Origin of the sequence: Marinobacter sp. SS8-8 (assembly GCF_030540945.1) — a bacterium.
Classification (GTDB): Bacteria; Pseudomonadota; Gammaproteobacteria; order Pseudomonadales; family Oleiphilaceae; genus Marinobacter.
Genome location: NZ_JASSVN010000009.1, coordinates 115,344 through 165,607, shown reverse-complemented (window position 1 = coordinate 165,607; position 50,264 = coordinate 115,344). Strand labels below are relative to the sequence as shown.

General features: G+C 58.1%; 47 protein-coding genes and 1 pseudogene (1 of these 48 only partly in view). 30 read left to right on the top strand and 18 right to left on the bottom strand.

Annotated features, from left to right (window positions below):
- Positions 1–150 precede the first annotated feature (150 nt).
- From QPL96_RS11270 to QPL96_RS11235, 8 genes are all read right to left on the bottom strand, one after another.
- Positions 151–831 carry a sensor histidine kinase KdpD gene (locus QPL96_RS11270; protein ID WP_303287472.1) on the bottom strand — a complete coding sequence of 227 codons (681 nt, stop codon included), beginning with the start codon at positions 829–831 and terminating at the stop codon, positions 151–153.
- Positions 828–2,465: a response regulator gene (locus tag QPL96_RS11265; protein WP_303287471.1), complete on the bottom strand. Its 1,638-nt coding sequence runs from the start codon at positions 2,463–2,465 to the stop codon at positions 828–830. The genes QPL96_RS11270 and QPL96_RS11265 overlap by 4 nt, the downstream gene beginning before the upstream one ends.
- Positions 2,462–5,980, bottom strand: a complete 3,519-nt coding sequence (locus tag QPL96_RS11260) for a PAS domain-containing hybrid sensor histidine kinase/response regulator (protein WP_303287470.1) — start codon at positions 5,978–5,980, stop codon at positions 2,462–2,464. The genes QPL96_RS11265 and QPL96_RS11260 overlap by 4 nt, the downstream gene beginning before the upstream one ends.
- Positions 5,981–6,033: 53 nt before the next feature.
- Entirely contained in the window at positions 6,034–6,540 is a 507-nt protein-coding gene (locus tag QPL96_RS11255) for a hypothetical protein (RefSeq protein WP_303287469.1), read from the bottom strand.
- 97 nt (positions 6,541–6,637) lie between these two features.
- Positions 6,638–8,404 (bottom strand): sodium:solute symporter family protein, encoded by a 1,767-nt coding sequence (locus QPL96_RS11250; RefSeq protein ID WP_303287468.1) that lies wholly within the window; start codon positions 8,402–8,404, stop codon positions 6,638–6,640.
- 6 nt (positions 8,405–8,410) lie between these two features.
- Positions 8,411–8,677, bottom strand: a complete 267-nt coding sequence (locus QPL96_RS11245) for a DUF4212 domain-containing protein (RefSeq protein WP_303287467.1) — start codon at positions 8,675–8,677, stop codon at positions 8,411–8,413.
- Between the two features lie 212 nt (positions 8,678–8,889).
- Positions 8,890–9,597 carry a PolC-type DNA polymerase III gene (locus QPL96_RS11240; protein ID WP_303287466.1) on the bottom strand — a complete coding sequence of 236 codons (708 nt, stop codon included), beginning with the start codon at positions 9,595–9,597 and terminating at the stop codon, positions 8,890–8,892.
- A gap of 17 nt (positions 9,598–9,614) precedes the next feature.
- On the bottom strand, positions 9,615–11,531 hold the full coding sequence (locus QPL96_RS11235; protein ID WP_303287465.1) for a putative nucleotidyltransferase substrate binding domain-containing protein: 1,917 nt from the start codon (positions 11,529–11,531) through the stop codon (positions 9,615–9,617).
- Between the two features lie 169 nt (positions 11,532–11,700).
- On the opposite strand from QPL96_RS11235, the gene smrA reads away from it, so the two are divergent.
- From smrA to QPL96_RS11190, 9 genes are all read left to right on the top strand, one after another.
- Positions 11,701–12,282, top strand: a complete 582-nt coding sequence (smrA, locus tag QPL96_RS11230) for a DNA endonuclease SmrA (RefSeq protein ID WP_303287464.1) — start codon at positions 11,701–11,703, stop codon at positions 12,280–12,282.
- A 62-nt stretch (positions 12,283–12,344) separates the two neighbouring features.
- Positions 12,345–12,536: a hypothetical protein gene (locus tag QPL96_RS11225; protein WP_303287463.1), complete on the top strand. Its 192-nt coding sequence runs from the start codon at positions 12,345–12,347 to the stop codon at positions 12,534–12,536.
- A 77-nt stretch (positions 12,537–12,613) separates the two neighbouring features.
- A complete protein-coding gene (locus QPL96_RS11220; protein ID WP_303287462.1) occupies positions 12,614–13,090 on the top strand; it encodes a (2Fe-2S)-binding protein in 477 nt (158 codons plus the stop codon).
- A gap of 1 nt (position 13,091) precedes the next feature.
- Positions 13,092–15,296: a xanthine dehydrogenase family protein molybdopterin-binding subunit gene (locus QPL96_RS11215; protein WP_303287461.1), complete on the top strand. Its 2,205-nt coding sequence runs from the start codon at positions 13,092–13,094 to the stop codon at positions 15,294–15,296.
- A gap of 1 nt (position 15,297) precedes the next feature.
- On the top strand, positions 15,298–16,287 hold the full coding sequence (locus tag QPL96_RS11210) for an XdhC family protein (protein ID WP_303287460.1): 990 nt from the start codon (positions 15,298–15,300) through the stop codon (positions 16,285–16,287).
- A 49-nt stretch (positions 16,288–16,336) separates the two neighbouring features.
- Positions 16,337–16,963 (top strand): methylthioribulose 1-phosphate dehydratase, encoded by a 627-nt coding sequence (locus tag QPL96_RS11205; protein WP_303287459.1) that lies wholly within the window; start codon positions 16,337–16,339, stop codon positions 16,961–16,963.
- Positions 16,960–17,520 carry an acireductone dioxygenase gene (locus QPL96_RS11200; protein WP_303287458.1) on the top strand — a complete coding sequence of 187 codons (561 nt, stop codon included), beginning with the start codon at positions 16,960–16,962 and terminating at the stop codon, positions 17,518–17,520. Before QPL96_RS11205 ends, QPL96_RS11200 begins: the two co-directional genes overlap by 4 nt.
- Positions 17,517–18,209 (top strand): acireductone synthase, encoded by a 693-nt coding sequence (gene mtnC / locus QPL96_RS11195; RefSeq protein WP_303287457.1) that lies wholly within the window; start codon positions 17,517–17,519, stop codon positions 18,207–18,209. The genes QPL96_RS11200 and mtnC overlap by 4 nt, the downstream gene beginning before the upstream one ends.
- A gap of 36 nt (positions 18,210–18,245) precedes the next feature.
- Positions 18,246–19,358, top strand: a complete 1,113-nt coding sequence (locus tag QPL96_RS11190; RefSeq protein WP_303287456.1) for a DUF3080 domain-containing protein — start codon at positions 18,246–18,248, stop codon at positions 19,356–19,358.
- Here the strand turns inward: QPL96_RS11190 and QPL96_RS11185 are convergent.
- Entirely contained in the window at positions 19,325–19,684 is a 360-nt protein-coding gene (locus tag QPL96_RS11185; protein ID WP_303287455.1) for a DUF2069 domain-containing protein, read from the bottom strand. The genes QPL96_RS11190 and QPL96_RS11185 overlap by 34 nt on opposite strands.
- Positions 19,685–19,748: 64 nt before the next feature.
- Positions 19,749–19,898 (bottom strand): annotated as a pseudogene (locus tag QPL96_RS11180) (arsenate reductase (glutaredoxin)); the annotation flags it as partial.
- Between the two features lie 68 nt (positions 19,899–19,966).
- Between QPL96_RS11180 and QPL96_RS11175 the strand changes: the two are divergent.
- The 17 genes from QPL96_RS11175 to QPL96_RS11095 all read left to right on the top strand — a co-directional run bounded on the left by QPL96_RS11175 (position 19,967) and on the right by QPL96_RS11095 (position 38,660).
- Positions 19,967–20,434, top strand: a complete 468-nt coding sequence (locus QPL96_RS11175; RefSeq protein WP_303287454.1) for a TlpA disulfide reductase family protein — start codon at positions 19,967–19,969, stop codon at positions 20,432–20,434.
- Between the two features lie 45 nt (positions 20,435–20,479).
- Positions 20,480–23,962: a DNA polymerase III subunit alpha gene (gene dnaE, locus QPL96_RS11170; protein ID WP_303287453.1), complete on the top strand. Its 3,483-nt coding sequence runs from the start codon at positions 20,480–20,482 to the stop codon at positions 23,960–23,962.
- 141 nt (positions 23,963–24,103) lie between these two features.
- Complete coding sequence (gene accA / locus QPL96_RS11165; protein WP_303287452.1) at positions 24,104–25,057, top strand: acetyl-CoA carboxylase carboxyl transferase subunit alpha; 954 nt, start codon at positions 24,104–24,106, stop codon at positions 25,055–25,057.
- The gene (gene tilS / locus QPL96_RS11160) at positions 25,041–26,396 is read left to right on the top strand and encodes a tRNA lysidine(34) synthetase TilS (RefSeq protein WP_303287451.1); all 1,356 of its coding nucleotides are present in this window, start codon (positions 25,041–25,043) and stop codon (positions 26,394–26,396) included. The genes accA and tilS overlap by 17 nt, the downstream gene beginning before the upstream one ends.
- An 87-nt stretch (positions 26,397–26,483) precedes the next feature.
- Complete coding sequence (locus QPL96_RS11155; protein ID WP_303287450.1) at positions 26,484–28,112, top strand: CTP synthase; 1,629 nt, start codon at positions 26,484–26,486, stop codon at positions 28,110–28,112.
- A 2-nt stretch (positions 28,113–28,114) separates the two neighbouring features.
- Positions 28,115–28,960, top strand: a complete 846-nt coding sequence (gene kdsA / locus QPL96_RS11150) for a 3-deoxy-8-phosphooctulonate synthase (protein WP_303287449.1) — start codon at positions 28,115–28,117, stop codon at positions 28,958–28,960.
- 179 nt (positions 28,961–29,139) lie between these two features.
- On the top strand, positions 29,140–30,435 hold the full coding sequence (eno, locus tag QPL96_RS11145) for a phosphopyruvate hydratase (protein WP_303287448.1): 1,296 nt from the start codon (positions 29,140–29,142) through the stop codon (positions 30,433–30,435).
- Between the two features lie 205 nt (positions 30,436–30,640).
- Positions 30,641–30,913 (top strand): septum formation initiator family protein, encoded by a 273-nt coding sequence (locus tag QPL96_RS11140; RefSeq protein WP_303287447.1) that lies wholly within the window; start codon positions 30,641–30,643, stop codon positions 30,911–30,913.
- 6 nt (positions 30,914–30,919) lie between these two features.
- On the top strand, positions 30,920–31,621 hold the full coding sequence (ispD, locus tag QPL96_RS11135; RefSeq protein ID WP_303287446.1) for a 2-C-methyl-D-erythritol 4-phosphate cytidylyltransferase: 702 nt from the start codon (positions 30,920–30,922) through the stop codon (positions 31,619–31,621).
- A 26-nt stretch (positions 31,622–31,647) separates the two neighbouring features.
- Complete coding sequence (gene ispF / locus QPL96_RS11130) at positions 31,648–32,127, top strand: 2-C-methyl-D-erythritol 2,4-cyclodiphosphate synthase (protein WP_303287445.1); 480 nt, start codon at positions 31,648–31,650, stop codon at positions 32,125–32,127.
- Positions 32,124–33,173 (top strand): tRNA pseudouridine(13) synthase TruD, encoded by a 1,050-nt coding sequence (gene truD / locus QPL96_RS11125; RefSeq protein WP_303287444.1) that lies wholly within the window; start codon positions 32,124–32,126, stop codon positions 33,171–33,173. Before ispF ends, truD begins: the two co-directional genes overlap by 4 nt.
- An 11-nt stretch (positions 33,174–33,184) precedes the next feature.
- Positions 33,185–33,943, top strand: coding sequence for a 5'/3'-nucleotidase SurE (gene surE / locus QPL96_RS11120; protein ID WP_303287443.1), 759 nt, complete (start codon positions 33,185–33,187; stop codon positions 33,941–33,943).
- Positions 33,940–34,596: a protein-L-isoaspartate(D-aspartate) O-methyltransferase gene (locus QPL96_RS11115; protein ID WP_303287442.1), complete on the top strand. Its 657-nt coding sequence runs from the start codon at positions 33,940–33,942 to the stop codon at positions 34,594–34,596. Before surE ends, QPL96_RS11115 begins: the two co-directional genes overlap by 4 nt.
- Positions 34,597–34,598: 2 nt before the next feature.
- Positions 34,599–35,582, top strand: coding sequence for a DUF368 domain-containing protein (locus QPL96_RS11110; RefSeq protein ID WP_303287441.1), 984 nt, complete (start codon positions 34,599–34,601; stop codon positions 35,580–35,582).
- 210 nt (positions 35,583–35,792) lie between these two features.
- A complete protein-coding gene (locus QPL96_RS11105; RefSeq protein ID WP_368388916.1) occupies positions 35,793–36,683 on the top strand; it encodes a peptidoglycan DD-metalloendopeptidase family protein in 891 nt (296 codons plus the stop codon).
- Positions 36,684–36,883: 200 nt separating this feature from the next.
- Positions 36,884–37,879, top strand: coding sequence for an RNA polymerase sigma factor RpoS (rpoS, locus tag QPL96_RS11100; protein ID WP_303287439.1), 996 nt, complete (start codon positions 36,884–36,886; stop codon positions 37,877–37,879).
- Between the two features lie 205 nt (positions 37,880–38,084).
- On the top strand, positions 38,085–38,660 hold the full coding sequence (locus QPL96_RS11095; RefSeq protein ID WP_303287438.1) for a chalcone isomerase family protein: 576 nt from the start codon (positions 38,085–38,087) through the stop codon (positions 38,658–38,660).
- A gap of 74 nt (positions 38,661–38,734) precedes the next feature.
- Here QPL96_RS11095 and nth read toward each other — a convergent pair whose 3' ends face one another.
- The 8 genes from nth to metG are packed head-to-tail and all read right to left on the bottom strand — an operon-like array spanning position 38,735 to position 46,751.
- A complete protein-coding gene (gene nth, locus QPL96_RS11090; protein ID WP_303287437.1) occupies positions 38,735–39,373 on the bottom strand; it encodes an endonuclease III in 639 nt (212 codons plus the stop codon).
- Positions 39,374–39,401: 28 nt separating this feature from the next.
- The gene (locus tag QPL96_RS11085) at positions 39,402–40,118 is read right to left on the bottom strand and encodes an electron transport complex subunit E (RefSeq protein ID WP_303287436.1); all 717 of its coding nucleotides are present in this window, start codon (positions 40,116–40,118) and stop codon (positions 39,402–39,404) included.
- Positions 40,119–40,120: 2 nt separating this feature from the next.
- On the bottom strand, positions 40,121–40,822 hold the full coding sequence (gene rsxG / locus QPL96_RS11080; RefSeq protein ID WP_303287435.1) for an electron transport complex subunit RsxG: 702 nt from the start codon (positions 40,820–40,822) through the stop codon (positions 40,121–40,123).
- Positions 40,823–40,825: 3 nt separating this feature from the next.
- The gene (gene rsxD, locus QPL96_RS11075; protein ID WP_303287434.1) at positions 40,826–41,875 is read right to left on the bottom strand and encodes an electron transport complex subunit RsxD; all 1,050 of its coding nucleotides are present in this window, start codon (positions 41,873–41,875) and stop codon (positions 40,826–40,828) included.
- Positions 41,876–41,895: 20 nt separating this feature from the next.
- Entirely contained in the window at positions 41,896–43,500 is a 1,605-nt protein-coding gene (gene rsxC / locus QPL96_RS11070) for an electron transport complex subunit RsxC (protein WP_303287433.1), read from the bottom strand.
- On the bottom strand, positions 43,500–44,078 hold the full coding sequence (gene rsxB / locus QPL96_RS11065; RefSeq protein ID WP_303287432.1) for an electron transport complex subunit RsxB: 579 nt from the start codon (positions 44,076–44,078) through the stop codon (positions 43,500–43,502). The genes rsxC and rsxB overlap by 1 nt, the downstream gene beginning before the upstream one ends.
- 28 nt (positions 44,079–44,106) lie before the next feature.
- A complete protein-coding gene (gene rsxA / locus QPL96_RS11060) occupies positions 44,107–44,688 on the bottom strand; it encodes an electron transport complex subunit RsxA (RefSeq protein ID WP_303287431.1) in 582 nt (193 codons plus the stop codon).
- Positions 44,689–44,720: 32 nt separating this feature from the next.
- Positions 44,721–46,751 (bottom strand): methionine--tRNA ligase, encoded by a 2,031-nt coding sequence (gene metG, locus QPL96_RS11055; protein ID WP_303287430.1) that lies wholly within the window; start codon positions 46,749–46,751, stop codon positions 44,721–44,723.
- Positions 46,752–46,949: 198 nt separating this feature from the next.
- Here metG and apbC point away from each other — a divergent pair, with 198 nt between their 5' ends.
- The 4 genes from apbC to QPL96_RS11035 form a co-directional block, all read left to right on the top strand.
- Positions 46,950–48,050, top strand: a complete 1,101-nt coding sequence (gene apbC / locus QPL96_RS11050) for an iron-sulfur cluster carrier protein ApbC (protein WP_303287429.1) — start codon at positions 46,950–46,952, stop codon at positions 48,048–48,050.
- A 264-nt stretch (positions 48,051–48,314) separates the two neighbouring features.
- Positions 48,315–48,881 (top strand): dCTP deaminase, encoded by a 567-nt coding sequence (gene dcd / locus QPL96_RS11045; RefSeq protein WP_117620179.1) that lies wholly within the window; start codon positions 48,315–48,317, stop codon positions 48,879–48,881.
- A complete protein-coding gene (locus QPL96_RS11040; protein WP_303287428.1) occupies positions 48,878–49,477 on the top strand; it encodes a YjaG family protein in 600 nt (199 codons plus the stop codon). The genes dcd and QPL96_RS11040 overlap by 4 nt, the downstream gene beginning before the upstream one ends.
- A gap of 74 nt (positions 49,478–49,551) precedes the next feature.
- Positions 49,552–50,264: the 5' portion of a valine--pyruvate transaminase gene (locus QPL96_RS11035; RefSeq protein WP_303287427.1), read on the top strand. 565 nt of this gene lie beyond the right edge of the window; the window shows 713 of its 1,278 coding nt (coding positions 1–713); the start codon lies at positions 49,552–49,554; the stop codon falls past the right edge of the window.

Here is a 50,264-nt window from a genome sequence, read left to right as displayed (position 1 = left end):
GAACTCAGAAGTGAAACAGACCAGCGCCGATGGTAGTGTGGCGTTGCCCATGTGAGAGTAGGTCATCGTCAGGCGCCTAATACCCAAACCCCAGTACCAACAGGTGCTGGGGTTTTTTATTTCCCGGAACTTGGGTTTATGCTGTGCCGGTCAGGGCAGCCAGATTTCAAAAACGCCACCACCCAAGCTGCCGCGATTGTGCAATTTGATGGCTCCGGTTCTTTTCCCGTCGCTGTGAAGCTTTGCAACGGAAGACGCAAAGAACAGCCCGAGGCTGGTGCTGCCACTTTTGAAATCCAGGGATTTGAAACTCAGGGTGCCAGTGTGCTGCATGCTCTCCGGGTACCCCTTCCCGTCGTCTTCAACACCTATCACGAGATAGCCGTCCCTTTCGCCGGCCGTAAGGCGGATCTTGCTCTTGGTATAGCGTATGGCGTTATTGATGGTGTTATTGAGCGTGCCAGTCAAAAGGTCCTCGTCAAAGAAGCCATTAATCTTCTCGGCCTCTACCGAGCAGTCAATGCCCAGGCCCTCAAGCAGCGGGGTGTGCCGGGCCAGGTGCCCGGAGAGAAAGTCGGGCACAAAGTGCTCCTCAATATGAGCAGACAGGTTATTTTCCCCCAGCCGATAGATGCCCAGAAGCTGAACCAGGTCGTTATGCATGCGTTCGGCTTCATATTGCAGGGTATTGAATCGTGAGGACTCCCCCAGTGCTCCCTCCTGCTCTGATCGCAGTTCGTCCAGGGAATTCAGGAGCATGCCAAGGGAGTTTTTCATGTCGTGAACGGCTGAGGCAAGGACCATTGAAAAGTCAATATTCTGGTTGTTCATTCCATCAGTCCTTTCAGCTTGCGTTGTAAGGCGACATAACGTCGGTGTTGGCGGTGTTGCTCAGGCAAGTCGGATAATCGAGCCAGGCAGGACTGACAGCGCCTGAGGAGGTCGGAGTCGCCCGGATTGTTGCCATGTTCCTTCATCAGCACCTGAACCAGGTTCAGGTTCAGGGCAGCATGATCAGGGACAATTTCCAGGGCTTTGGTAAAGGTGTCCGCGGCTTCCTTCAGGTTCCCGGACTCAAACGCCCTGATGCCGTCGCGGTTGAGCGTGCGGGCCTTGATCTTCTGAGGGAATCCAACAGGCTCGTCCAGGAGGCTTTCGATTTTCTGCAGGGTGTCAGGATCATCGCTGAAACGTTCGGCCATGTCGGCCAGAAGCTGTTTCGCTTCCGTCTCGAGGCGCATCCGGAACAGGGTTTTTGCATAATCCAGCCCGGTCTGGGCATCCAGAGCTGCGGTATTCTCGAGCACCGGTTGGAGGCCCTGGAGTATCTTTGCGGCTTGTTGATCCTGCCCCTGACCGGCATATATCCGGCATTGAATGATCTGACTGCGCACAGTGATGCCCTCTTCCTCCGCGAACCGTTTTTCCATTTTTTTCAGCATGGCCAATGCTTCTTTGGCCCGAGCGGCGCCCTCTTCTTCCGGATCGCCCTCGCTGAGGTCGGACAGCGTTTGCCCGAGAGCAAGATAATGGTCAGAGTTGTCGTGAATCGAGTAGGTTCCGAGCTCGACGGTCCGACGCCACGCATCCGACGCAGTGTCCATGTCCTGATTGGAGCTGGCCAGTTCCGCCAGATGCTTCTGCCTGAGCAGGGCATTAGGGGAGTGTTGTGCTGCCTGTTCGAGTATTTGCTGGGCCTGGGCCGGACGACCCTGTCGCTCCAGACCTTCCGCGAGGAGGTCGTAGGCTTCCATATAGTCCGGATGCCTGGCGATAAGCTCCCGAAGGTCATCAACGGCTTCGTCGAAGCTTCGTTTTGCAAGCAGGACTTTGCACCGGCCAAACTTTGCCCATGAAAGCTCACGTTGGGCCAGCACGTCGTCAAAAACCTTGAGCGCGTGAGTGAGATCGCCCAGTCGGAAATAGAGGTCTCCCAGGGTTTTCATCAGCCAGGTTTTGTAGCGGGGTTGCCGGGGGAGTGCCTGGAGGCACAGGGAGATGGCCTCCGGATAGTTTTCCCGGTCGATTTCCCGGTTAATGGGCATCAGCGCGTTACGCTGACTGATGAGGCTGCCAAGCCTTTTCTCCAGCACTGCCCGGTTGATCGGTTTGGTCAGGTAGGCATCCGGCTGATATTCCCGAGCCCCCATGACCATTTCCTTGGATGTCTCGGCGGTGACCATCAGAAACAGCGAGGAGCGCTTCAGGAGTTTTTTATGGCGGAGCTCTTCCAGTATGTGCTGCCCGTTTTTGCCTTCCCCGAGGTTGAAGTCACAGAGCACCACATCAACGTGGTTGTAGGTGCAGTACTGGATAGCCTGATTGGCTTGGGCAACCAATTCGATTTTGTCTGCGCCACAGCTGCGCAGCATCTGGCGTATGGACAATCGGAAGTTCTCGAAGTCATCAACAATCAGGAATGTCAGCTTCCCGAAAGGATTGAAATCGGCTTTTGAATCGGTCATGAGCGCTTCTGCTTGAGTAACTTGTTAACCAATGCGCGCAATGCAGCGGGTTTTACAGGTTTGTAGAGAATCTGGTAACCACGATTAATGGCATCTTCCCGAACTTCAGGCGCCATGTAGCCTGTGATAAGTATCCCCGGGATGTTCTCGTTAAGCACGCCGCGGATACTGTCCATGGCATCGAGGCCATTCTTGTTATCATCAAGCTGGTAATCGGCAAGTATAATATCGGGTTTCTGGCCTTCCAGTTTTTCCATGGCATCTTCGAGGCTTTCCGCAGCGGTCACATCACACTTCCAGTTACCAAGCAAAGCCACCATGCCCTGAAGAATGGCAGGGTCATTGTCGATACACAGGAAGTGCAGGCCGCCGAGGTTCGAAACCCGTCGTGAGCTTGCGGCAGATTTGGTGGCGACGGGTTCGTTCTGTTCCGGCGCGGCGACAGGGACGGTGACTCCGAACACACTGCCACGGCCCTGAACAGAATGCACGCTGACCGGATGGTTCAGCATGCCACTGATCCGGTCCACGATGGCCAGGCCGAGCCCGAGTCCTTTCTTGTCCCGGCCGTGCTGGAAGCGGCGGAACTCCTCGAAAATGTGCGCCAGCTGGTCTTCGGGCATTCCCGGGCCCGTGTCCCAGACTTCGATGCGGATATACCCTTTCAGTCTCCGGCAGCCCAGCAGAATCTTCCCTTCCGGCGTATAGCGTATGGCATTGGACAGGAAATTCTGGACCACGCGGCGCAGCAATTTGGCATCCGAGCGGATCCAGGCGCTGCTGGGTACGACACGGAGTTCCAGGTCCTGATCCTTGGCAATCGCTGAAAAGTCGGTCGCAAGGTGCCGCATGATCTCGTTAACCGGGAAAGCGCCGATGTCCGGTTCCAATGCACCTGCATCAAGTTTGGAGATATCAAGCAGTGTGCTGATGATCTCTTCGGCAGCGCCGAGGGAACTGTCAATATGATCCACGAGATCTTTCATTTCCGTGTCGCCGGCCTTGCCTGCCAGGGCGGAGGTAAACAGACGGGCCGCATTGAGGGGCTGCAACAGATCATGACTGGCGGATGCCAGAAACCGGGTCTTGCTCTGGTTGGCCTGCTCGGCAACGGATTTGGCTTTCAGCATCTGCTCATTGATGACCTGAAGCTCCTGGGTACGCTCCTTCACCCGTTGTTCAAGGTAAATGTTGGTTTCCTTGAGAGCCTGCTCGGTCCGTCGCATGGCGGTGATGTCCTGGAAGGTAGTTACATAGCCACCCCCGGGTATCGGGCTGCCGTCTACCCGCAGGACGGTTCCATCGGGTCTCTGTCGCTCGTAGGACATCGGCCGGCCTTCCCGCATGCTGGTACAGCGGTCTACGACAATTTCATCAATCCTGCGGGCTGACAGGTTGGCGTTGGTCAGATTGTAACGCATCAGATCTTCGACCGGCCGGCCGGCCCTTACAAAGCCCTTGGGGTAAGTGAACAGTTCCAGATAGCGCCGGTTCCAGACCACAAGTTGCTGCTGATGGTTCACCACAGATACACCCAGACTGATGTTCTCAATGGCCGACTGGAGCAATTCCCGGCTGAACGTCATGGCCTGGGAGGCCTCATCGACGATGCTGACCACGTCCTCGATCTGCATGTCGCGACCGGTGAGGGTGGATTCCAGCACCACGCGGGCGGTGGAGGCCCCGATAACGGACGCCAACTGCCGCTCGATGTACTTCATAAGGTGAGCCGATGCCGGCCGGTGCGGATGCAACCGGATCGCGTTACGGCGTTCGTAATTCCGGAAAATCGTCTCGGAACGCTCCTCCCCCATGAAACGGTCGGTGAGGGCCTGCAGATCGGAGGTCAGAATCTCGCCCTGCCAGCTCTGGTGCTGGGTGGTTTCGGCTTTCGGCTGGGGATCGTGAAAGAACGAGGCAATCTGGATTTTTTCCCGCACCCGTTGTCGGGTAAGTATGGAAAGCACAATATAGACCAGGGTATTTATACCAAGGCTCCAGATAATGCCATGACTGGTCTGATCCAGCTCAGAGCCAAACAATGCCGTGGGCCGGGTCCAGTTGAGGCCCCAGATGCCCTGTTCAATCAGGGTCTCCGTTATCCATCCAGTGGTTGCAAGTGCCGGTAGCAGCAGGGTGTAGCACCAGATCAGAAAGCCCAGGCCAAGCCCCCAGACGGCGCCCATGTAATTGCCTCGCCGCCAGATGATACCGCCAACCAGCGCCGGCCCGAACTGCGCGGCGGCTGCGAAGGAAAGCAGCCCGAAGGCTGTCAGACTGTAATCCTCGCCGGCCATACGGTAGAAGCCATAGGCGGTCAGCAGGACCACAAAGATCGCGACACGGCGGATGCTGAGCAGAAGATAGCTCAGGTCGTTGCGGCGGTTCATGCCCGGCCGGAAAAATTTCAGAAGTGCGGGCATGATAATTTCGTTGCTTACCATGGTGGCGATGGCGACCGAACTGACGATCACCATGGCTGCTGCGGCGGAGCCGCCACCCAGGAATGCCAGTATGGCAAGCCATTCCTTCCCGGCCAGGATCGGCAACTGGAGAATCAGTATATCGGGGTTGCCCGCCGCCGCTTCGGGAGACAGCATGCCCGCCGCAGCGATGGGAAGCACAAAGGCGGAGGCCACGATCAGGTAGATGGGCATGGCCCAGCGCGCGATCTCAAAATCCCGGTGATCGGTGTTCTCGACCACCATGACATGGAATTGTCTTGGCAGGCAGATGATCGCCAGCATCGCAACCAGGGTCTGGGTGATAAAGGCCGGCGCCTCGATGCCGTCGGTGGTCAGGGTGCCCATCAGGTCGGCGTCTTTCGCCCGCGAAAACAGGTCGCCGAATCCACCGTACAGGCCGTAGCCCACAAAAAGGCCGACGGCGACGAAGGCCACGAGCTTTATCAGGGACTCGAAGGCGACTGCCTGGATCATCCCCCGGTGGTGTTCCGTCGATTCCAGATGCCGGGTGCCAAACAGCACAGTGAATACCGCCAGGGCCAGGGTGATGTACCAGGCAGAATCCTTCCAGGCTGCCGAACTTAGCCCCTCGTAGCCGGCACCTGTCCCGGAAAGAACGGCGAAGCCCATGGCAATGGCTTTCAGCTGCAAGGCAATGTAGGGGACGCTGCCAATGAGGGCGAAGGTTGCGATCATCGCGGCCAGAAGCTGTGATTTGCCGTATCTGGAGGCGATGAAATCGGCGATGGATGTGCTGTTGTTGCGTTTGCTGATGTAGATAATCCGGCGCAGCATCCGAGCGCCGAAAACAAAAACCAGCAGTGGGCCCAGGTAAATCGGAAGAAAGCCAAGGCCCTCCTGGGTGGCGCGGCCCACGGCGCCATAGAAGGTCCAGGAAGTAAAGTAAACTGCCAGTGACAGGGCGTAGATATGGGTTCGTGCCAGGCGCCGCCGATACAGCCCCGGGTGTTTGTCGCCGGCCCAGGCGATCACAAACAGGATCGAAATGTAAGTGATGGAAATAAGAGCCAGCAACCAGGCACTAATCATAGATACTCATTCCCGTCAGGGTCGGCAGGCCAGGGCGTCACGGTATTGTCGCATCATTCCGCGCAAACGGTGTCATACAGGGCATCTCCGGGTTCAAGAACCTTCAGGTTGTCTACCCGGGGGCTTCCGTCCGATCCTACGGGTACGAGTTCCCGGGAGGCACAGTTGATGATGTGAATGCGGTGGGAAACGGCGTCTGTCACCTTCTGTTCGAACCGATAGAGTGTAAACCGGACGATGTCATCGCTGTTTGTGTCACGGCTGATGCTCTTGATATCCACGGTCGAAAAAGCGGTAACATACGGAAAAACAAAGGTCCAGGGCCGCCAGAGGATGCCGTCAGTTTCGGTATTGACAACCACGGCTTCTTCCGGCAGGCGGGACTGCTTGTGATCGTACCAGGTGTATTCGGTGTAGATCAGATAGCCGAGCATGCCAGCGCCGGCAAAAACGGGGATGATCCACTTTGGGGCTTTGTTTCGGGTAACGGCTCTGATACCGAGAGCGATACCTGCTGCACCCAGGCCCAAGACTACAGTGGCAACAAATGTCCAGAACATAAAATAACTTCCTCAAAAAAGAACGGGCTCCCTCATTGAGGAAGCCCGTTCAGTATCAACCTGTCAGTTCATGGAACGAATCAGGTTGAGATATTGCTTAGTGGTCTTGAGCCTGACCGGCACCACGCGGGTAACGGACGCTTTCAACCAGTTCCTGAATCTCAACGGGCGGCTCTTCAGTTGCGTTGGATACAATGAAGGCTACCGCAAAGTTGACGATTGCACCAACCGCGCCGATGGACAGCGGAGAGATGCCCAGCACCCAGTTCTCCGGGGTATCTGCCAGGTTGTTGGTACCCGGAATGAACAGCCAGCCCTTGTAGACGAAGATGTACGCCAGGGTGAAGCCCAGGCCGGTCAGCATGCCGGCGATGGCACCGGTGTTGTTAACACGCTTGGAGAAGATACCCATCATCAGCGCCGGGAACAGGGATGCGGCGGCAATACCGAAGGCAAGTGCCACCACCTGTGCCGCGAAGCCCGGGGGATTGGCGCCAAGCCAGGTCGCCACCGCGATCGCGACCGCCATGGAGATCCGTGCTGCCAATAGTTCCCCCTTCTCAGTGATGTTGGGGTTGATGGAGCCCTTGATCAAATCGTGACTGATCGCTGAGGAGATCGCCAGCAACAGACCAGCCGCAGTGGACAATGCTGCTGCCAGGCCACCCGCTGCGATAAGGCCAATGACCCAGCCGGGCAGGTTGGCGATTTCCGGGTTGGCCAGTACCAGGATATCCCGGTTAACCACCAGCTCGTTGCCCTTCCATCCCCGTGCTTCAGCCTTGGGAGCGAAGGCCTCGCTGTCATTATACAGCTGGATGCGACCGTCTTGGTTTTTGTCGGTGAACTGGATAAGACCCGTGACTTCCCACTCCCTGATCCAGTTCGGACGCTCATCGTACGGGATTGGTTCCGCTGCGGTGCCGTCCGGGTAGATGGTGGTCATCAGGTTCAGGCGCGCCATGGAAGCAACAGCAGGTGCAGTCAGGTACAGCAGGGCGATGAAGACCAGGGCCCAGCCGGCAGACCAGCGTGCGTCAGCAACCTTCGGTACGGTGAAGAAGCGGATGATGACATGGGGCAGGCCAGCGGTACCGATCATCAGCGACAGCGTAAACAGAACCATGTTCAGTTTGTTGTCGATGTCAGCGGTGTATTCGTTGAAGCCGAGGTCGGTGATGACCTGGTTCAGTTTGTCGAGGATCGGCATGCCCGAATCCACGTGAGTCGAGAACAGACCCAGCGGCGGAATCGGGTTACCAGTCAGTTGCATGGAGATGAACACGGCGGGAATGGTGTAGGCGATGATCAGTACGCAGTACTGGGCAACCTGGGTATAGGTGATGCCCTTCATGCCACCCATAACGGCGTAGATGAATACCACGACGGCGGCAATGATCAGGCCTAGAGTAGCGTCCACTTCCAGGAAGCGGGAGAAGGCAACACCGGCACCGGCCATCTGGCCGATTACGTAGGTCACGGACGCGACGATCAGGCAGATAACTGCCACCAGTCGGGCATTCTTGCTGTAGAAGCGATCACCGATGAACTCGGGTACGGTGAACTTACCGAACTTGCGCAGGTACGGGGCCAGCAGCATCGCGAGCAGAACGTAACCGCCGGTCCAGCCCATCAGGAAGGTGGAGTTGGCGTAACCACCGGCGGCAATCAGGCCCGCCATGGAAATGAAGGATGCCGCTGACATCCAGTCGGCACCGATCGCCATACCATTGGTAATCGGGTGAACGCCGCCGCCGGCAACGTAGAAGTCCTTGGTGCTACCGGCTTTCGCCCAGATGGCGATCAGGATATAGAGGAGGAACGAGCCCCCTACGAAAATGATATTGATGGCAAATTGGCTCATTCGTCCTTACTCCTCGTGCACGCCGAATTGTTCGTCGATCTTGTTCATGCGCCAGGCGTAGAAGAAGATCAGAGCGATAAACGTAAGGATGGAGCCTTGCTGGGCGAACCAGAAGCCCAGGTCGGTACCACCAATCGGAATGCCCGCGAGCATTGGACGAAGCAGGATTGCAAAGCCATAAGATACCAGGGCCCAGATAATCAGACTCCCGAATATCAGGCGCAGATTCGCCTTCCAGTACTTTTCAGCGTCGTAGCTATGACCAACTGACATAGGATCACTCCTGTTTTGTTGTTGTGGAGGTTGAGTGGGTTTTTGGTGAGGCACTTGGGTTAGAGAATTTATTATTCATATAAGTACTTCTCCGACTGGTTGTCCCTACTGACTTTACTGGTCAAGCGATTTATAGATATTGGCAAAAGGTCTAATTCTCAGTCATTTGCCGAATGATTGTTCGAATTCTGCTCACTCATTCGTACTTGGAATTAAAAACGATGCATGCTTTGCAGTCGTCGGTGATAATGAAGCTTGTCGTGGAGTCCCTTGAGGGTTTTTACCCCTTCCTTCCGGGCCTTGTTCAGGGCCACCAGAGTCAGCTCCGCGGTCGCCAGGGCATCGGACGCGGCATGGTGCCTTTCGGTAACCTCCAGGCCGAAATAGTCCGCCCAGTGATCAAGGCCCTTGCCACCCGTCCTGGCATTCGGAAAAAAGGCTGGCATCAGGTCTGCAACGTCCATCCAGGCGTGGCTTAGCGTGTAGCCAATCTGGGCCCGTAGGGTTCTCTCCAGGAATTTCTGGTCGAATGCCGAGTTATAGGCCAGTATGGGATCGCCGTTCATCCATTCCAGCAGGTAAAGCAGTGCATCTTCGGTTTCCTGGCCCTGGGTAAGGGCTTCGGGGCCAATTCCGTGGATGAGTACGGTTTCCCGTATATCCAGTTCCGGCCGCCTCAGAATCAGATCAAACTGGTCACTGAGGTGGATAATGCCACCCCGGATGGCAACGGCACCAATTGCGATGACCTCATCCCTGGAAGGGTTCAGGCCCGTGGTTTCAAGGTCAAGAACAATCAGGCGGCAATCGGAGAGCAGTTGCTCTCCCGGTGATTTGGGGTGGGGCAGGTTGTCCGGGTCGTGGCTGCCAATCTTTCCGCCCCAGCGCTGCTCTATCCACTGTTTGATCTGTTCCAGCATGACGTGTTGCCTGACGGTCAGAGTTGGTAGGTCACTTCGAGTTTCTGTTGCAACCGCTGAGCCTGTCTGAAAGACTCCCGGAGGATGCGCCGATCCAATGGGTTCAGGTCGTCCGGATCAATGTAGTTGGTCAGTTCCTCGCCCCTTCCGAGCATTTCCTGGTGGGCTCGCATCCGGATGGCCTGGATCAGGCTATAGCTTTCCTTCCAGGCATTGGCGTCCTTCGGATCGAAGACACCTTTTGTTGCCAGCTCATCCATTCGCTCCAGGGTGTTTGCCGTTTCGACCCCGTTGGCTAATGCAAAGACCCTGATCGCTTCGACGAACGGCGCAAGGCCCTGGCGTTTGAGGTCAAGCGCACGCTTTTTGCCTTCAGAGACATAGCGGAAATTCCGGAACATGGTCAGCGGCGGCTTCCGTCGAAAGGCATTGCCCGCCAGCATCTTCTGGAACAGGGCGTTTTTCCGGATACGGGACAACACTTTGTCCAGCAGATCATGCAACGGCTCGGCGGGGCCAAACACCGCTCTCATATCGAGGAAAATCGAGGAGTACACCAGGTTCTGGGGTGTCGAGGCATCAATAAACCGGATAAACCAGTCGTCCCATTCCCTGTCACTGAGGCACAGCTTCGGGTTGCTGGCCATGATGTTGCCTTTGCACAGGGTAAAGCCGCACTCCGCCAGCTCCTGGTTGACGGTCTGGGCAAAGGGCAGCAGTTTTTCCCGAACCTGTTCGTCGGTCATGCCTTCCGGAGTCTGGAACAGGATGCCGTTATCCTGGTCTGTCAGCAGTGTCTGTTCCTGGCGCCCTTCGCTGCCAAAGGTCAGCCAGGTAAAGGGAATGCCCGGGTCGTTTTTCTTGATGTTCAATTCCAGTACCCGTCGAACGGTTACGTCGTTCAGGGTTGTGATGATCTTGACCACCTGCCCGGAATCGGCACCGTGGGCCAGCATGGCATCGACCAGACGGGACACGTCTGATCGCAGGCTGACCAGTGTCCGCAAGTGGGTGGCAGTGCCTATGGTGCGGGCAAGGTTGACCAGGTCCACCCGCTGAAGGGCGAAAAGATCCCGCTCCGACACTACGCCAATAAGTTTGTTTTCATCATCGACCACGCACAAATGGGCAAAATGGTGTTCCGCCATCAGCATGGCGGCCTCAAAGGCATCCGCATGGGGGGGCAGGCAGCAGGGCTCTTTTGTCATGACTTGCCGAATGGGCGTGTCCAGAGGGCCCTTTTCCTCGGCGATCATGGTACGAAGATCCCGCAGCGTAAAAATGCCGGTTGGGCAGCGGTTGTCGTCGGTAACGATAATACTGCCGACGTTGTTTTCGTGCATGCGTGCCACCGCTTTTCGTACCGGAAGATCCGGGGAGCAGACAATCGGATTGCGCAGGGCATAGCGCTCAAGAGGCGTGTCCAGGGACGTGCTGGAACCCATGGAGGCCATAGCGCCGGACTGGATGCGCTGGTTTACCTGATCAAGCAGGCTGCTGACACCGCGAAGGCAGAAATCCCGGAAAGGCTCACTTTCGGAAAACAGGGTAATGAAGGCATCCTGTCCGATGCTGAGGCAGAAGGTGTCTCCAGACGCGCGGTGCAGGGTTCTGGTTGGCCGTTCGCCAATGATGGCCGCCAGTGGAAAGCATTCGCCCTGGCTGATCTCAAAGGTGGTTTCCATCCGGCCTTCCTTTTCATTGTGCCGCTCGCCGCGAATTCGTCCCTGCTTGACCACGTAGAACCTTTTTACGACGCCCTGATCCGGAGACAGAACGGCGTCGCCGTCTGCATGGAATTGCAGGGATGCGTGTTCGGCAAAATGTGCGAGGTGCCTGTCATCCATGCTGGAGAACGGTGCATGTTCCCGCAGAAAGGTCATAATCGCGCGGATGTTCTGGGGGAGGTTGGTTTCCGTGTTTGCTACGGCCATGTCCGTATCCACTCGCCTGTTATTATTTTCCTAAAGAAGTGTAGTTCAGTGAGTAAGGCCACCGCCCTACGATTTTCGTCGCAAGCTGACTGACGCAAGTCAGTTTTCTTTAAGGGAAGGGGGGCGGGTGGTAAAGTTCCTGTCGAACCAGGTCATTAATTGCAATGTTATGACTACCAAAGACGAACGCCTCAGTTTTCTTGAGGAAATGAAAGATGTCCGGCGCATCCGAAAGCCCAACCGCGCCGAGGTATCGACACCCCGTGAACTGACGCCAGGTCATCTTGAGCGACAGCGTGCCGCCGTGGAAAGTCCGGTCAGGGACAAAAACCCCCTGACCTCGGACATGGTCGAACCTCTCACAGCCCACGACGTTCTGAGCTGGCGGCGTCCGGGCTTGCAACACGGTGTGTTTCGCAAGCTACGGCTGGGGCAATACCCTATTGAAGCCCGACTGGATTTACATCGGATGACGGTGGAACAGGCCCGGAGAGAAGTGTTTGCATTTGTCGGTGATTGCGTCCGTTATGGCCTGCGCTCTGTGATTATTCTCCATGGCAAGGGGGAGCGCAATCCTGATGGCGTTGCACAATTGAAAAGTTACCTTGCCAAGTGGTTGCCCGAGCTGGCTGATGTCATGGCCTTCCATTCGGCCCAAAAACACCATGGTGGAACCGGAGCGGTTTATGTCATGGTGCGAAAAAGTGAACGGGACAAACAGCACAATCGTGAAGTTCACGGAAGCCGTTAATGGCTCCCGCTTCCGATGTCTTCAAATCGGGTCGTTCAGACGGCCAAACGGAGGTTATTGTCGTGAAAAAAGCAATGTTGGTTGTATTTACAGTGCTGGCGCTGGCTGGCTGCAAGGATCGCGTAATCTGGAACGATAACGGCAAGATGGAAGAGGCTACCAAGGATCGGGAAGTCTGGGACTCCAATGGCCAGATGGAAACCGGAGAGCGCAAGATCTGGGTTAACAAGGATGGAAAGGAGGTTGTCAAGTAAAGCCGGATGAACCCCAGCACAAAGAAGAACGACCAATCCGGCACACAGGGCCGGAATGTCTACAGGAGAGAGCGGTAATGGCATTGAGGCTGACAGTCAACGGCGTGCAGCATTCGCTGGATGTGGAGGGAGATACACCCCTGTTGTGGGTAATCCGTGACGAGCTGGGGCTGAAAGGTACCAAGTTCGGTTGCGGAGCCGGACTTTGTGGCGCCTGCACGGTGCATCTGAACGGCCAGCCTGTGCGGTCCTGCTCGACGCCGGTTGAAATGGCGGCCGGTGGCCAGGTGCAGACCATCGAGGGGCTCGGTGGTGGCGATCAGCTCCATGCCCTGCAGCAGGCCTGGATTGAGCAGGGCGTTCCGCAATGCGGTTACTGCCAGTCGGGCCAGATTATGAGTGCGGCACACCTGCTGGCCAGCAACCCGGCTCCCTCACGGGATGATATTGTCGCCGCCATGACAGGTAACCTCTGCCGTTGCGGAACCTACTCCCGGATTCTTGCGGCGGTGGAATCCGTCGCCGCCGGTTCATCCAACAGTCAGGAGGTGTGACATGGCGATGAAGCGACGGGATTTTCTCAAGGTCAGCGTTGGCGCCTCCGGCGGTCTGGTGGTTTCTCTGGCTTTGCCGGGCTGTGCCGGAATCCAGACTGGTTATCAGCCGGAAACCGGTGAATGGCGGCCGGATGCCTGGCTGGAGCTGACCCCAAACGATGAGGTGTTCTTCACCCTGGCCCGGGTCGAGATGGGGCAGGGCACCTACACCGGGCTGACAACCCTGATCGCAGAGGAGCTGGAAATAAAGCCGGAGAGGATTACGCCCCGCTTCGCTCCGGTTGCGCCTGAGTACCGTAACCCCCTCTACAAATTGCAGCTCACCGGGGGCAGCACCAGTGTGGCAACCAGTTGGGAACCTCTGCGAATGGCGGGGGCCGAAGCCCGGCTGATGCTGGTAATGGCTGCGGCCCGGGTCTGGAACCTGGAGGCTGCCGAATGTCATGCCAGCGAAGGTCGGGTTGTACACCCGAACGGTATTGATTCCATGGCCTACGGCAAGCTGGTGGAGCTGGCTGCAAAAGAGGTGGTGCGCGGTGACATTGCCCTGAAGCCCCGCGAGCAATGGAAATACATTGGTAAGCAGCAGGGCCGGCTGGATGCAAGGGCCAAGTCCACCGGTACGGCTGTATACGGTATCGATGTGGAACTGCCGGACATGGTCTACGGGGTGATCGCCAGATCGCCCCGGCACGGAGGTCGTGTGGCGGGCTTTAATGGCGATGAAGTCCGGGCCATGACCGGCGTGCTTGAGGTTTTTGAAACCGAGCGCGGTGTTGCCGTGGTTGCCGACAAGTACTGGCGCGCCCGGAAGGCCCAGGAGGCGCTGAGCGTCGGATGGGACTTTTCGGAGGCTTTGTCCGTATCCACAGATGATGTCTTTGAGTCTTATCGTACTGCGGCGGATGAAGATCCTGGCGAGTCCGAGCGCAGCGAAGGCAGCTTCGAGCGTGCGGTCGAGGGGGCAGAGCGGGTTCTGGAGGCAGAGTATGTCCAGCCGTACCTCGCCCACGCTACCCTCGAGCCGATGAACGCAACTGCCTGGTACCGGGGCGACCGGATGGAAGTCTGGGCGCCGACCCAGGCCCCGGACCTTGGCCGGATTGCGGTTGCCAGAGTGACGGATCTCGGGCCGGATGACGTCACCATCAACACCACCTTCCTCGGCGGTGGTTTTGGCCGCCGACTGACTCAGGATTACATCGAGGAAGCGGCTGCCGTGGCGTATCGGCTCAGGCGGCCGGTCAAGGTGATCTGGTCCCGGGAAGAGGATACCCGGCACGACCTGTATCGTCCGGCCATGCTGCACCGGATGAGAGCCAGCCTGTCTGGCGGAGAGCTCACCGGCTGGCACCACCAGATTGTGGGTCCGCAGATTCTTGACTGGTATGTGCGTAATGCGGCGCCGGCCCAGTATCCCTGGGCGCCGAGGTTCATGTACGACACCCTGGGCAAGGTGGGGCTGATGGCCGAGGGCATTGCCACACCCAAGGATATGTCCGCCATTGAGGGGGCCATCGAGTACCCTTATCAGGTGGATAACATTGATATCCGCCACACCCACACGGACCCTGGCGTACCCGTAACCTGGTGGCGATCAGTGGGCTATTCCCACAACGGTTTCGCCGTTGAAACCTTCATGGATGAACTTGCCCACGAATCCGGGGAGGACCCTTATCAGTTCCGTCGCCGGCTGGTGTCCTCGGAGCCAAGGCATCTGGAAGTGCTTGATCGGGCTGCGCACCTTGCGAACTGGACCGCGCCTGCGCCACAAGGCCGTGCCCGGGGCATTGCCCTGTTCCGGAGCTTCGGCACCTACGTTGCGCAGGTGGTAGAGGCCGGAATCGAGAACGGTGCGATTCGGGTTTACAAGGTGGCTTGCGCGGTAGACTGCGGCCAGGTGGTTAACCCCCGCATCGTGGAAGACCAGATTGAAGGCGGTATCCTGTTCGGACTGACCGCCGCGCTCTATGGCGAAATCACCCTGGAGAGTGGGCGGGTCCAGCAAAGTAATTTTCACGATTACCAGTTGATGCGACAGTACGAACGCCCGGACGTGCTGGTGGCTATTGTGGACAGCACTGAAGCGCCAACCGGTGTCGGCGAGCCGGGTGTGCCGCCGGTGATTCCGGCGCTTGGCAATGCCCTGTTTGCCCTGACCGGTAAGCGCCAGCGCAGCCTGCCACTGACAGCGGATGCCTGATATGGAGGTTTCCCGGTCGTCTCTGGCTGCCGGCCATCAATCCGTGATTCTCGACATCGCGGGCTGGCTGGAGCAGGGCCAGAGGGCCTGGCTGTGCACCATTGTGGAAACCTGGGGCTCTTCACCCCGGCCGGTGGGCTCCTGGCTGGCCATTGGCGAATCCGGCCAGTGGAGCGGTTCGGTATCCGGCGGATGCCTGGAAGAGGATCTGCTCAGGCGCACGGTCGGGAGTGGCCCGGATCAACCGGTCCTGATCGACTATGGCATTACCGATGACGACCGTGACCAGTTCCAGTTGCCCTGCGGCGGTCGAATCCGGCTTCTTGTCGAGCCCCTGTACCGTGAGGCGGGATTTGACCACGTCCGCGCGTTGGCGGAGGCGTTGAGCAATCGTGAACCGGTTGCCCGGCGGGTTCCGCTTCGGGGCGCGCCGACCCTCGAGTACCGGCGATCCCATGACCGTTCTTCGGTGGCCTTTGACGGTGAGCAACTGGTGCACGCGCTGCAGCCTGAGTGCCGGCTGTTGCTGATTGGCGCAGGGGAGGTGGCCCGGTACGTGTCCGGGTTTGCCGCAGCGGCGAATTTCTCCGTGACTCTGTGTGAACCCCGGGAGGCCTTTGCGGACGGATGGGGATACCCACATATTCCGCTGGACCGTCGCCTGCCTGATGACTTGGTGGCGGAAGGGTTTAACGATGCGTTTTCCGGCGTTCTGGCCCTGGCCCATGACCCCCGGATTGACGATATGGGGCTGCTGGCGGCGTTGCAGTCCAATGCGTTCTACGTCGGTGCCATGGGCTCCCGAAAGACCTCGAAAGCACGGCGTGAACGATTGAGTTCGCTGGGCCTGGAAGACGCGGTACTCGACCGCTTGCGAGCCCCCATTGGTGTCGATATTCCCAGCAAGACGCCTGCGGAAATTGCAATCTCCGTGGTCGCGGACCTGATCCTGGCCCGACACCATTTGCGGGCCGCCCCTCCATCCCTATAATGTCGGCCAGTGAACGTGTCAAAGACGTCTGAACCCCGGGAGAGAATCCGTGTTTGAGGTAACCCGATACGCCAAGGCGGCCGACTCGATTGTCGAAGCCGGGCACTTCCTTTACCAGCGAGGCTGGTCGCCGGCGACCAGCAGCAATTACTCTGCGCGCATTGACGGGGAGCATATTGCCATAACCGTATCTGGTCGCCACAAGGGGCAACTGGGCGCTGGTGATGTTATGGTGGTGGATCTGGCCGGCCGTCCGGTTCAGGGCAACTGCCGATCTTCGGCCGAAACCCGGTTGCACACCATACTGTACGACGTCTTCCCGGATGTCGGCGCGGTGCTTCATACCCACTCGGTTAAGGCGACAGTCCTGAGCCGGCTGCTGACACCCGGGCAGCCGCTGGAGCTGGAAGGCTATGAGCTCCAGAAAGCCTTTGCCGGTGTTGAAACCCACGAATCGGTATTAACCATTCCGGTCTTCGACAACACCCAGGATATTGGCGCTCTGGCGCAGGAGACCGGGGACTGGTTCCGGGGCCACCCGGATCAGCCTGGTTACCTGATTCGGGGCCATGGCCTCTACACCTGGGGCAACACCATGGCCGACTGCCTGCGCCATGTCGAGGCTTTTGAATTCCTGTTTGAATGTGAACTTGAAACCATGAGGATGCGCCCATGACGACCCTGAGTATTTTTGACCAAGACCAGCCAGAGAGGGCCCGCACATTCACCGAAAACCCCGCCGAGATCCGCGAACTGCTCGCCAGCCATGGTGTTCGCTTTGAACAGTGGCCCACCCGGTATCTGCCGGCGGGCGCGTCCCATGAGGAGATCCTGGAAGCCTATGGCGATGAAGTAGCGAAGCTGCAGGCGGAATGCGGGTTCCAGGCTGCCGATGTGGTGAGCCTGAACCCGGACAATCCCCAGAAAGAGGCGTTCCGGAAAAAGTTTCTGGATGAGCACACCCACAGAGAGGATGAGGTTCGCTTTTTCGTGCGGGGGCAGGGTCTGTTCTACCTGCATTTCGGCAACCAAGTGTTCGCCGTGCTGTGCCGGAAGAATGACCTGATCAGCGTGCCGGATGGCACGCGGCACTGGTTCGATATGGGGCCTGAGCCGGAATTCACCTGCATTCGCCTGTTCACCAACCCCGAAGGATGGGCTGCCGATTTCACCGGTGAGGACATCGCCGCCCGGTTGCCGCGCTACGAAGCGCTGGCAGGAGCGGCGGGGTGATCCGGGTCCTACTGACGGACATTGAAGGGACCACCACTTCCATCTCGTTTGTCCACGATGTCCTGTTTCCCTATGCCAGTGAACATCTTCCGGAGTTTGTCCGTGACCAGCACCAGGACAATCTCGCGGTCTCTGAGCAATTGGACGCCGTTGCTGAGGTGTCGGGTGTTGCCCGGGAAGATGTTGAAGGCCTGATCGGGGTGCTGCAGACCTGGATCCGCGAAGACCGCAAGGAAACGTCCCTCAAGGCGCTTCAGGGCATGGTCTGGGAGCAGGGATACCAGCAGGGAGAGCTTAAGGGCCACATCTATGCCGACGCCGCCGAGTACCTGCAGCGCTGGCATGATCGGGGCCTGCGTTTGTTCGTATACTCCTCTGGGTCGGTCAAGGCCCAGAAGCTGATTTTCGGCTTCACCACGGAGGGTGACTTCACGCCGTTCTTCTCTGGCTATTTCGATACCCGTATCGGCGGCAAAAAAGAGGCGGATTCCTACCGCAATATCCTGTCGGAGTTGGGCGTTGAGGCGGGCACGGTGTTGTTCCTGTCCGATGTTGAGGCCGAGCTTGAGGCAGCCGAACACGCAGGTATGCAAACCGCCTGGCTTGTTCGCGAGGGAGACCTGCCGGAAACCGAACGTTTTGTGGCCCGTGATTTTGCGGAGGTCGATACCCTGCTGCAAAAGCGGTAAGGCCACGGCGATGACACGCCACCGCAGGGGGACCCGATGCCCGGAACCGGATTTTGCAGAATCATCACTCCGATTCTTGCTTTGCTTCTTGCAGGTTGCAACCCCTTCTCTGATGCCCGCCCCATGATGGATGAATACGTGGAGCGGGTTGCCCGCGTCCTGGAAACCGACCCTCAACTCTCTGAGCTTGAGTCTGCGAGCCAGCTTCCCCGTCGTCGGAACCGTGTGCTGACCATGCCCGAGCTGGACATGGGGATGCTGGATTTTCTTTCTCTTTACGGCTGTGAGCTGCAGTATGTTGTGGGTGAGAAAAACTCCGTGATGGGGCGGGTGATGCAGCCCCTGAACCGCCTGCGTTATGAAGTCCGGTTTATCGAGGCGGCCAGGGACTGCCTGCCAGATATAGAGGATGAGGAATTTTCGGAAGAGCTTACCGAGGCCATCGATAGCAAACTCGAATCATTGCCCATTGCGATCTGGAACGCTACCTGGGGTGTCGAAGAAATTGAAAAGCTGTTCACCCTTGCCAAGGGGTATTATCCGGTATCGGCGGAAGGCAACCCGGTTTCGGATCTGGCCCTTGATATCGACAGCCTGAACGCAGCGGTTGCCAGGTTGCGCGCAGAGGACCTGGCCGTTTCCCTGGATTTTGCCGGCGATGTTCATCAGCGCTGGCAGGCGGAATACCGCGCCGGCCAGTTGATCAACAGCGCGCTCCTGCTGACCGCACGACTGCGGGACGGAACCAGACTACTAAAGCAGAGAACCGAGGGCCAACCCCTGTGCCTTAACGGCAAGCCCAATAATCAATCGGATATCGTGCGAAATATGTTTTTCAGTGTGTACATCGAAAAGATCCAGCCGTACATGAGTGCGGTCAGGCAGGGGCGGACAGCGCTCATTGAGCCGTTTGAGCGGCTGGCCGAGCTTCAGGCGGATACCATGCCGGAGAGTTTCACTGGCTGGTATGAGCGGCACCTTTCGCAGGATGCCAGGAACAGCCTCTGGCGGGAGCTTGACGTAGCCATGATGGACCACACCCGAGCCTGGCAGGAATTGCTCGGCCAGTGCGGTTTGCGCCCCGGCGCCAAGATCCAAGTATTGAAAAGTGTGTTTCAGTTCGTCACCGGCCTGTTCACTTTAAGGTGAATCATGGCGGCAGTGAACAGCAGGAAGGTCAATATCGTCAGAATGACCGGTCCGGGGGCGCCTTCACTGAGCCACGCCGAAACGACCGCCTGGGTGAAATAGAAAATCACCACGAATGCCATCCAGATATAGCCCCGGTTGTTGGCCCGGAATACCGGTACAGCGAAGGCCAGCAGCGGAACCAGCTTCACCGACAGCATCAGTGGAATCGACACGCCCTCCACTGGCGCCGGATAGAAGGTGGTAATCAATAGCGTGACCAGCACGCCGATGTAAAGAGCCATGGTTGCCCGGGCAGTGTGACGGGCCTTGGGGTTGTTCAGCATAGTGTGTTTCCGGCATAGAGAAGTGGTTGAGAAGTTACAGATCACGGGGGCGCAGATTCGGCGCGTCCAGAATATCCTTCAGCTCCTGCTCTGTCGGTGGTGTTTCCAGGTAGCGTATAATCTCCGGCTCAATACCTCGTTCGGTAACCAGTTCAAGGGCTTGGCGGGATTTCGAGCAGCGCGGGTTGTGGAAAATCCGGGTGGGCTCTGTCATCTTCGTGCCTGATTGTCTGAATGGGTATCACGATTTCTGTGGCCGGTAGTCTAACAGGAGGTTTTCCAGTGCAGTACCCTGATTCTTTGCGTGTTCGCCCGCGGCTTGCCTCTGCCGGCCTTTTGCTGGTGACTATAGCCCTGGCGGGCTGCCAGAAAATTGAGCTGGAGCGGGCTGGCGGTACAAAGCTGAACTGGGACGCCTTGCGTGGCCAGTGGGTGCTGGTGAACTACTGGGCGGAATGGTGCAAGCCATGTCTGGAAGAAATTCCCGAGTTAAACGAGCTGAACAAAGCGCCTGATATCACCGTCCTTGGCGTTAACTTTGATGGTATACAGGGCGAGGCGCTGGTGGCGCTGGGTGGCCGGATGGGCATCGATTTCACCCTGCTTGCGGACGATCCGGGCCCGGGGTTTGGCTGGAAGTTACCCCTGGCCCTGCCGGCTACATTTATCGTTAACCCGGACGGCGATCTGGTTGAAACCCGTTTTGGCCCGCAGACGGAAGAAGACATCCGGGCGCTGATTGGCGGCTGAGGCCGTTGCCCTAACCGAATTTTACAGCAGGAATAACCTGACGTTATGCCGCAGACTTTTGTACATCTCCGTGTCCATTCCGAGTACTCCATGGTGGATGGCCTGGTACGGGTCAAGCCGCTGGTCAACCGTGTTGCCGCGCTGGGAATGCCCGCGGTAGGACTGACCGAACAGTCCAACATGTGCTCGCTGGTGCGCTTCTACAAGGCAGCCATGGGGGCGGGGGTAAAGCCGATTATCGGCGCCGATATCTGGCTTGAAAACCCGGATGAGCCCGAGAATCCGTTCCGGGTGACATTGCTGGCCCGGGATAACGACGGCTACCTGAATCTCACCGAGATCATTTCCCTGGGTTACACCGAAGGCCAGAACTTCGGAAAACCGATCATACTGCGCAAATGGCTTGAGGCTCGTCCGAAAGGCCTGATTGCGCTCTCCGGCAGCAAAATGGGGGATGTCGGTAAGGCGCTTCTGGCAGACAAGCCAGAGCTGGCCCGTGAGCGGGCCCGTTACTGGATGGAGCTGTATCCGGACAGCTACTACCTCGAGTTGCAGCGCACCGGGCGCCCGCAGGACGAAGACTGCCTGCACCTGAGTGTCGAGCTGGCCCAGGCATTAGGTTTGCCGGTGGTGGCCACCAACGATGTCCACTTCCTGGAGGCTGAAGACTTTGAGGCCCATGAAGCCCGGGTGTGTATCGGCGAGAGCCGTACCCTGGATGACCCGCGCCGTGACCGCCGTTTCAGTGACCAGCAGTACCTGCGCAGTGCCGATGAAATGATTGCGCTGTTCAGCGATATTCCCGAAGCGATCGAAAACACGGTGGAGATTGCCCGTCGCTGCTCAGTGAAGGTTCGAATGGGCGAATATTTCCTGCCGAACTACCCGATCCCGGACGGGATGACCATAGACGAATACTTTCGCAAGGTATCGGAAGAAGGCCTGGAAGAGCGACTTGCCAAAACCCTGAGCAAGGATGACCCGGACTATGATACCAGGCGCGAGGCTTACTACAAGCGCCTGAATTTTGAGCTGGATATCATCATCCAGATGGGCTTTCCGGGCTACTTCCTGATCGTGATGGACTTCATCAAATGGGCCAAGAACAACGGCGTGCCCGTGGGTCCGGGGCGGGGTTCCGGTGCCGGTTCCCTGGTCGCCTATGCCCAGATGATTACCGACCTGGACCCCCTCGAATACGACCTGCTGTTCGAGCGGTTCCTGAACCCTGAACGGGTCTCCATGCCTGACTTTGACGTCGACTTCTGCATGGAAGGGCGGGACCGGGTGATCGAGTATACGGCCCAGAAATACGGCCGTGAGGCGGTCTCCCAGATCATTACCTTCGGCACCATGGCCGCGAAGGCAGTTGTGCGCGACGTTGCCCGGGTTCAGGGCAAATCCTACGGCCTGGCCGACAAGCTCTCCAAGATGATTCCCTTTGAACCGGGAATGACCCTGGAGAAGGCCCTGATTCAGGAGCCCCAGCTCAAGGATTTCCTGGATCAGGATGAAGAGGCCCAGGAAATCTGGGAAATGGCCCTGAAGCTGGAGGGCGTCTGCCGGAACGCAGGCAAGCACGCCGGTGGTGTGGTAATCGCACCCACCAAAATTACCGATTTCTCGCCGCTGTACTGTGATGACGAGGGTGGCAGCCTGGTAACCCAGTTCGACAAGGGCGATGTGGAAGACGCCGGACTGGTAAAGTTCGACTTCCTGGGATTGCGGACGCTCACCATCATCAAGTGGGCACTGAACATGATCAATCCGCGCCGGGAAAAGAAAGGGATGCAGCCGCTCGATATCAACGAGATTCCCCTGGACGACGTGCCGTCGTTCGACATGCTCAAAAAAGCCGAGACCACGGCGGTGTTCCAGCTCGAATCCCGGGGTATGAAAGACCTGATCCGACGCCTCCAGCCGGATTCCCTGGAAGACATGATCGCCCTCGTTGCCCTGTTCCGCCCCGGTCCGCTGCAATCCGGCATGGTGGACGACTTTATCGACCGGAAGCACGGGCGCCAGCCCATGTCGTTTCCGCACCCGGATTATCAGTACGAGGGCCTGAAACCTGTACTGGAGCCCACCTACGGGGTCATCCTGTATCAGGAACAGGTTATGCAAATCGCCCAGGTGATGGCTGGCTATACCCTTGGCGGGGCGGACATGCTTCGCCGGGCCATGGGTAAGAAAAAGCCCGAGGAGATGGCCAAGCAGAAGCAGATCTTCCTTGATGGTTGTGAGAAGAATGGTATCAACAAGACCCTGGCCGAAAATATCTTCGACCTGGTGGAAAAGTTTGCCGGCTATGGTTTTAACAAATCCCACTCGGCCGCCTATGCCCTGGTGTCCTATCAGACTCTTTGGCTGAAAGCCCATTACCCGGCGGAGTTCATGGCCGCCGTGCTGACCGCCGATATGCAGAACACCGACAAAGTGGTGACGCTGGTGGAAGAGTGCCGGAACATGAAGCTGGATCTTCTGGTGCCGGATGTCAGTCGTTCTGAATACACCTTTACGGTTAACGATGAGGGCCAGATTGTATATGGTCTGGGCGCTATCAAGGGATTGGGCGAGGGGCCGATACAGAGTATCGTTGAAGGGCGCGGAGAAGGCGAACCCTACCAGGATATGTTTGATTTCTGCCGGCGGGTCGACCTGAAAAAAGTCAACAAGCGGGCCATGGAGGCCCTGATCCGCTCCGGTGCCATGGACAAGCTCGGCGCTGGCCGTGCGCAACTGATGGCCAGTATTGACAAGGCGGTGCAACAGGCCGGCCAGCAATCCCGCAACAAGTCTGTCGGTATGATGGATATGTTCGGGGATATGCTCGAGGCGGGTGAGGGTGGTGATCCCTATGAGGACGTGGCCGGAGTCCGCGAATGGCCCGAGAAGCAGCGGCTCAAGGGTGAGAAGGATACCCTGGGGCTATATCTTACCGGCCACCCGTTTGACGAGTATGAGAAAGAGGTTCGTCGGTTTGTCCGGTTGTCCATTGCCGATCTGAAACCGAACAAGTCACCCCAGCGTGTCGCCGGGTTGGTGGTTGCCCAGCGCACCATGAAAACCCGCACCGGTTCCACCATGTGTTTCATCACGCTGGACGACCGGAGTGCCCGGATAGAGGCCACCCTGTTCTCGGAAGCCTTCTTTGAAAACCGGGAATTGCTGCAATCCGATCAGGTTGTTGTGGTGGAGGGGCAGGTGAGCCACGATGACTACTCCGGCCAGATGAAGATGCGGGTAAGTTCAGTGATGGACGTCGCCACAGCGCGTCGGCAGTTCAGTCAAGGGCTGAAGCTGAGCCTCCATGCCGATCAGTTGCACAATGGCCTGCTTGAAAAACTGGACAGCACCTTGCGGCCCTTCCGCTGCGAAGGTAGCCCGGTGTGGATTGAGTACAGCAGTCCTGAAGCTTCAACCCGGATCGAGTTGGGCGAGTCCTGGCGGGTTCAGCCCGACGACAACCTGTTGCTGGAGCTCCGGTACCTCATAGGCGACCAGTCGGTAGAACTGGTCTATGATTGAGTGAGTCCGAAAATTAAAACTTTGTCAGATTGCGGACTCATACCAAGGTCCGCTTTAGCCCTTGGCCGGGCGCTGCTATCTTTGTTTCAAATTCTGGTTTGGCGGAGCGTTGTCCCGCCTGGCAAAAAATGATGGAACATCATGAACCCTAATTATCTGGATTTCGAACAGCCAATTGCCGATCTGGAAGCCAAGATTGAAGAGCTTCGTATGGTCGGCAACGACACCGACATCAACATCTCCGACGAAATTGCCCGGCTCAGGAAAAAGAGCGTCAGCCTGACAGAGAGTATTTTCTCCGACCTTCAGCCCTGGGACGTCTCCCGTCTTGCCCGGCATCCGCGCAGGCCCTATACCCTTGATTATATTGAAACGATTTTCGAGGATTTTGACGAACTGCACGGCGACCGCCGCTATGCCGACGACCTTGCCATTGTGGGCGGTACTGCCCGGCTGGATGACAAGCCGGTGATGGTTATTGGCCACCAGAAGGGCCGGGAAGTGCGGGACAAGGTCAAGCGCAATTTCGGCATGCCACGTCCAGAGGGGTATCGCAAGGCCCTGCGCCTGATGGAAATGGCCGAGCGGTTCCGGATGCCGATCCTGACCTTTATCGATACGCCGGGTGCCTACCCGGGCATCGGTGCCGAGGAGCGGGGCCAGAGTGAGGCCATCGCTTTCAACCTGGCGGTGATGTCGCGGCTGAAAACACCCATTATTTCCACGGTGATTGGTGAAGGCGGTTCTGGTGGCGCACTGGCCATCGGTGTCTGCGATCAGCTGAACATGCTTCAGTATTCCACCTACGCGGTTATTTCCCCGGAAGGCTGCGCCTCAATTCTCTGGAAGAGCGCCGAATACGCGGCCCAGGCCGCCGAGGCTATGGGGGTCACCGCTGATCGTCTGAAAGAGCTCGGGCTGGCGGACAACGTGGTTGCTGAACCTCTCGGCGGTGCCCATCGCAACCCCGAAAAAATGTCGGAATCCCTCAAGGGGGTTCTCGTAAACGGTGTCGCTGAACTCAGTCGTCTGCCTCTGGATGAGCTGGTAGCCCGCCGCTATGAGCGGCTGACCCGCTATGACACCGGGCGCTGAGCCCGGCTCCGGATTCCACTGGCCGGAGGCCCTTTGTGCCCCGGTCAGAGAACTTCCCGATCACGCCCGCCTGTGGGTTGCCCTGAGCGGTGGCCTGGATTCCACCCTGCTGCTGCACCTGGCAACCCATTGTCATGGCGGTTCCAGGACTGTCAGGGCGGTTCACGTCAATCATCAACTTCAGCCGAATGCATCGGATACCGAGTCGTTCTGCCGGGCTTTGTGCGCCCGGCTGGACGTACCGCTGGTGGTTGAACGGGTAGCCGTTGCTGCGACGGATAATCCCGAAAGCGGTGGTGGTATCGAAGAAGCGGCGCGCAAGGCGCGATATTCCGTTCTGGAAATGCTGATGCAGCCCCGGGATCTGCTCTTGATGGCCCATCATGGCGATGACCAGGCCGAAACCGTATTGTTCCGGATGCTCAGGGGGAGTGGTGTGGCAGGACTGGCGGGCATGCCCGCCAGTCGTACTCTTGGGGCCGGAGCCCTGATCCGGCCACTGCTGGGATTCGAACGGTCCGAGCTCGAGCACTGGGCCTGGTCTGCCGGGTTGTCCTGGATAGACGATCCCAGCAATGTTGACGAACGCTTTGACCGGAACTTTTTGCGACACAGCGTGCTTCCGACTCTGCGGGATCGCTGGCCGGGGCTTAACCGCAGGCTTCGCCATAGCGCAGGGTCCTGTGCCGAGAGCGAAACACTGAACCGGAAATTGGCGGCGTTACAGTGGCAGGCTATCGGCGGCGAGCACGAGCGCCTGCCGGTCCCGGGTCTGAAGGTTCTGTCCTTGGCGGAACAGAAAAACCTTGTTCGCTGGTGGATCCGGGAACGCGGGTTCCATGCGCCTTCCGTCGGCGACTGGCAGCAGGTCATGCAGGATCTGTTGTTTGCAGGTGAGGATCGGGAGCCGGAGTTCAGGTCAGAGGGCTTCAGCCTGCGTCGATTCCGGGGTAACCTGTACCTCGTTCCGGACCGGCGGGCGTTACCGGAAGCGCCGGTTACGCTGGAGCCCGGAGCTGTCCTGAAGTGGGGCGAGTGGTCCATCTCGCTGGAGCCTGCCAGTACCCCGGAAACGCCACTGCCGCCAATACGGATAACTACGAGGCAAGGCGGAGAGCGGGTCCGTTTTCGTCCCGGCGGCCCGTCCCGCTCGCTCAAGAAGTGGCTGCAGGAAATGGCTGTTCCACCCTGGGAGAGAGCCCGTCTGCCACTGGTTTTTGCCGGTTCCGGAGAGGCGGCGGAGCTCATTGCCATTGGCGATCTATGGTGTTCTGAACAATACTCGGGAGGCGCCGATGCCGCCGCTTGGCGGCTGGTTGTAGAGCGGGAATGTGATTGAGTCAGCGGGGCCTTTCTGGTAGTCTGGCGTCCCATCTTGAGATGACAATCTCCCTCCTTCACCGAACCAGACAATCACGGAATCTGCATGACGCGTTATATTTTCGTCACCGGCGGTGTCGTGTCCTCCTTGGGGAAAGGTATCGCATCAGCCTCGCTGGCCGCGATCCTCGAGGCACGCGGCCTGAAGGTCACTATTCTCAAGCTGGACCCGTACATCAACGTGGACCCCGGCACCATGAGCCCGTTCCAGCACGGTGAGGTATTTGTCACCGAGGATGGTGCGGAAACAGACCTCGACCTGGGCCACTACGAGCGCTTCATTCGCACTCCGATGAGTCGCCGTAACAACTTTACTACCGGCCGTGTCTACGAGGAAGTTATTCGCAAGGAGCGCCGCGGTGATTATCTCGGCGGTACCGTTCAGGTGATTCCTCACATCACTGATGAAATCAAGCGTCGTGTGGTGGAGGGTGCGGCCGGTGCTGATGTGGCCTTGATCGAAATCGGTGGCACCGTGGGTGACATCGAATCCCTGCCGTTCCTTGAGGCCTGCCGTCAGTTGAAGGTGGAAGTGGGCCCCCAGCGCGCGATCTTCATGCACCTGACCCTGGTGCCTTACATAGCCACCGCCGGCGAGATCAAGACCAAGCCGACCCAGCACTCCGTCAAGGAAATGCGCTCCATAGGCCTGCAGCCGGACATTCTGCTATGCCGTTCCGAGCATGAGGTAGACGCAAGCTCCCGACGCAAGATCGCCCTGTTCACCAACGTGGAAGAACGGGCCGTTATTCCTCTGCAGGATGCCAGGTCCATCTATGCCATTCCGCGCATGCTCTATGAGCATGGCCTGGATCAACTGGTTATCGAGCGCTTTGGCCTGGACGCCCGGCCTGCGGATCTGAGCGAGTGGGACAATGTTGTTGAATCGTTGATGAACCCGGAGCAGGAAGTGACCATCGCCATGGTTGGCAAGTACATGGAGCTCCTGGACGCTTATAAGTCGCTGATCGAATCCCTGCTGCACGCCGGCATCAAGACCCGCACCAAGGTTAATATCAACTACGTCGATTCCGAGGATATTGAGCGTGACGGCACCGGGGTCCTGGCCAGTGCCGATGCTATTCTGGTGCCCGGCGGTTTCGGTGAGCGCGGGGTGGAAGGCAAGATCCGCGCGGTCCAGTATGCCCGCGAGAACAAGGTTCCGTATCTGGGCATCTGTCTGGGTATGCAGGTAGCGGTGATTGAATACGCCCGCAATGTGGCCGGCCTGAAGGACGCACACAGTACCGAATTTCGCGAGCACACCCCTGAACCGGTGGTTGGCCTGATTACCGAATGGCTGGATGCTACCGGTGAGCGTGAGGAGCGGACAGAAGCGTCGGACCTTGGTGGTACCATGCGGCTGGGGGCCCAGGACTGTGTGCTGAGCGATAATTCAACCATTGCCAGTTGCTATGGCAGGAAAACGATCCGCGAGCGCCACCGTCATCGCTATGAGGTGAACAACCATTTCCTGGCGAGGCTGGAAGAGGCCGGCCTGAAAATCGCAGGTCGCTCAACCGATGGCCGGTTGGTGGAAGTGGTCGAGGCGCCGGATCATCCGTGGTTTGTGGCCTGTCAGTTCCATCCGGAATTCACCTCCACGCCCCGCGACGGCCATCCGCTGTTCAGGGGGTTTGTTGAGGCAGCACTGGCCAACAAGAAAGGATCCTGAGTATGGCGCAGAGCACCGTAAACGTTTCGGGGATCGAGGTTGCCAACGACAGGCCGTTTGTGTTGTTCGGTGGCATGAACGTCCTCGAGTCGCCAGAACTGGCCATGGAAGTGGCGCAGGCTTATGTTGAAGCCACCGGCAAGCTCGGTATCCCTTACGTATTCAAGGCATCCTTCGACAAGGCCAACCGTTCGTCTGTGAACTCTTTCCGGGGCCCCGGTCTTGAAAAGGGGCTGCAGATACTGGCGGACATCAAGAGCAAATTCGGTGTTCCCATCATCTCCGACGTACACGAGCCGGCACAGGCGGCTCCGGCTGCAGAAGTCTGCGACATTATCCAGTTGCCAGCCTTTCTGAGCCGCCAGACCGACCTTGTGGTTGCGATGGCCAGAACCGGCGCAGTGATCAACATCAAGAAGGCCCAGTTCCTGGCGCCCCAGGAGATGCAGCACATCATTACCAAGTGCGAGGAAGCCGGTAATGACAAGGTAATCCTGTGTGAGCGGGGCAGCAGTTTCGGTTACAACAACCTGGTCGTTGATATGCTGGGCTTTGGCATCATGAAGGCCATGGACGTGCCGGTGATGTTCGACGTGACCCATTCACTGCAAATGCCGGGTGGACGAGCCGATTCCGCGGGTGGCCGACGTGCCCAGGTTACTGATCTGGCGCTGGCCGGTATGTCTCAGGGACTGGCAGGTTTGTTCCTGGAGGCTCATCCTGATCCCGATCAGGCCAAGTGTGACGGTCCCTGCGCCCTTCGTCTCAGCCAGTTGGAGCCTTTCCTGCAGCGGGTGAAAGCAGTAGATGATCTGGTAAAAAGTTTTAAACCTATCGACACCGCCTGACTGGCGGTGTTGGCGTTTATACGGACTATGGGAGTGAGCGGGAACGGCCCTGCGAAAATGTAGAGGGCCAAGGATGGCCCGAAACAAGCGCACATGGATGTGCTTGTAGCGGTTTTCGCAGGGCCGTTCCCGCTCGCTCTGACTCCCAAATTTGAACACGAACTTGGAGACAGAGAAGAATGACCAAGATTGCCAACATCAAAGGCCGTGAGGTTCTGGATTCCCGCGGTAACCCCACTGTCGAAGCAGACGTTATCCTCGAAGACGGCACTGTGGGCACTGCCTGCGCGCCGTCCGGTGCCTCCACCGGTTCCCGCGAAGCGCTGGAGCTGCGTGATGGCGATAAATCCCGTTACCTTGGCAAAGGTGTCCTGAAGGCGGTTGAGGCCGTAAACACCAGGATCCGTGATGCCCTCATCGGCAAAGACGCGGCCGATCAGCGTGCTCTGGACAACATCATGCTGGAGCTGGACGGCACCGAGAACAAGGCCAACCTGGGCGCCAACGCAATCCTGGCGGTTTCCCTGGCGGCGGCCAAGGCGGCGGCGATTTCTCTGGGCAAGCCGTTGTACGTGCACATTGCTGATATCAACGGTACGTCTGGCAGGTTCTCCATGCCGGTGCCGATGATGAACATCCTGAACGGTGGTGAGCACGCGGATAACAACGTGGATATCCAGGAGTTCATGGTTCAGCCGGTTTCCGCCAAGAGTTTCTCCGAGGCCCTGCGGGTTGGCGCGGAGATTTTCCACAGCCTGAAGAAAGTGCTGAAGGCCCAGGGCCTGAGTACCGCGGTGGGTGACGAGGGTGGTTTTGCCCCGAACCTGCCGTCCAACGAGGCAGCGCTGGCGGTGATCCAGGAAGCGGTTGGGAAGGCCGGTTACAAGCTGGGTACCGACGTGACCCTGGCTCTGGACTGTGCCTCTTCCGAATTTTACAAGGATGGCCAGTACCAGCTATCCGGTGAGGGCAAGAGCTTTGACTCGGAAGGCTTTGCCGACTATCTGGCGGGTTTGTGCGAGCGTTACCCGATCGTGTCCATCGAAGACGGCATGGACGAGAGCGACTGGGATGGCTGGAAAGTGCTGACCGACAAGCTCGGTAACAAGGTTCAGCTGGTGGGTGACGACCTGTTCGTTACCAATACCAAGATCCTGAAACAGGGTATCGAGAAGGGCGTTGGTAACTCCATCCTGATCAAGTTCAACCAGATTGGCAGCCTGAGCGAGACCCTGGATGCCATCAAGATGGCCCAGGATGCCGGCTTTACGGCGGTGATCTCGCACCGTTCCGGCGAAACCGAGGACACCACCATTGCTGATCTGGCCGTAGCGACCTGTGCCGGCCAGATCAAGACCGGCTCCCTGTGCCGCTCGGATAGAGTCGCAAAATACAATCAGCTGCTGCGTATTGAAGAAGCCCTGGATGGCAAGGCGCCTTATCGCGGTCTGAGCGAGATCAAGGGGCAGGGCTGATCGACTGATTTGACCGGTTCTGGCAAAGTGTCAGGCCGGTTGGCGGCAAAAAACGGTTAAGGCCATCGTGTTCTGGACGAAAGTTTGGATGCGATGGCCTTTTTGTACAGGCAGTTAGAAGAATTTGTTGCTAATCTACTCTAAAGTCTATACTCAACGTCCGGCGTTGTTATTTTGACTGATTAATTTTCGAACGGTATCGGCAATGAAGTTGCTCTGGACCTTAATGGTGGTTGTGATTCTCCTGCTCCAGGTGCGCCTGTGGGTCGGGGAAGGCAGCTTTGCGCAGGTATGGGCACTCGAGCAGTCCATTGCTGAGCAGCGTAACGAAAATGCCGAACTGGCTACCCGCAACGAACGTCTCTATGCTGAGGTCAGGAATCTGCGCAACGAGCAGGGCGCCGTCGAAGAACGGGCGAGGATGAACCTTGGCCTGATCAGGGAAGGCGAGACCTTTTTCCTCGTTGTCGAAAACTGATTGTCTATGACCACTCCGAGACTTTGGCTGATAGTTCCTGCCGCCGGCATTGGCCAGCGTATGCAGGCGGATCATCCAAAGCAGTACCTCCGGATTGATCAGCGCTGTATTCTGGATATCACCCTTTCCCGCCTGATGGACTCCGCCCCTTTTGCCGGCTGCATGGTGCCACTTCACCCGGCCGATCACTGGTGGCCGGAAACGGAAGCCAGCCGGGACAGCCGCATCCAGACCTGCGCTGGCGGCTCTGAACGCGCCTGTTCGGTTTTGTCGGCACTGCATGCTTTGGCTGAGCAGGTAGCCGATGATGACTGGATTCTGGTCCACGACGCCGCCAGGCCCTGCATTCATGCCAGGGATCTTGCCAACCTGGTTGACCGGCTCTTCACCCACCCCGTGGGTGGTCTGCTTGCATCGCCGGTGGCAGATACCCTCAAAAAGGCTGGCCAGGGAGAGCTTCCCGAGGTCTCCGAAACCGTTGACCGAAGTGGCCTGTGGCGGGCCCTGACGCCGCAGATGTTCAGATACCGGTTGTTGGTTGAATCTCTGGAGAGTGCCCTCGCAGAGGGCCTTTCCATTACTGATGAGTCCTCTGCCATTGAATTTTCCGGTAACATGCCGGTTCTGGTTGAGGGGCGGCCTGACAACCTTAAAATAACGGTACCGGCGGATCTGGCGCTCGCAGGTTTTATCCTGAGTCGGTTCTGAGTTTTCCGAGTTTTCCGGAGCACATTATGCGTATTGGTCAGGGCTTCGATGTCCATGCCTTCTGTGAAGGCGACTCTGTCATTATTGGTGGTGTAAGCATTCCTCATTCCCGGGGGCTGAAGGCCCATTCCGATGGTGATGTATTGCTGCATGCGCTGGCAGATGCACTGCTGGGCGCCGTGGCACTTGGCGATATCGGCCATTTGTTTCCGGACACCAGTGACGAGTGGGCGGGGGCGGACAGTCGTGATCTGCTGCGCCGGGTGATGGCGCGTGTGCGTGATGAGGGATTCAGCGTGGTCAACGTTGATACCACGGTAATCGCCCAGGCTCCGAAAATGGCACCCCATATTGATGCTATCCGCCTGAACATTGCTGAGGATCTCAGTGTTCCCGCCAGCCGTGTCAGCGTCAAGGCAACAACAACGGAAAAGCTGGGCTTCACTGGCCGTGATGAGGGTATTGCCTGCCAGGCCATCTGCCTGCTTGAAGCGGTGGATTCGTGAGCCACTGGAGGCTCGACTGGCCAACGTCTGGTGGCGAGCGCCTGGCTTATGCCCAGCTCAAGGTGTCACCCGCGGATTTCTTCGTGGACGAGGTTCTGGACCTGACCGGAGAGCTGACCGCTCCGGAGCCAACGGAGGTCCGGGGGCGCGGCGAGCACCTCTGCGTGAGGCTGGAGAAAGTCGGCGACAATACCGAGTTTGTTGCCCGTGAACTGGCGCGCCTGACTCACTGCCGCAACTTTGACGTGGGTTTTTGTGGTCTGAAGGATCGTCATGCGGTAACCCGTCAGTGGTTCAGTCTCTATCGTCCGGGCCGTGAGGCTGAGGATGCGGATCTGCTTCAAGGGATTTCCTCCCGTTGGCCGGTGGTATCGGCCTTCCGGGATGAGCGGAAGTTGCGTCGCGGTGACCACCGGGGTAACCGTTTCGTGATTACCCTGAGGAAGGTTTCCGGGGATCGGCAGGCGATAGAAAACGCCCTACAGCGGCTGGCTGCTGCCGGCGCTCCGAACTATTTCGGTCCCCAGCGGTTTGGACGGGATGGCGCCAATCTGGACCGGGCTCTCCATACCGATCCGTCAGCGTTGAACCGGCGTCGCCGATCAGGCGGAAAAGGTCGTGGAGGTAAAAAGCGCGCTGGAAGCGGGGGCGCGAAAAACGTATTGTATTTTTCGGCGGCGCGCTCCTGGCTGTTCAATGAGGTGCTTGCCGCCCGCGTCCAGGATGGCAGCTGGGCTGAGGCTTCGGCAACAGGCCCACTGTGGGGCGACGGAGGCACCACGGCCACGGGGCCGCTGGAGGCCCGGGAGCGAGGTATAGTGTCGCAGACACCCGGGCTGGCGGATCTGTTCTCGGTCACCCGCATGAAACCCGAGCGCAGGCCCCTGGCGGCAAGGCCGGAAGATCTTGTCTGGCACTGGCCGGGTGACGACTGTCTGGAGTTGGCGTTTTTGCTTTCTCCGGGGCAGTATGCCACGGCGATCCTGAATGATATTTTCGAGCTTGAGGACATGAGTCTCGGCCGACATAACGAACAACAAGGCTAGCGGAGAACATCGTGCGTATTCTGTTGTCGAATGATGACGGCGTTCATTCAACCGGCCTGATTGCCCTGTACGAGGGGCTGAAGGGGCTTGGTGAGCTTGAGGTGGTGGCGCCTGACCGCGATCACAGCGGTGCCAGTAACGCGTTGACCCTGAACCGCCCATTGACCGTGGAAGAACATCCCAATGGCTTTCGTTCGGTGGACGGAACGCCGACAGACTGTGTACACCTGGCGGTAAACGGCCTGTTCCGGCAACCGTTTGATCGCGTGGTTTCGGGCATTAATACCCACGCCAATCTTGGTGATGACATTATTTACTCAGGTACCGTAGCTGCGGCCACCGAAGGGCGTCATCTCGGGCTGCCTGCCATTGCGGTTTCGCTGGTTAACAATGGTCATTGTCACTACGGGACGGCGGCCCGGGTTGTCCGGATGCTCCTTGAGAGCGAACGCCCCCTGGTCCTTGGGCCGCGCTCCATTCTCAACGTAAACGTCCCGGATGTGCCCTGGGAGCAATTGGCGGGTATTCGGGTTACCAGGCTCGGTCATCGTGAGCGGGCAGAAGGTGCGGTTCCGATGACCTGCCCCCGGGGCAGGGAGCGGTACTGGATCGGTGCCGCCGGGGCGGGCGGTGATGCCGGCCCCGGAACGGATTTCCACGCCATTCGTGAGGGCTATGTGTCGGTGACGCCCGTTCATATTGACATGACCCGCCACGAGGCACTGGCTCCGCTCAGGGAATGGCTGGGTACGCTGGAGGGCAGTGGATGACGGCTCAGCTCGAAGGCATCGGGATGACCTCCCGCCGCACCCGGATGCGGCTGGTTCAGCGCCTGCGGGAAGCCGGCATTGAATCAGACAAGGTTCTTGAGATTATGGGGGAGGTGCCCCGGCACATTTTTCTGGATGAAGCCCTGTCCCATCGGGCTTACGAAGACACATCGCTGCCGATTGGCTACGGACAGACCCTTTCCCAGCCTTACATCGTGGCCCGGATGACCGAGCTGATGCTGGCCCACTGCCCCTCAAATGTGCTGGAGCTGGGTACCGGGTCCGGTTATCAGACCGCTGTGCTCGCGCGCCTGTTTTCCGGGATCTACAGTGTTGAACGTATCAAACCACTTCAGGACCGGGCCCGGGAGCGTTTGCGGCAATTGCACGCCAGAAACGTATTTTTCAAGCACGCCGATGGCGGCATGGGCTGGCCGGAGCGTGGCCCTTTCGACGGTATTATCGTGACGGCGGCACCTATTGAGGTTCCCGGTGAGCTGCTTGCCCAGTTGGCGGACGGAGGTGTTCTGATTGCACCGGTCGGCGAGGAAAATCAGGTGCTGGTGGAAGTGATTCGTCGCGGCGACCGTTTTGACCACAGGGAGCTCGAACCTGTCCGGTTTGTGCCCCTGCTCGGAGGAGTTGTCCGATAGTTATGAACAGTCCGGTATCGAGTAATGCCAGTCCAGAATCCCCGCGTAGCCATCATCCAGCGGCGGTCTTTCTTCGCGGTATCGCCATGGGCGCCGCCGATATTGTGCCGGGTGTGTCCGGCGGTACCATTGCATTCATTACCGGCATCTACTTCCGATTGCTGGAAGCCATTAATGTCGTGCCCGTTGCCGTTTTCCGGCACTTGTTGCGGGGCAATTTCCGGGCGTTCTGGCAGGCCTGCGACGGCACCTTTCTGGTATGCCTGCTGGCGGGCATTCTCGCCAGTATTGCGACGCTGGCTTCAGCGATCAGTTATCTGTTGGTGGAATACCCCATCCTCATCTGGAGTTTTTTCTTTGGCCTGATCGCTGCCTCGGTTTGGCATGTGGGGCGCCAGGTGCGACATTACAGAGTGCCGCTGTTGGTGCCGCTGTTGACCGGTATGGCGGTTGCCTGGTGGATTACCACCTTGTCCGCGGGGCAGGTTTCACCCTCTGCTCTGGCGTTCTTCGGTGCCGGGGCGCTCGCCATCTGTGCCATGATTCTTCCTGGTATTTCCGGCAGCTTTATTCTGGTTACTATCGGTATGTATGCGCCGGTACTGGCGGCCATCAAGTCATTGGATATGGGCATTTTACTGCTGTTTGCGGCGGGCTGTGTGGTCGGCCTGTTATCGATAGCGCGTCTGATTACCTGGGCGTTTCATCACTTTCATGATCTGGTGCTGGCGTTGCTGACAGGATTCATGATCGGCGCCCTTAATAAGGTCTGGCCCTGGAAAGAAATACTCAGTTGGCGCACCAACAGTGCCGGTGAACAGGTGCCCCTTAATGAGGTAAGCATCTGGCCCTGGACATTCGCCGAACAGGCCGGGCAGGATCCTCAGATAGCACTGGCAGGTCTGATGGCGCTGGCCGGTTTCTGTCTTGTTTTACTGGTTGAATGGGTTGGTTTTCGCAGCCGGAGTGTTACTCAGGCCGGGTAGCGGGGGCGGTAAAACTGGGTGAAAGTGTTACCTGGCGCACAAATCAGGTGTTTCGACAGGTAACAGAGGGGGCGGGTAGTAACTTGGATTTCATCGGGAAATGTGCAATATATTAGCAAGTTACTATTAAAATTTTAGAGTTTGCTTCTACAGGCTGGGTGGTTTATACGGATTTTTCATAACTGGGTCAGTTTTATTTCTGTGAGATTCTTGCGTGGGTTACTCAATGCCACTCTTCCGGCGTCCCCCCGGTTCCCGCCCGGTGCCTTTGAATCCTCTCGCTCCCTGAAAAAGACGCAGTACCGGTCCTTCCCACTGATTTCCCTCATTGCACTGCTGTTTCTTTCCGGCTGTAACACCCCGGCATTGTACCAGGATGATCTTTATAACCCTCCGGTATACTGGGGCCGGCACGTTGTCAAACCGGGCGAAACCCTCTACAGCATAGCCTGGCGGTACGGGCGGAATTATCGTGAGCTTGGCAATGCCAACGGCATGGGTCCTCCCTGGAACCTGAAAGCCGGTCAGGTACTGCGCCTTGATCTTCGCGGAACTGTAACCTCTGGCCGCCAGACTGGTTCAGCAAGCAGGCCTTCGGCGTCTGCGACCAACACGCCAGGCCGGGTTTTAACGCCGAGACAGGCAGCGGCTACTGTGCCAAAGCCCTCGGTCACGAGGGCGCCTCGCAAGGATGCGTCACTGGGGTCCCAGACCCAGACCGTCGCCCGCATAGAGTGGCGCTGGCCGCATGTTGGCACCGTAATTGCTGGATACTCATCATCCGGAAAAGTCAATAAAGGTATTGATATCGCAGGGCAAGCCGGGGATGCTGTAAGAGCCGCAGCCACGGGAAATGTGGTATACGCCGGCAACGGGTTGCTTGGATACGGCAACCTCATTATTGTGAATCACAACGAGCACTATTTGAGTGCGTACGCTCATAACCGGAAGATTCTGGTGCAGGAAGGGGAGGATGTGAAAGCCGGGCAGGTGATTGCAGAGCTCGGTAGCAGTGGTGCTGAACGACCCATATTGCATTTTGAGATCCGAAAAAATGGCAATCCGGTTGATCCAGTCCATTATCTGCCACCGCGCCAGTGAGCCGGGCAGTCAGCAGGCTGCCTGATCGCAATCCCCGGCACTGAAGACAAACCGCGTTCGCAAGAAAAACAAAAACGGTAAAGGCCGTAACAGGCCGACCGACAAAATGTCCTGAAGAAAAAACATGAAGACGAAAACGTCCGCAATAACAAGACGTATCGGGCGAATATCCAGGATTATTGAGAGGCGGGGCAAGACAAATGTCAGCAGAGCAAGAAGACATCATCATGGATCGTGTGTCAGATATTGATGACTCAGAAGATCAACTGTTAGCTGAAGAAAAAGTCGACAAGGACGTAACCGAAGAGGTTGCGGCCGTCGAAGAGGATTTTCCCACCAAGGGGCGTTATTTCACCAGCCAGAAACAGCTGGATGCCACTCAGCTTTATCTCAACGAAATCGGTTTTTCACCACTCCTGACTCCTGAAGAAGAGGTCTATTTTGCCCGCCTGGCGCGCAAGGGAGAGGAGTCCGGCCGCAAGCGGATGATCGAAAGCAACCTGCGTCTGGTGGTCAAGATCGCCCGCCGTTACGTGAACCGGGGCCTCACCCTGCTTGACCTGATTGAAGAGGGTAACCTGGGCCTGATCCGGGCCGTTGAGAAATTTGATCCCGAGCGTGGGTTCCGCTTCTCCACCTATGCGACCTGGTGGATTCGCCAGACTATTGAACGGGCGATCATGAACCAGACACGCACTATCCGGCTGCCGATTCACGTGGTAAAGGAGCTGAACCTCTATCTGAGGGCTGCGAGGGAACTGACCCAGAAACTGGACCATGAACCATCGGCGGAAGAGATTGCGAAGATGGTGGACAAGCCGGTTGCGGACGTGAAACGGATGCTGGGCCTCAACGAGCGCGTTGCCTCCATGGATACGCCCATCGGCAGCGGCGGCGAGAAGTCTCTGCTGGACACAGTGGCGGATGAGGGCGCGTCTGATCCGGCCGATCTCCTGCAGGACAACAATATGTGTTCCTGTCTGGAAAAGTGGGTTGATCAGCTCAGCGACAAGCAGCAGGAAGTGCTTTCCCGTCGCTTTGGTCTGCGAGGCTACCCGGTGAGCACCCTGGAAGAAGTTGGTCAGGAAATCGGGCTGACTCGCGAACGCGTTCGCCAGATCCAGGTTGAGGCGCTTCGCCGGCTCCGGGAAATCCTGGAGAAGGAAGGCCTGTCAGGGAATCTGCTGTTCAAATAAACCCTTTCCGACAAGTCGGCCGCAAAAACCAACCAGGTTGCTCCTGGTTGGTTTTTGTGTTTCAGGATCGCTGCAAATGAGAACCAGGTTGCGCCTTTGTGGCCGGCCTCATTGATAGAATGCCAGGACCGGGCGGGGATAAGGGTGTCGAACCCCGGTGCACGAATGAAACACGTCAATAATAACGATCAAAAAGGATAGAACGATGAAGAAGGCTCTTATAACCAGCTTTGCCTCCCTTATGATGACAGCCATGCTGTCAGCACCGGCCTCGGCACTGACCGTTGAAGGTGTTGATGTCCCGGATACCTACTCCGCCATGGATACCGAGCTGAAGCTGAACGGCGCAGGTACCCGTTCCAAGTGGTTCATGGATCTGTACGTCGGTGGTCTTTACGTACCGGAAACCATCAACGACGGCGAAGCCGTAATCAACGCGGATGAGCCCCAGGCCATTACTTTGCACATCATTTCCGGCATGATCACCAGTGAGCGCATGACAGAGGCCACGCTGGACGGTTTCAAGGCCTCAACCGACGGTGATATGTCCGCCATTCAGGAAGATGTTGACCAGTTTATGGCGGTGTTTCAGGAAGAAATTACCGAAGGTGATGTGTTTGATCTGGTCTACCTGCCAGGGAAGGGCGTGAAAGTTCTCAAGAACGGTGAGCACAAGGACACCGTAGGCGACCTGGCCTTCAAAAAAGCCCTGTTCGGAATCTGGCTGTCCGATAAGCCGGCCCAGAAGGACCTGAAGGAGAAGATGCTGGGCCAGCGTTAACAACGAGATGGCTGCCAGTAAAAAGCCGGCTTGACGCCGGCTTTGCTGTTCCTGTTGAAAGGTAGGGGGCTGGCTTAAAGATAATCCCGCTTCTGTTTGAATTCACAGAGATCCTCAATAGAACAGGCCCCGCATTTGGGCTTACGGGCGGTACAGGTATAGCGGCCATGAAGGATCAGCCAATGGTGGGCGTCGAGCAGGAACTCTTTGGGGACCAGGCGCAGCAGCCGTTGCTCCACTTCCAGAACGTTTTTTCCTGGCGCGATTCCGGTGCGATTTGAAACCCGGAAGATGTGGGTGTCCACGGCCATCGCCATGTGACCGAATGCCGTATTGAGAACCACATTCGCGGTTTTGCGCCCTACGCCGGGAAGCGCTTCCAGGTCTTCCCGGTTTTCCGGTACCCGGCCATTGTGTTTCTCAATAAGAATACGGCAGGTCTTGATAATGTTTTCGGCCTTACTGTTAAACAGGCCAATGGTTTTGATGTATTCCCTGAGACCATCAACACCCAGAGCCAATACGGCTTCCGGAGTGTTGGCCACCGGAAACAGCTTGTCGGTCGCCTTGTTCACACCCACGTCCGTTGCCTGAGCAGACAGTATTACCGCAATCAACAGCTCAAACGGGCCTGAGTAGTTCAACTCCGTGGTCGGATGGGGGTTGGCGTCCCGCAGTCGGGTAAAGATCTCAATACGTTTCTGTTTGTTCATCAGCGCTCAGTCAGTTGCTAACCGGGGGTCAGGAGATGTTTCCGGTAACCCGGACCCGTTTGCTTCCAGCCTCTACCGGAGCCGGCTCACTGCCCTTTCGGCGTTCTTTCAGGTGGTTATCGACGCCGTTTTTCAGGGCAATCAGCAGGCCGAGGCCCACAAAAGCCCCGGGTGGCAGGATCATAAACAGCATGCCCGGGTAATTTTCGAACGGTCGGACGACCCAGTCGGCAGCCGCGGGGCCGAGCAGCAGGTTCATGTCAACAAACAGGCTTCCCTGGCCGGTGAGCTCGCGAATGCCGCCGAGCACAGCCAGTACTGCGAGAAAACCGAGCCCCATCATGGCTCCGTCCAGAAGGGCCGGGCCAGGTGCGTTTTTGGAGGCAAAGGCATCGGCCCGGCCAAGGATAGCGCAGTTGGTGACGATGAGAGGGATGAAGATGCCCAGGATCTGATAGAGCTCATAGGTAAATGCCTGCATCAGCAGTTCGGCGCAGGTCACGAAGGAAGCGATGATCATGACGAAAGCCGGCAGGCGCACGGATTCGCTGACAAAGTTGCGAATCAGTGACACGGCAAGGTTGGACCCCATCAGCACCATCAGGGTTGCCACGCCAAGACCAATGGCATTCACAACGGTGCTGGTAACGGCCAGCAAGGGGCACAGCCCGAGAACCTGAACCAGTGCCGGGTTATTGTCCCAGAGGCCGTCGCGGATGATTTCGCTGGAAGATTTGGTCGCCATGATCAGGAATGCTCCGTGTTGAACGATTCGCCAGCAATCGTTTCCGGTTTGAAGGCTTCGTTCCCCTGAGACGGCGCCTCATTGAGACGCTCCCGGATTACTCCGCGATTCTCTCGAAAATAGATCAGCGCTTTCTGAACAGCCTTTACCACGGCTCTCGGAGTGATCGTGGCGCCGGTAAACTGGTCAAACTGGCCGCCGTTCTTTTTCACGTTCCACTCCCGGTGGGGTGGTTCGCCGAGTGACCGGCCATCGAAGCTCCTGATCCAGTCCGATTTCTTGGTCTCGATACGGTCGCCCAGCCCCGGGGTTTCTCTGTGGCTGGTTACCCGGACGCCAAGAATGGTGCCCTGCATGTCCACGCCGACCAGCAGTTGGATGTTCCCGGAGTAGCCGTCGGGTGCCACAATGGGCATGATCATGCCTATCGGTCGGCCATCCTGCCGGGCAACCCAGACCGTCAGGGGGCCCGGCAGGGTCAGCCGTTCACTGGCCGGCAACTGCACGGTATCCCTGAGCAGGTCGTTGGTGTGCCGGCTTTCGGGAATGATTTCGAACAACGCCTTTGCTTCGGCGCGCGCTGCCTGCTGTTCAATTCGTTCCTCAGTGGCTACCTGAGTCACTGCAATGGTGCCACCGGTTATGATGGCGAACAAGCCGAGGCCGATGGCACTGCGACGCATGGACTGTGCTATGGCGGCCATGGTTTACCCCCGATTGCCTGGTACACCCCGGCGGGCCTTGTGATGGCCGTAAGTCCGTGGTGGTGTGTAGTAGTCGATAAATGGCACGGCAAAATTCATCAGCAGAACGCTGAAAGCAACGGCGTCGGGATAGCTGCCCCAGGTACGGATCAGATAGAGCAGAATGCCGATTCCCGCCCCGTAAATCAGTTTACCCTGATGGCTGGTAGCAGCGGAGACCGGGTCGGTGGCGATAAAGAAGGCACCCAGCATGGTTCCGCCAGCCAGAAGGTGAAGTGATAGCGGCGTATACAGGTCTGCATTGTTGCCAAATGCCAGGCTCATCAGGATCAGTCCACCAAGAAAACCGACCGGAATGTGCCAACTGATAATACCAAGGCCGATCAGCAAGAGGCCGCCGGCAAGAAAGGCCGCATTCACCCACTCCCAGCCTTTGGCGATGCCGTCACCGAAGATCTCGGGGTTCAGTACCTCGGCGGAAGTATGGCTGACGATCTTGTGTTTGTACTCATCAAGAGGTGTGGCCATGGTCCAGCCATCTACCGCTGTCTGCTGGCCTGATGCGATGGTCTCCAGGGTTTCACCGAAGCCCGGCGCGCCGCCCCAGAGCATAGCCGGTTCTGCCCAGTTGGTGGTCATGGCAACCGGAAACGACACCAGTACCAGCGCATAGCCCACCATGGCGGGGTTGAACGGGTTTGAGCCCAGTCCGCCATAGAGCTGCTTGGCAACTACGATGGCCGAAATAACCGCGACCGCTGAAACCCACCAGGGCGCAAATTGTGGCAGGGAGAGGCCCAGAAGCAAGCCGGTAACGGCGGCGGTGTTGTCTCTGATAAAAAACGCCACCGGTTTTTTCCTGAGCCTGAGCAGGGCGGCCTCGGAAATAACGGCGACGGCGATGCACAAGATCACATTGATGAGATTGCCCCAGCCGAAAAACAGAGTCTGGGCGAGCAGGCCAGGCAACGCCGCAATCATCACCCATAACATCACGCGGGATGTCGGACGGGCCTTGTGGGTATGGGGTGAGGACTGCTGAACTAACGCCATGGGTGTCGAGCCTGACTTGGTTAGTGGGTGGACTGGGGCTCGGCCGCAGGTGGTGGCTGGGATGCCTCGGCTTTTGCCTTCTTGCGGGCCAGGGCCTGCTCGACCAGGGCTGCCTTGGCAGAGCGTCCGTCAGCGACCGCACCTTCCGCCGCTGCTTGCTCCGCTTCGGCTTTTTTCCTTGCCTGGGCGTCGGCCGCAGCTTTTGCCCGTTCCTTGCGCCTCCGCTCTTTCTCTTCCCGTTCCCGCTCCAGGCGGGCCTGGCGAGCTTCGAAGCGTTCCCGGGCCCGGTCCGCTTTCCGCTGTTCTGCGCGCTGCATGCGAATTTCGCCTTTGGCGAAGCGGTAGTACTGCACCAGCGGGATCGAGCTCGGGCATACATAGGAGCAGGCCCCGCATTCGATGCAATCGAACAGGTTCAGGTGCTCGGCCTTGTCAAACTCGGTGGCCTTGGCGTACCAGAACAACTGTTGTGGCAGCAACTCCATGGGGCAGGCTTCGGCGCACTGTCCGCATCGGATACAGGGTTGTTCCGGCAGCGGTGCCGGTAACTCGCTGGCCGCTGCAGCAATGACGCAGTTGGTGGTTTTAATCACCGGAACGGCGTCGGTTGTAAGCGTATAGCCCATCATCGGGCCGCCGAGCACCAGACGGCTGAGCCTGTCCTGTTGAACGCCGGCCTGTTCGAGCAGATATTTTATCGGTGTGCCAATCAACGCCTCGAAATTGCCCGGTTCGCGTACGGCTTCGCCGGTAATGGTAACAACCCGGGAAATCAGTGGAGTACCGTCAAGCACGGCCTGCGCCACGGCAACGGCGGTGCCGATGTTCTGGCATATGACTCCGATATCAGCCGGAATGCCACCGCTGGGCACTTCCATGCCAGTCAGTATCTGGACCAGCTGTTTCTCGCCGCCGGAAGGGTACTTGGTTGGAATGACGGCGATTTCAGTCTGGGTGCCCTCGGTTGCCTTGCGCATCGCCGCAATGGCGTCCGGCTTGTTGTCTTCAATGCCGATAACGCAACGTTCCGGACGAAGAATCCACGCCATAACCTTGAGGCCGGCAACAACCTCATCGGCTTTTTCCCGCATGGTCATGTCGTCGGCGGTAATGTAGGGCTCGCACTCGGCGCCGTTCAGAATCAGTATGTTTATCTTGCGGTCGCGGGGTGGCCGGAGCTTGATGCTGGTGGGAAAGCCGGCGCCGCCCATGCCGGAAATGCCGGCATCCCGGATAATCCCGAGGACCTGGTCACGGTCGAGGGCACGATAGTCAGGCACGGGCTTGCGGGAGCACCATTGATCCTCGCCATCCGGCCTGAGCGTCATGCACCAGTCCGCCATTCCCGATGGGTGGGGAACGGGATGTTCCACAATGCTCTCAATGACACCGGATGTTGGCGCATGAACGGCAACACCCATACCGGTTTTGACCGCCGCGATTTTCTGGCCTTTCAGAACCCGCTCGCCCACCCCAACAATCGTTTCGGCCGGGTCTCCGGTGTGCTGCTGGAGCGGCAGCACCAGCCGTTCCGGAATTCCGGCTCGACGAACCGGTCGGGTCGTTGAGAAGTCTTTGTGCTCCGGCGGATGAATGCCACCGGAGAAGTCCCACAGTTGTGTCATCAGGCACTGGCTCCCTGCCGGTCAGTGGCGATGAGTCCCGGGGTCGGTGGCGCCCAGGTCCAGGTAAGGATATCCGGCTCAACAGTCACCATATCGATACAGTCGACCGGGCAGGGCTCCACACAGAGGTCGCAGCCGGTACATTCGCCTTCAATAACGGTATGCATATGTTTAGCGGCCCCGAGAATGGCATCGACCGGACAGGCCTGGATGCACTTGGTGCAGCCGATGCACTCGTCCTCGCGGATGACCGCAACCCGCTTGACCTGCTCAACGCCATGCTCCGCGTCCAAGGGTTCCGGCTCGACACCCAGCAGATTGGCCAGTGCCTTGATGGTGGATTCACCACCGGGCGGGCACTTGTTAATGCAGCCGCCCCGAGCAATGGCTTCTGCATAGGGCCGGCAACCCGGATAGCTACACTGCCCGCACTGGGTCTGTGGCAGGAGGGCATCAATCTGGTCAGCCAGTGGATTACCTTCCACCTTGAACCGCTCAGCGGCAAAGCCCAGCAAGCCGCCGAACACAACGGCCAGGGCCAGGAGAACCAGAACGGCAACGAGAACGCTTGTCCACATAAACGACTACTCCTAATCCAGCTACCCGTCAAACGCTGACCAGGCCGCCAAAGCCCAGGAACGCCAGTGACATCAGCCCGGCCGTAACCAGCCCGATCGCGGCCCCGCGAAACGCAACCGGAACGTCAGAAACGGCGATGCGTTCACGCATGGCGGCAAACAGGACCAGGACCAGGGAGAAGCCGGCCGCTGCGCCAAAACCATACAAAACCGACTCCACAAAGTTGTTGTTCTTGTTAATGTTCAGGAGAGCGACCCCAAGCACCGCGCAATTTGTGGTGATCAGGGGAAGGAAAATACCCAGCACCCGGTAGAGCAGGGGGCTGGTCTTGTGCACCACCATTTCCGTGAACTGGACCACCACGGCGATCACCAGAATGAATGTGATTGTCCTTAGAAAGGCCAGGTCCAGCGGCTCCAGCAGATAGGTGTAGACAAGATAGCTGGATAACGACGCCAGAGTCAGCACGAAGGTGGTGGCAAGAGACATGCCCATGGCCGTTTCGAGCTTCCCGGAAACGCCCATGAACGGGCACAGGCCCAGGAACTGAACCAGCACAAAGTTGTTCACCAGAATGGTGCTGACCAGAATCAGCAGGTATTCGGTCATATGCCTTGCTCCATAGACCCGGCTGCCGGTTGTTACATGATCCGCATGCCGGGCGTGGCACCGGAATCCGGAGACAGGATAAAGATCTCCTTGCCCCCCGGCCCCGCTGCCAGAACCATGCCCTCGGACAGGCCGAACTTCATTTTACGGGGCTTGAGGTTGGCAACCATCACGGTCAGGCGGCCCTCAAGATCTTCCGGCCTGTAAGCAGACTTGATGCCAGCAAACACGTTGCGGTCGCCGTGCCCCACGTCAAGGGTGAGGCGAAGGAGCTTGTCGGCGCCTTCAACCTGTTCGGCTTTCACTATTTTAACGATCCGGAGGTCTACTTTCGCGAAATCTTCGAATTCGATCTCGTCGGTGATCGGCTCCAGACTGGCAGCCGGCGCCGGTTCTCGGGTCGCTGCGGGAAGTTCCTCTTTTGAGGCGTCCAGCATTTTCCCGATCTGGGTCATGTCCACCCGGTTCATCAGCGGCCTGAATTTGTTGATGCGATGATTTCCCAGCAGCTCAGAACGCTTGTTCCAGTCCAGCTTCGCGTTCAGGAACGCCTCGGAAGCCTCGGCGGTCTTGGGCAGCACCGGTGCGAGGTAGGTCATCAGGAGATAAAACATGTTGATGGCGTTGGTGCAGATAGCCTGAAGATTCTCATCCTGGCCTTCCCGCTTGGCGATTACCCAGGGCTGCTCGTCATTAACGTACTGATTGGCAATATCCGCCAACTCCATGATCCGGCGCATGGCACGGCCGAATTCACGGGCTTCGTAGAATTCCTCAATCTGCTGGCCGGCATCGACAAACTCCTTCAGCTTGTCGTGCTCGGTGATCTGGCCCAGCTGGCCGTCGAACCGCTTGGTGATAAAGCCAGCGCTGCGGCTGGCAATGTTAACCACCTTGCCCACCAGATCGGAGTTCACCCGGGCGGCAAAGTCTTCCAGGTTCAGGTCCATATCATCGACGCTGCCGGTCAGCTTGGCCGCGAAGTAGTAACGCAGGTATTCCGGATTCAGGTGGTCCAGATAGGTGCGGGCCATGATAAAGGTGCCGCGGGACTTGGACATCTTCTTGCCGTTCACGGTCACAAAGCCATGGGCCCAGACCGCCGTTGGCGTTCGGAAACCGGCATCGTGCAGCATGGACGGCCAGAACAGGGCGTGAAAGTTGATGATGTCCTTGCCGATGAAATGGTACACCTCGGCGGTGGAATCGGCCTTCCAGAAGTGTTCGAAATCAATGCGTTCCCGGTTGCACAGGTCCTTGAAGCTGGCGAGGTAGCCAATCGGGGCGTCCAGCCAGACATAGAAATACTTGCCGGGGGCATCCGGGATCTCGAAACCAAAGTAGGGCGCATCACGGCTAATGTCCCACTCCTGGAGCCCGGCATCCAGCCACTCGGCCAGCTTGTTGGCCACCTGTGGCTGCAATGTGCCGCTACGGGTCCATTTCGCCAGGAAATCGGCAAAATCCGGCAGCTTGAAGAAATAGTGCTCGGACTCCTTCTCGATGGGCGTCGCCCCGGACACGGCCGAGCGCGGGTTGATCAGCTCCGCCGGTGTGTAGGTGGCGCCACAGGCCTCACAGTTATCCCCATACTGATCCTCGGTTTTGCATTTCGGGCAAGTACCCTTGATAAACCGGTCCGCCAGGAACATGTTCTTTTCCGGGTCGTAGGACTGGGTGATCTTGCGTGTGGCAATGTGCCCGTTTTCCTGCAACTGGCGGTAAATGTACTCCGAGAACTGGCGGTTTTCCTCGGAGTGGGTGGTGTAGTAGTTATCAAAGTGGATGTGGAAGCCGCGGAAATCTTCCTGATGCTCATCGCGGATCCGGTCAATCAGCTGCTCGGACGTGATGCCTTCCCGCTCGGCCCGGAGCATAATGGCCGTGCCGTGGGCATCGTCGGCGCAAACGTAGTAACAGTTCTGGCCACGCATTTTCTGATAACGTACCCAGATATCCGTCTGAATGTATTCCAGCAGGTGGCCCAGATGGATAGGGCCGTTGGCGTACGGCAGGGCGCTGGTAACCAGAATATCGCGCTGTTGTTTGCTCGCTTGCGTCATGGTGATGTCCGAACCTTATGTTGATACGGGTTGGAAAGACAAAACGGGGTCCTGGCGGCCGTCGGAATTGATTGCGCCAGGTAAAGACCCCATATGGTCAGAAACGGGCACAGATGATACCTTCCGAGCAGATATTTTTCATCCGAATCACCTGTTTCCGTGCTTAAAATCGCGCATTAGCTTATTCCGGAGAACCCGATGACACAGATATCAGAGCAGGCCCTGCAAACCGCGGTCCGCGAGTATCGCGACCCGTACCTCAACAAGGATCTCTACGAATTGGGTGCCGTAAAATCCCTGGGCGCAGACGACAGAGGCAAAGTGACCCTCATGGTTGAGCTGCCGTACCCCTCGAAAGGCATCGCCGGGGCGCTGAAGGAGATCGTGACCAGCGCGCTGGAATTCGTCGATGGCGTAGAGAGTGCCGACGTTCACGTCGGCCAGAAAATCCACGCCTATAAGGTTCAAAAAGACCTGCCCTCGGTTCCCGGCGTGAAAAACATCATCGCAGTCGCTTCCGGCAAGGGTGGTGTCGGTAAATCCACCACCGCCGTCAACCTCGCTCTGGCACTCCAGGCTGAGGGCGCCAGAGTTGGCATCCTCGACGCTGACATCCACGGCCCCAGCATCGGCATGATGCTTGGCGTCCCCGAAGGCAAACGCCCCGACACCCGCGAAAACAAATACTTCGTCCCCATGGAAGCCCACGGCCTCCAGGCTAACTCCATGGCCTTCGTCGTTACCGACAAAACTCCCATGATCTGGCGCGGCCCCATGGTCAGCGGCGCGGTGATGCAACTGCTGCAACAGACCCTCTGGAACGAACTCGACTACCTCATCGTCGACATGCCCCCCGGCACCGGCGACATCCAGCTCACCCTGGCCCAGAAAGTCCCCGTCACCGGCGCCGTGATCGTCACCACTCCCCAGGACATCGCCCTGCTGGACGGTAAAAAAGGCATCGAAATGTTCCGCAAAGTCGACATCCCCGTGCTCGGCGTTGTCGAAAACATGAGCGTCCACATCTGCAGCAACTGCGGCCACGAAGAGCCCCTCTTCGGCCACGGCGGCGGCGAGCGCATCGCCGAAGAATACAACACCACGCTCCTGGGTCAGCTGCCCCTGCACATGACCATCCGCGAACAGACCGACGGCGGCACCCCGTCGGTGATCGTAGAACCGGACTCCGAAGTAGCGCGGCGGTATCGCGATATCGCCAGAAGAGTCGGAGCTGAGCTCTCGACCCGCGAACGGAACCTTTCCGGCTCGATATCAAGTGTTTCGGTGACCGAGCACTAAAACTGCAGCAAGAAGAGAGCGTTCGGGGCGGCGAAAACGAGGGGCCGTTCGCGGGCGCAGGAAAAGCGGTCCAAAAATGTCGGAGGCCAGGGAAGGCCGGAGACAAGCCACAGGGATGTGCTCGAAGCGGTTTTTGGACCGCTTTTCCTGCGCCCGCTGACTCCACAGTCTATGTAGAAAAGTAAGCCCTGGAAGCTTCGACAGACCCCAAGGGAACAGGTAAACTACGCCTCAATTTTTCCCAGTGAATACGAGACTTTGCCAATGAGCATCAAATCCGACAAGTGGATTCGCCGGATGTCCGAACAAAACGGCATGATCGAACCGTACGAAAGCGGACAGGTTCGTGAAACCGAAAAAGGCCGCGTGATCTCCTACGGCACCTCCAGCTATGGCTATGACGTACGCTGCAGCAACGAATTCAAAATCTTCACCAACGTCCACTCCGCCACCGTGGACCCGAAGAACTTCGATGAAAACAGCTTCGTCAACTACACCGGCGATGTCTGCATTATCCCGCCAAACTCCTTCGCCCTGGCCCGCACCGTGGAATACTTTCGCATCCCACGCAGCGTACTCACCATCTGCCTCGGCAAATCCACCTACGCCCGTTGTGGCATCATCGTCAACGTCACTCCGCTTGAGCCCGAGTGGGAAGGTCAGGTTACCCTGGAGTTTTCCAACACCACCAACCTGCCGGCCAAAATTTACGCCAACGAAGGCGTGGCCCAGATGCTCTTCTTCGAATCCGACGAGATCTGCGAGACCAGCTACAAAGACCGGGGCGGCAAATACTTCGGCCAGACCGGCGTAACCCTGCCCAAGACATGAACGCCAACCAGTTCCTCAAAGCAGTCTCACAGTTGCAGGGCTGGCGTGAATGCGCCTTCCTGCTCGCTTTGGCTGAGCGCTCATTTCCCAACTATGCCTTGTTCGCAGACGCCGTCGGCCTGAAAACCGGTGCCAAAATGCGCCAGTTGCTGGACCTTGGCTGGGACCTGCTCCAGAAGGATGTCTCGGAATCCGCCATCCCTCAACTGCTGGCAAAGCTGGAGACCCTGTCTCCGGATGTGAACGCTTTCGATGCCTACGGCGTCTACCCGGCCTTCGATTTCTGCCAGTTGCTGGAACAGGCTCTGCTTAGTCGTCTGAACCCGGGTAAACACCGGGCAACCGACGCCTCGAAGATGGCCACGGCAACGGTGATGAATTTCATTGAGCTTTCGGAGGGGGGAGATCTCGACCAAGACGAGTTGGTTCGCCTGCTGGATCAACACCCCCTGATGAAAGACGACAAGACCTTCCAGCGGGAACTGGTGCTTGCCCTCAAGCGCCAGCGCACGCCCACCGATCAGTTCGTGACCCGGCTTCGGGAGGACGCAGCCAACGAAGGCGTCAGTAACCTGGGGATCTCGCTCAGCGAATAACGCCAGGTGCAGGAGCAAGCTACACTTCCGGTATCACCCGATATTTTCAGTTCAGGTCAGATGGATTTTACCCCATGAAACTCTCTGCTTTTGGTCGCAAGTTCACCGCCGATGCCGGTATCACGTCTCTGATGGATGATCTGGGTAACGCCATGGCATCCGGCGATGACGTGATCATGATGGGTGGCGGTAATCCCGGGCATATTCCCGAGATCCAGCAGCGAGTGCAGGAAATTCTGGCGGATATGAGCCGCAGCGAAAGCGATGTCCGGCGCCTGGTGGGCATTTACGATCCGCCCCAGGGCGAAAAGCAGTTTATCGCCTCGCTCACCGAGATGCTGAACCGCGAGTACGCCTGGGGCCTGAAGCCCGGGAACATCGCGCTTACCAATGGCAGCCAGGCCGCCTTCTTTATGTTGTTCAACATGTTTGGCGGCGACTACGGTGAAGGTCAGCGCAAGCATATTCTGTTGCCTCTGGCTCCGGAATACATCGGCTATGCCGACGCTGGCATCGAGCCTGGTCTGTTCCATGCGATCCGACCGGATATTTCCTTTACCGATGCCCACGAATTCAAGTACCGGGTGGACTTTGATGCCGTGGAAGTCACTGGTGAGACGGGCGCTATCTGCGTGTCGCGGCCCACGAATCCGACCGGCAATGTGGTGACCGACGACGAGCTTGCGCGTCTTGAGCAGCTGGCACGTGACCACGACGTGCCCCTGATCGTTGACGGAGCCTATGGCACGCCGTTTCCCAGCTTGCTTTTTGTCGACGCAACGCCCAC

Coding starts and splice junctions, on each gene's coding strand:
- QPL96_RS11270 (WP_303287472.1), bottom strand. CDS start 831: ATGAACAACCAGAATATTGACTTTTCAATGGTCCTTGCCTCAGCCGTT.
- QPL96_RS11265 (WP_303287471.1), bottom strand. CDS start 2,465: ATGACCGATTCAAAAGCCGATTTCAATCCTTTCGGGAAGCTGACATTC.
- QPL96_RS11260 (WP_303287470.1), bottom strand. CDS start 5,980: ATGATTAGTGCCTGGTTGCTGGCTCTTATTTCCATCACTTACATTTCG.
- QPL96_RS11255 (WP_303287469.1), bottom strand. CDS start 6,540: ATGTTCTGGACATTTGTTGCCACTGTAGTCTTGGGCCTGGGTGCAGCA.
- QPL96_RS11250 (WP_303287468.1), bottom strand. CDS start 8,404: ATGAGCCAATTTGCCATCAATATCATTTTCGTAGGGGGCTCGTTCCTC.
- QPL96_RS11245 (WP_303287467.1), bottom strand. CDS start 8,677: ATGTCAGTTGGTCATAGCTACGACGCTGAAAAGTACTGGAAGGCGAAT.
- QPL96_RS11240 (WP_303287466.1), bottom strand. CDS start 9,597: ATGCTGGAACAGATCAAACAGTGGATAGAGCAGCGCTGGGGCGGAAAG.
- QPL96_RS11235 (WP_303287465.1), bottom strand. CDS start 11,531: ATGGCCGTAGCAAACACGGAAACCAACCTCCCCCAGAACATCCGCGCG.
- smrA (WP_303287464.1), top strand. CDS start 11,701: ATGACTACCAAAGACGAACGCCTCAGTTTTCTTGAGGAAATGAAAGAT.
- QPL96_RS11220 (WP_303287462.1), top strand. CDS start 12,614: ATGGCATTGAGGCTGACAGTCAACGGCGTGCAGCATTCGCTGGATGTG.
- QPL96_RS11215 (WP_303287461.1), top strand. CDS start 13,092: ATGGCGATGAAGCGACGGGATTTTCTCAAGGTCAGCGTTGGCGCCTCC.
- QPL96_RS11210 (WP_303287460.1), top strand. CDS start 15,298: ATGGAGGTTTCCCGGTCGTCTCTGGCTGCCGGCCATCAATCCGTGATT.
- QPL96_RS11200 (WP_303287458.1), top strand. CDS start 16,960: ATGACGACCCTGAGTATTTTTGACCAAGACCAGCCAGAGAGGGCCCGC.
- QPL96_RS11190 (WP_303287456.1), top strand. CDS start 18,246: ATGCCCGGAACCGGATTTTGCAGAATCATCACTCCGATTCTTGCTTTG.
- QPL96_RS11185 (WP_303287455.1), bottom strand. CDS start 19,684: ATGCTGAACAACCCCAAGGCCCGTCACACTGCCCGGGCAACCATGGCT.
- dnaE (WP_303287453.1), top strand. CDS start 20,480: ATGCCGCAGACTTTTGTACATCTCCGTGTCCATTCCGAGTACTCCATG.
- accA (WP_303287452.1), top strand. CDS start 24,104: ATGAACCCTAATTATCTGGATTTCGAACAGCCAATTGCCGATCTGGAA.
- tilS (WP_303287451.1), top strand. CDS start 25,041: ATGACACCGGGCGCTGAGCCCGGCTCCGGATTCCACTGGCCGGAGGCC.
- QPL96_RS11155 (WP_303287450.1), top strand. CDS start 26,484: ATGACGCGTTATATTTTCGTCACCGGCGGTGTCGTGTCCTCCTTGGGG.
- kdsA (WP_303287449.1), top strand. CDS start 28,115: ATGGCGCAGAGCACCGTAAACGTTTCGGGGATCGAGGTTGCCAACGAC.
- eno (WP_303287448.1), top strand. CDS start 29,140: ATGACCAAGATTGCCAACATCAAAGGCCGTGAGGTTCTGGATTCCCGC.
- QPL96_RS11140 (WP_303287447.1), top strand. CDS start 30,641: ATGAAGTTGCTCTGGACCTTAATGGTGGTTGTGATTCTCCTGCTCCAG.
- ispD (WP_303287446.1), top strand. CDS start 30,920: ATGACCACTCCGAGACTTTGGCTGATAGTTCCTGCCGCCGGCATTGGC.
- ispF (WP_303287445.1), top strand. CDS start 31,648: ATGCGTATTGGTCAGGGCTTCGATGTCCATGCCTTCTGTGAAGGCGAC.
- QPL96_RS11115 (WP_303287442.1), top strand. CDS start 33,940: ATGACGGCTCAGCTCGAAGGCATCGGGATGACCTCCCGCCGCACCCGG.
- QPL96_RS11110 (WP_303287441.1), top strand. CDS start 34,599: ATGAACAGTCCGGTATCGAGTAATGCCAGTCCAGAATCCCCGCGTAGC.
- rpoS (WP_303287439.1), top strand. CDS start 36,884: ATGTCAGCAGAGCAAGAAGACATCATCATGGATCGTGTGTCAGATATT.
- QPL96_RS11095 (WP_303287438.1), top strand. CDS start 38,085: ATGAAGAAGGCTCTTATAACCAGCTTTGCCTCCCTTATGATGACAGCC.
- nth (WP_303287437.1), bottom strand. CDS start 39,373: ATGAACAAACAGAAACGTATTGAGATCTTTACCCGACTGCGGGACGCC.
- QPL96_RS11085 (WP_303287436.1), bottom strand. CDS start 40,118: ATGGCGACCAAATCTTCCAGCGAAATCATCCGCGACGGCCTCTGGGAC.
- rsxG (WP_303287435.1), bottom strand. CDS start 40,822: ATGGCCGCCATAGCACAGTCCATGCGTCGCAGTGCCATCGGCCTCGGC.
- rsxD (WP_303287434.1), bottom strand. CDS start 41,875: ATGGCGTTAGTTCAGCAGTCCTCACCCCATACCCACAAGGCCCGTCCG.
- rsxC (WP_303287433.1), bottom strand. CDS start 43,500: ATGACACAACTGTGGGACTTCTCCGGTGGCATTCATCCGCCGGAGCAC.
- rsxB (WP_303287432.1), bottom strand. CDS start 44,078: ATGTGGACAAGCGTTCTCGTTGCCGTTCTGGTTCTCCTGGCCCTGGCC.
- rsxA (WP_303287431.1), bottom strand. CDS start 44,688: ATGACCGAATACCTGCTGATTCTGGTCAGCACCATTCTGGTGAACAAC.
- metG (WP_303287430.1), bottom strand. CDS start 46,751: ATGACGCAAGCGAGCAAACAACAGCGCGATATTCTGGTTACCAGCGCC.
- apbC (WP_303287429.1), top strand. CDS start 46,950: ATGACACAGATATCAGAGCAGGCCCTGCAAACCGCGGTCCGCGAGTAT.
- dcd (WP_117620179.1), top strand. CDS start 48,315: ATGAGCATCAAATCCGACAAGTGGATTCGCCGGATGTCCGAACAAAAC.
- QPL96_RS11040 (WP_303287428.1), top strand. CDS start 48,878: ATGAACGCCAACCAGTTCCTCAAAGCAGTCTCACAGTTGCAGGGCTGG.